Raw genomic sequence first — 56,686 nt, forward strand, 5'->3', positions numbered from 1 at the left:
GAAGATCGTATACCGCTCAGGCTTGGAGTCGGACAATGACGCCATCGTAGTCGTACCAGTCGATGAGTTAGGTATTCCAGGCCGTCATAACGTTGCTAACGCGCTTGCGGCCGTTGCTGCAAGCATAGCGGCAGGGGCTGAGATAAAGCGGCTTGTAGAGCCCCTGCAGCAGTTTAAGGCGGTTGAGCATCGGTTGGAGTACGTACGCGAGGCCGGCGGCGTTAAATATTATAATGACTCGAAAGCGACCAATCCTGCTTCAACAATGATGGCAATCGGATCGCTGCCGGGTAAAATTGTATTGATTGCGGGCGGGCTTGACCGCGGCTCCGACTACATGGAGCTGCTGCCAATCTTCCGCGATCGGTTGAAAGGGCTTGTCGCGCTTGGCGAGACGCGCGGCAAGCTGGCCCGCGTTGCCGAGCTGGCAGGTTTAGGCAACGTCGAAATCGCCGAACCTGTGGAGGACGCCGAGCAGACGCTGCGACTAGCGGTTAAGCAGGCGGCGGCTCTTGCTGAGCCTGGTGACATCGTGTTGTTGTCGCCGGCCTGCGCGAGCTGGGATATGTTTGCCTCATACGAGCAGAGAGGGCGCATTTTTAAAGATTCAGCGCATACCTTGTAAGTAGGGGGCATGTCCCTACTTTCCCATGCTAAGAGGTGTGTTCGCTATGGTTAAAGCGCGTTCTGCCCCGGATATTTGGCTGCTGACAGCGATTGGGCTAATTCTGGCGATCGGGCTTGTGATGGTTTACAGCGCGAGCGCCGTGCTTGCTTTTCATGAGCACGGCGATCGTTTTTATTTTGTCAAACGCCAGCTTTTGTTTGCCGGACTAGGCGTAGGTGCGTTACTATTTACTATGAATACGCATTATTCGACGTGGAAGAAATGGGCGCCGGCAGCGATTCTCGTATGCTTCGGTCTGCTCATTATCGTCTTAATCCCTGGCGTAGGCGTCGTTCGCGGCGGCGCGCGCAGCTGGCTGGGCATTAGCTCGTTCGGCATCCAGCCGTCTGAGTTCATGAAGCTGGCGATGGTCTTGTTTCTTGCCAAGTGGCTGTCGGAGAAGCAGCAGACGATTACGCAGTTCACGAAAGGGCTTATGCCGCCGCTTGGCCTCGTAGGTCTTGCGTTCGGACTTATCATGTTGCAGCCTGATCTCGGCTCAGGAACGGTTATGTTAGGCGCATCGATCATTCTTATTTTTACGGCTGGTGCCCGAATGGCGCATTTGGGCGGACTTGCCATGCTAGGTGTAGTTGGTTTCGTAGGTCTGATCCTAGCTGCTCCTTACCGGCTGCAGCGGATTACGAGCTTTCTCGATCCATGGGCTGATCCGCTTGGAGGCGGCTATCAGATCATTCAGTCCCTCTATGCGATTGGACCGGGAGGTTTGGTCGGCCTCGGACTTGGAATGAGCCGTCAGAAATACAGCTACTTGCCTGAACCGCAGACCGACTTTATATTTTCCATCGTTGCCGAGGAGCTGGGCTTCATTGGCGGCGCTGCTTTAATCTTATTATTCCTTGTGCTCATATGGCGCGGCATGCGCGCGGCGATCTCGGCTCCGGATACGTTTGGCAGCCTGCTCGCTGTCGGCATTACGGGCATCGTCGGCGTTCAAGTGTTGATCAATATTGGCGTAGTCATCGGGATGATGCCGGTAACAGGCATTACGCTCCCGCTTATCAGCTATGGGGGATCATCGCTGACGCTGCTGCTAACCGCGCTTGGCATTTTACTTAATATATCCCGTTATTCGAGGTGAAGGTTCATATGCGTATCGTATTGACCGGAGGAGGTACCGGCGGCCATATTTATCCGGCTGTCGCAATCGGCAAGCAAATGCAGCAGGACAATCCGGACACGCAGCTGCTTTATATCGGAACGAACAAAGGAATGGAGAGCCGCATCGTACCAGGGCAAGGAATACCTTTTGAAGCGATAGAGATTACAGGCTTTCGCCGCAAGCTGTCACTCGATAATGTGAAGACGGTGCTGCGGTTCTTAAAAGGCGTCAGACGCTCTAAGGCTCTGCTGCGTAAGTTTAAGCCGGATGTCGTTGTCGGAACGGGCGGTTATGTATGCGGACCCGTAGTGTATGCTGCGGCGAAGCTGGGCATTCCGACGCTCGTTCACGAGCAGAATGCGATTCCCGGCTTAACGAATCAGTTTCTGTCTCGTTACGCGAGCACGATCGGCGTTAGCTTCAAGCAATCGGAGAAGCTGTTCCCGAAGGCGAAGAAGACACTGTATACGGGCAACCCGTGCGCAACGAACGTACTTCGGGCGACGGCAGGCAAAGGCAGGGCGTCGCTAGGCATTCCGCCTCGCAGCCGCTTCGTGCTCGTTGTAGGAGGCAGCCGCGGGGCTAAGGCGCTTAACGAGGCGATGGTCGAGATGGCACCTCAGCTTGGGCAAATACCGGACGTTTATTTCGTCTTCGTGACCGGGGACGGTTATTATGCTTCGACTTCGAGCCGCATTGAAGAAGCTAGTCCAGGCGGTGTTGCTAATGTAAAACTTGTGCCGTACCTGAACAATATGGCAGAGGTGCTAATGGATGCGACGATTGTCGTAAGCCGCTCTGGCGCATCATCGCTGGCGGAGATGACAGCACTTGGCCTGCCGTGTATCTTAATTCCTTCGCCTAACGTAACCAATAACCACCAGGAAGCGAACGCTCGCAGCCTCGTTGACGCGGGAGCGGCCGAGATGATTCTGGAGAAGGATCTAACAGGTTCAGCGCTGCTGAACCGCATTCAGAAGCTGCTGAGGGACGATAAGCTCATGAAACAAATGGCTGAGGCGTCGAAGACGTTTGCTATGCCTAATTCCGCAACGATTATCGCATCGGAGCTGAAGCGGCTGCAAGCGCGCAAGTAAGTAGGCGATTGTCACACAAAAGTACGCATAGGCATAATATACACTATATTCGTGACCATCGCCCAAGCGGCGGATGTCGCAACTATAATCGTGAATCAGCGGGAGTAAGTCGACGCTTACGAAGCAGGTTTTACTTCGTAAAACCTAAGTCCACGCTTACGAAGTAGGTTTTACTTCGTAAAACCTTTTAGGAGGGTCAACCAATGGAAGCAATTAAAGCGGAATTGGAACAAGCCGGCATCGGCGAAGTTCTGTATGATGTGCCGCTATCGAACTATACAACATGGAAAATCGGCGGCCCTGCCGATGTGTTAATTCTACCGGAGAGCAAAGAGCAGCTGATTGCTGCGATCCGGCTGTTGAATAAGCATCGGATAAGCTGGACGAATTTGGGCCGCGGCTCGAATATGCTCGTGAGCGACAAAGGAATTCGCGGTGTTGTGATTAAGCCGAGCGGTGGGTTGGATTTTGTGCGTTTCGACGGTTGCCTTGTAACTGCAGGCGCCGGCTATTCATTCATTAAGCTATCTGTCGTGGCAGGCAAAGAGGGGCTGACAGGTCTAGAGTTCGCGGGGGGAATTCCGGGCACGGTCGGCGGAGCCGTCTACATGAATGCGGGAGCGCACGGATCTGATGTGTCACGTATTTTTAAGTCAGCTGAGATTGTGCTGGAGACAGGAGAATTGGTAACGTACGATCGAGACGACATGAAGTTTTCCTATCGGCATTCGATTTTGCAAGAGCAGAGAGGGTCTGTTGTAGAAGCGACTTTCGAGCTTGCAGAGGGCAATCGCAAGGAAATTTCCGCAGCACTATCCGCTTTCAAGGATAAGCGCCGCCAAACACAGCCGCTACAGATGCCATGTGCAGGCAGCGTATTTCGTAATCCGCCGAATGATTTTGCAGCAAGGCTTATTCAAGAGGCAGGCTTAAAGGGGTATCGCTACGGAGGCGCTCAAGTGTCAGAAGTTCATGCCAATTTCATTGTAAATGCCGGGCAAGCGACTGCTGAAGACGTTCTCGCCCTCATGTCCCATATTCAGAGCACCATAAAAGAGCGCTTCGGCGTGGAACTGGTGCCGGAAGTATTGGTGGTGGGTGAGCGGTAATTCGGAGGTGATACATTGGACAAATTGGTGATTGAAGGTGGGAAACCTCTCTCAGGAACCATAGTTATCCAAGGAGCGAAAAATGCCGCGTTGCCGATATTGGCTGCCAGCTTGCTGGCCGAAGGCACATTTACGATTGAACATGTGCCTGAATTGCTGGATATCGACGTCATGCTGAACATTTTGCGCGAACTGGGATGCCGCGCCGAGCATTCGGGAGATACGGTTGTGCTGGATACAGAGCCCGCTCATACGTCCCATGTGCCGGAATCGTTAATGAAACAAATGCGATCTTCTATTTTCCTAATGGGACCGCTCCTCGCCCGCTTCGGCGAAGCTGAAGTGTATCAGCCGGGAGGCTGCGCAATCGGCGAGAGAAAGATAGACCTTCATTTGCAAGGCTTGCAAGCGCTTGGAGCGGAGATTGAGGAGTTTGGCAACCGGATTGTGTGCCGTGCAGAGAAGCTGCGCGGGGCGGATATTCATCTAAGTTTTCCAAGCGTGGGAGCTACGGAGAACATTATGATGGCCGCTGTCAGGGCCGAAGGCCGGACGACGCTTACGAATGCAGCGCGCGAGCCGGAGATTCAAGATTTGCAACGTTTTCTAAACGCAATGGGTGCGAAAATAATGGGTGCCGGGACAGATACGATAACGATAGAAGGGGTACAGTCGCTTAATCCCTGTCAATATCGTGTCATTCCGGACCGTATCGTGGCAGGTACGATTATGGTTGCGGCAGCCGCAACGCGCGGCCAGGTTACGCTTCAGAACACGCAGCCTGCGCATCTGTCATCGCTAATCCATGTGCTGCGTCGCGCAGGTGTTCAAATTGTTGTCGACGGTGATATAATTAAAGTGGGCTGCGCTACTAGACCGAAGGCGGTTGAGAGAGTTGTTACATCGCCTTATCCGGCATTTCCTACCGATTTACAGTCACAACTGATGGTTCTTCTAACGCTGGCAGACGGTGTCAGCATTATGAAGGAAACGATTTTCGAAGGACGTCTGAAGCATGTCGATGAATTATCGCGCATGGGCGCCGATATTCGCGTCGATATGAATGCGGCTTTCATCCGCGGCGTACCTCGTTTGTATGGCGCAACGGTTGAAGCAACCGATCTGCGCGCAGGCGCTGCGCTTGTTATAGCGGGCTTGGCGGCTCACGGCCGTACGGTCGTGGAGCAGATTCACCACATTGACCGCGGTTACGACAAGATCGAATCGATGTTGACGAGGCTGGGTGCACGTATCTCGCGCTACTCGCCAGTGCCTAATAATTAATAGTATGCAAGCAAGTTCTGAGTTAGAAACGTCCGGCTTCATCCTCCTTTATACTTGATGCGGAGCCGGCGTCTTTGTGTAATGAAACCTGCTATGGCGTCATACGAACGAGAAGATACATGCTCTGAACATGGCCGCTCTTTTGAGAAACGGCTGCGTTTGGAGTTTTTCGCATAGAAAGTAGGGACAAGTTATGAGTGAAAACATGCCGGTCTTAAAAGAGCCAGCCAAGAAACGCAGAGGCAGCCGAAAGCTGCTGATTGTCCTTTTTTTGTTATTCCTCGTATTGCTTGCAGTGCTTTTCTTCAACTCTTCCATCAGCAAAATAGAAGAAGTGCAAATTGTGGGCACGAAGCTGGCCACCAATGCCGAGGTTGCCGGGGCGGCCGCCGTCGCGGCAGGCGACGCTTTTTTCGGGACGACTTCGAGCACGATCGAGAAACGGGTAGAAAAGCTGCCCCAAGTTGAACAAGCAACGGTCAATAAAGTGTTTCCAGGAGTTGTCCAAATTACGGTACAGGAATATCCCATCGTAGCGTTCGAGTTGTCGCCGAAGGGCGAATTAACAGCTCTTTTGTCGAACGGCACGAGCATAGCATCGAAGATAGAAGCGATGCTCGTAGCGGACAAGCCCGTGCTCACCGGATGGGCGGCCAAAGACAAAGTAAAAGTATCGTTGATGAAGCAGCTTGGCAAAATTCCAGTAAAACAGTTGTCCGATCTCTCGGAGATTATTCCTGATCCGTCCAAAGCTTATCCTGACCGCATCAAGATCTATACGCGCACTAAATTCGAAGTGATTACATCCGTTGCCGTTCTGCCGGAGAAGATCGAAGCGCTTAATGCCGTTATTGAGACGCAGGAGCCGGGGCGAATTACGATGCTGCTTGCGGATACGTACGTTCCGTTTAACTTGGGTGATTTGGATGACGAGGAAACGGATTCGGAATAAACATTCGGTTGAAGATCAACCCGTGTGATGAAAGATCACGCTGAATCCGGCATTTTTTCGTACGCGGTACTCGTTTTCAATCATTTGGCACTTGTAAAAGCGCTTAAACATGGCGTAGTAGGAAAAAATAGACTACTCAATAGCTTGAAAGAATGGTAGAATTTTAGTTATCGCATTTATACTCGCTGAAGCTGACTGAAGCAACATGGTGACATGAGCTCTGCAAGGGGCAGCGCTCGTTTGTAAGTGAAATAAGCACCGAAAATTTTGTAGAAAAAAGAGGGAAAATAATAGGCGCGTTGAATATGTAGAAATACCTTGTTTTGAATTATAGGGATGTGCAGGTCTCTGACTTATACACATGTCTATATTTCACCGAATACCGTTTTTGGGTGACGTTCCATTATGAGCGGCTGAAAGACGGTACGAAACGGGAGCTTAGACCGCAAGAGGTCAAAAGCTACCGTATGCGTTTGCAAATGGAAAATTAATTAATAAGTTGAAACGGAGGTGCCGCGGGTTGAGTAACAACGACATCATCGTCAGTTTGGACATCGGTACATCCAAGGTTCGTGCGATCATTGGCGAAGTATCTAACGGAGCCATTAATATTATTGGGGTTGGTTCTGCCGACTCTGAAGGTATTCGCAAGGGAGCAATTGTTGATATTGACCAGACCGTGCAATCGATCCGCAACGCCATCGAGCATGCGGAGCGCATGGTGGGTATTCAAATATCGGATGTCTATGTAGGCATCCAGGGCAACCATATTGCTCTACAGACGAACCGTGGTGTAGTAGCCGTATCCAATGAGGATCGGGAAATTGGTGAAGAGGATATTGAACGCGTGGTACAAGCTGCGAGAGTAGTGGCTTTGCCGCCGGAACGTGAAATTATTAATCTGGTTCCTAAACAATACCTGGTAGATGGTTTGGAAGGCATATCAGATCCGCGCGGTATGATCGGCGTTAGACTCGAAGTCGAAGCAACGATTGTTACAGGGACGAAAACCGCGATACATAACTTAATGCGGTGCGTGGAGAAGGCTGGACTGCGTATATCCGGCGTTATTCTATTGTCTCTTGCTTCTGGGGTCATGTCATTGACCAAGGACGAGAAAATGATTGGCACGGTTCTTACCGATATTGGCGCAGGATCGTGTACGATTGCGATCTACGATCAAGGCGGACTTGCCGCTACTTCAACATTGCCGATCGGCGGAGAATACGTAACTAACGATATAGCATACGGTCTGCGTACGCAGAGTGATCAAGCAGAGAAGATCAAGCTGAAATACGGCTGCGCGAATGTGACCGATGCGGCGGAGGACGTTAAGTTCAAAGTGACCCGCATGGGCAGCAACGCGGAGAAGGAATTTTCGCAGCTTGACCTTGCAAGCATTATTGAACCTAGGATGCAAGAAATATTCCATCTCATTCGGCAAGAGGTTCGCAAGCTGGGATATGGAGACAAAGTCAACGGCTATGTGTTGACAGGCGGTACGGTTTCCATGCCAGGCACGCTAGCGCTCGCTCAGTCCGAGCTCGAATCCAGCGTCCGTATAGCATTGCCGGATTATATTGGTGTAAGGGACCCTGCTTTCAGCAGCGGCGTCGGTATGATCCAATACGTATCGAAGTATATGGGGCCTCGCGGAACAGGAACTGTGAAGAAGCAGACAACCCGCACCAAGGCTGCTCCGGCAACTACATCCAAACCCGGTATGATGGAGCGAATCAAAAATATGTTTAACGAATTTATTTGAAAATATAACATTCTATATGTCATCTAGTATAAGATGCTTATATTTCAACGCGAAACGCAGCTGCGCCGGGTAGAAACGGCTTCTGCCGTTTACGCATGACTGGGGGAAAAGAAGGATGTTGGAATTCGATATCGATCTTGAGCAGTTGGCTCAAATTAAAGTAATCGGCGTTGGCGGCGGCGGAAGCAACGCTGTTAACCGAATGATAGAAAACGGCGTTAAAGGCGTTGAATTTATTACCGTTAACACGGATGCACAGGCGCTACACTTGGCTAAGTCGGAGCACAAGCTGCAAATTGGCGATAAGCTTACACGCGGTCTTGGCGCAGGTGCAAATCCTGATGTTGGTCATAAGGCTGCAGAAGAATCGCGCGAGAGCATTACGAACCAGCTCAAAGGCGCTGACATGGTATTCGTCACAGCTGGCATGGGCGGCGGTACCGGTACGGGAGCTGCTCCTGTCATCGCTGAGATCGCTCGCGAATGCGGTGCTTTGACGGTAGGTGTCGTCACTAGGCCATTCACATTCGAAGGGCGCAAGCGTGCTGGACAATCCGAGCTGGGTATCGAAGCGCTTAAGGAAAAAGTAGATACACTTATCGTTATTCCGAATGATCGCTTGCTAGAGATCGTTGACAAAAAGACTCCGATGCTCGAAGCGTTCCGTGAAGCGGACAACGTGCTTCGTCAAGCTGTACAAGGTATTTCTGATTTGATCCAGGTACCTGGACTTATCAACCTTGACTTTGCCGATATTAAGACGATTATGACTGAGCGCGGTTCGGCGCTTATGGGTATCGGTATTGCTACAGGAGAGAATCGTGCTGCGGAAGCGGCAAAGAAAGCGATTATGAGCCCATTGCTGGAAACGTCCATTGACGGCGCACGCGGCGTTATCATGAACATTACAGGCGGCAGTAACCTATCGCTTTATGAAGTCAATGAAGCAGCTGAGATCGTTACATCTGCTTCTGATCCAGACGTGAACATGATCTTCGGCGCTATCATCGATGAAGATTTGAAAGACGAAATTAAAGTTACGGTAATCGCAACAGGTTTCGAGCACAAGCCGTCGCCATCGCGTCATGCAGCAGCTCAGCCTCAAGCCGTGCAACCGGAAACAAGACAATCGACTGCTAGTTCTAACACGGTTAAGCCATTCGGTACAAGCACTGCGTCGAGCGATCAACTCGAAATTCCTGCCTTTTTGCGCAATCGTCCACGCGGCGACCGCTAATATTACGAAACCCGCTCACTTGGCCCGGCCGAGCGAGCGGTTTTTTTTGTTTTCTAGATATTGCGGTGCCAATTCTATCGACAAACTGGCTGTAAGAGTATATATGTTCTTACAGATAAAGAGTAGCTTATGTTTGTACGCCGTAAGAGCACATATGAACTTACAGAGAAAAAGCGCGTGAATTCTACTCGAAATACCTAGTTTTAAAGGTGTATTAGTGGTTATTAAACAATCATAGAAAGCAAAACTCAAGGTTGTATCTCGAAATTGTATATAGTAAAATTATACAAATAAGTCGTTAGCAGTGAAGAACACCGCTTTCTTGGGACGAATTTTTCGTCCTGTAGAAGCGGTGTTTATTTTTTAGAGAGGTGTTGAAGTGCCATGACAGATTTTCAAAATAGCTATGACTCGTGGATTGCAAAGTGCTTGAAGGAGAAAAAAGGTGAGGACAGAAGATGACTTGGCCATGAACATGGGTATGCTGAAAAGTTGTTTTTGGAGAAGGTTTGGATCCCTGTATTTTATCATTTTGATAGCTTAAATCCTGAGTTTGAAGTTGAAGACTATATTGATGGGAAGCGGTATTTGGATTTCGCCTACATCCGAGATTCACTTCGTCTTGCAATTGAGATTGATGGGTATAAACAACATGCTTCACATGCAACTCGCGCTCAATTTGCTGACTCGTTAATGAGACAAAATCATCTCGTACTTGACGGATGGCGCATATTAAGATTTTCGTTTGATCATATCAATGATAAACCGAGAATGTGCCAGCAGGCTATTCAACAGTTTTTGGGCAATTATTCCGGAGGAACAACAGCCATGCTTGATGGAGTTAATATATTTGAAGCTGAGGTCATTCGTCTAGGATTTCGACCCCAACGTAGCATACGTGTTGCAGATGTATGTGCGAAGATGGAGTTGAACACAAGGAATTCACGAAAATTACTTCGTTCGATGTTGGACAAGCAGCAACTAGTTCACTCCGGTGTGGGGCAAGTAAGGATACGATCATATAGAGTAATCTCTGCATTAATGCTAGACAAAAAAGGATTGCCTTTTCCATAAGTCGATTGTTCCGTGCCGCATGATCACCGTAAGAGCGTATGTGCACTTACGGAGCGAACACAATGGTTACTCATGAGCTGTAAGAACCTATGTGCTCTTACAAAGGTCTTATTGCCTAATCAGCCCATAATATCAACCTCTGCCACCTCTATTTGCCTACGTATTCACTCGCGGATTTTATATACATACTCGACAAAAAAAGATATGTCATGACGTCATGAATAGACAGACTTTGAAATACAATTTTTATATACTAGTGTCAATCGTTCTCTAGGGCGCCAGCTGCAAGGTATGGCAGGAAGGTGGCCAATCTCTACATGTATGTCGATATTATGTTTCTGCGTGAGCTTCTTGTCGATGGTGCTATCTTGCTGACGACGGCCTGGGTTCGGCACCTGAAGCCCCGCCACTGGCGCATCCTTCTAGCTGCTGCTGTCGGAGGCTGCTATGTCATCTTGATGTTTTACCCCCAGCTTAGCTTCATGTTTACGCTTGGCGTCAAGGTCGCGATGTCACTCGTTATGGTGTGGATTGCTTTTGGCTTTGCGACGGTACAACATTATTTGCGCACTGTCGCTGCCTTCTATGCAGTCAACTTTATAGCAGCGGGTGCGATATTAGGTATCTATTATTTACTTATGCAGGGCTCTGGGGAAGTATGGAGGACGATCACATTTGTTAGCGGAAGCATGCATGTTGAGTTGAAAATGGGACTTTTTTATTTTATTGCTGCGTTTTGTATCGGTCTGTATATATACCGTACCGTATTGACGCAAAAACGAGAACGGGAGCTGGTGCATACCCATTTGGCTGCTGTAACGATTACAATCGGTGAACGAACGGAAACCTGTGTCGGCCTTATCGATACAGGCAATCAGCTGTATGATCCGCTTACCCGAACGCCGGTTATGGTGATGGAAGCGTCGGTTTGGGAAGCGGATTTGCCTCCTGCGTGGATGAACAGCATTCGCAGCTCCCAGGTCGATCGGCTCGTAGCCGGTATGGACAGTCAGCCTTTTGTTTGGCAAGATCGGCTTCGTCTCGTTCCGTATCGAGGCGTCAATCGCGGATCGCAATTCATGCTTGCGCTTAAACCGGATCATGTTGAAGTGAACAGGGAAGGACAAGTTTTTGAAACAAGTAAGGTGCTCATCGGACTTGACGGCGGAAAGTTAGCATCTGATGGGGCTTATCAAGCGATCATTCATCCGTCAATGGTTAGAGAATAACGATCGCAAGCTAGCTCATACAATCGGGGAGGGATGGGCCCAATGCTCGTCAAGTGGAAATTGATCCTGCAGTTATACTATTATCGTGTTTTATTTTTATTCGGACTAAAAAGCGATGAGATTTATTATATCGGTGGCAGTGAAGCGCTTCCGCCTCCCTTGACGCGCGAGGAAGAAGAGTATTTGTTAGAGAAGCTGCCTAGCGGCGACTCTGCGATTCGAGCGATGCTGATCGAGCGCAACCTTAGGCTCGTTGTGTATATCGCCCGTAAATTCGAGAATACCGGTATTCATATCGAGGACTTGGTGTCGATCGGCGCTATTGGCCTAATCAAGGCGGTCAACACGTTTGATCCGGAGAAGAAGATCAAACTAGCCACTTATGCATCGCGCTGTATCGAGAATGAAATATTGATGTACTTGCGCCGCAATAGCAAGACGCGCACGGAAGTGTCGTTCGACGAGCCGCTTAATATTGACTGGGACGGCAATGAGCTGCTTTTATCGGACGTTCTCGGGACGGAGAACGATACGATCTACCGTAATATCGAAGAGCAGGTAGACCGCAAGCTGCTTCATAAGGCGCTGGAAAAGCTGTCGGAGCGCGAACGAATTATTATGGAGCTGCGGTTCGGTCTAGCCGATGGCGAGGAGAAAACACAAAAGGATGTTGCCGATCTTCTCGGCATATCGCAATCTTATATTTCTCGACTCGAGAAACGGATAATTAAGCGGCTGCGTAAGGAATTTAACAAAATGGTCTAAATGCAAATCGACATTTGAATGTCGAACGATGTCAGATTAGGAATAAAAAGAGGTCCCGAGGAGATAATGTACAGTAATGTTTCTCCTTGGGAGGTAATCACGTTGACCCGAAATAAAGTCGAGATCTGTGGAGTGGATACCGCGAAACTGCCTGTCCTAACGAATGCCGAAATGCGAGAGCTGTTTACGGCATTGCAAACCCGCAACGAGTGGGCAGCAAGAGAGAAATTGGTTAACGGCAATTTGAGGCTTGTTCTCAGCGTCATACAACGGTTTAACAATAGGGGAGAATTTGTGGACGACTTGTTCCAAGTCGGCTGCATCGGACTTATGAAGGCGATTGATAATTTCGATCTTGGCCAGAACGTCAAATTTTCCACCTATGCCGTACCGATGATTATCGGTGAAATTCGCCGTTACTTGCGTGACAACAATCCGATTCGCGTGTCGCGCAGCCTTCGAGATATTGCCTATAAGGCGCTTCAGGTAAGGGACAGCCTGACGAACAAAAATAGTCGCGAGCCGACGATTTTTGAAATATCCGAAGCGCTGAATGTGCCGAAAGAGGATGTTGTATTCGCGCTTGACGCGATTCAAGATCCGGTATCGCTGTTCGAGCCGATCTACCACGACGGCGGCGATCCGATCTATGTGATGGATCAGATTAGCGATGATCGTAATAAGGATGTATCGTGGATCGAGGAGATCGCGCTGCGTGAAGCGATGCACAAGTTGAATGACAGGGAGAAGATGATCCTGTCGATGCGGTTCTTCGAAGGCAAGACGCAAATGGAAGTTGCCGACGAGATCGGCATATCGCAGGCACAGGTATCGAGGCTTGAGAAGTCGGCGATTCAACAAATGCAGAAGCATGTTAAAACGTGAACAAACGAGCCTGCTCGGGGATATTACTCCCGGCAGGCTCTTTCCAATTCAAGATATCCCGATCATCCACCAAGTCATACCGGCCATCACGAGGCAAAGCGGACTATACACATACGTATCAAGTCGTCCGAAAGGAGAGTTGCGGTACCTTTTGAATAAGCCTAGGTAATGAAATTCCCCGATCGCTCGAATAGCGAACACGATTGCGAGTGCCCATGCCGCCAGTTGCGGAAGCTGCTGAGGACCTATGACGGGAATGAGATTCGCATACATGAGAATAAGCAGAGCTGCTGCCCAGAACAGGACGATGACGGCTCCGATCTCGAAGCGTCCAGGCTTGAATAGCGGCCGACCGCTGCCGTCCCCGCGCGATGGCAAAGCAATTGCCATTCCTTTGCGGCCTCCCAACATCCAATACAGATGAACAGCCCCGATTGCGATCAACAATACACTTACAATGCTGGCAAGAATTGCTTGCATAACGATCACTCCTTCACTAATGATCCGAATCAATCCCAACAAAAGCCAAGAGGAAATCAGCCTGCTCTTCAGCATGATCCTTCGTAATCGTATGAAACTTATTGCGTTCGTACCAGCCAAGATAATAGCTGTACACAAGCTCTGAACTCCGCACTGCCGCCTCTTGCGTTAGTCCGCAGCGAATAAGCAGCTCGCTCATGTACCGAAGTCGTTGCTGTTCCAAATGATGAAGCATTGTACGATAAGAATCCTCGGTTTCTCCCAGCTTACGGAGGTAAAACTGGAAATCACCGCCGCCGTTGAAGCTGAACATCGTAATCATAAGCTCTCGTGCTTGTCTTTGCGGAGGCAGCGACGCCAGTGCCGTATTTCTTGCGATAACGGACGTAGTTGCCCTCTCATGCCACTCGGCGATTATTCGGCTGACATATTGCGAACGGTCTTTAAAATACCAATAGAAGCTCGTTTTGCTGCTTCCCAGCTGTCTCGCGAGCTTCTCGACGACTAGCGCCGACTCGCCTCCTTCCGCGAATTTATCGATACCTAACACAATCCAATCTAGTTCTGATGCGATTTTCTTTGGCATGTTGATGAGTCGGCCTCCCACCGCTTATTGTACGTTATCGTACAATAAATATATCGCATTCATCACCTTATGGAAATATTTGTATCTCCAGGGGCTCGTTTTTTTGCACCAGCAGGACATTTTGGGCATTTGGCTCATATAGTAATAAGAAGACGGTTCGGACGACAAATCCGCTGGAAAAGTGGTGATTGATAGTGAAAATATCTGATTTTCAGACGAAGGACGTTATTAATATAGTGGATGGGAAGAAGCTGGGGCATATATCTGATCTGGAGCTTGATTTGCGCCAGGGACGTATCGATTCTATTGTTGTTCCGCAGTTTACGAAGTTTTTCGGCGTGTTCGGCGGCGGAGGTACGGAGGTTGTCATTCCATGGCGCAATATCGTGAAGATAGGCGCAGACGTCGTGCTTGTTCGTATGGACGACACGAAATCATTGCGAGCAGACGAGGATGATTTGCACGCTCGCTCATAAGGCTGTAAACTGGGCATAAGCGTGATTTATAGCACATATGGCGAATGATAGCGAAATGAAGTATCCTTTGCTGACAGAGGTGACGGACAGATGGAAGCGTTTATGGAAGATCATTCGGCGAAGGGACCTTCGCTTTTTTTGTTGTCTGAATGGAATAGCGATAATTCGAACTTAACGGCAGGTTTCACCGGTCGTAACGGCGGCGTGAGCGGCGGGCAGTGGCATTCGCTTAATGTTGGGCTGCATGTTGGCGATGATGCAGCTGATGTTGTCGCTAATCGGCAGCGGCTAGCAGCGGCCATTGATTGGCCGTTCGAAGCTTGGACTTGTGCTGATCAAGTGCATGGCAACAAGGTATACAAGGTAACTGCTGCAGATAAGGGCAAAGGCAGCTTGTCGCTTGATGATGTAATTAAAGGCTGCGACGCGATTATTACGAATGAACCGAACGTGCTGCTGACCTCGTTTTACGCCGATTGCGTACCGCTATACTTCTATGATCCCGAGCATCAGGCGATAGCGCTCGCTCATGCCGGCTGGAGAGGGACCGTGCAGGGAATTGCCGAGGAAACAATCGCAGCTATGGAGAAGGAGTATGGAACGAAGCGAGAGAAGCTTAAAGCAGCAATTGGACCGGCGATCGACAGCTGCTGCTATGAGGTGGACGGCGTCGTGATCGACCATGTCGAGCGTCTTATTGAGTCGCTCGAGCTTAGCTCTGAACATGCTCAAATCGTTCTGCAAAAAAGCGATAACGGCAAAGCGCACATAAACTTGAAAGAAATAAACCGACAGATTATGATAAAAGCAGGAATTTTGCCGATCCATATCGAATTAACAAAGTGGTGCACGGGCTGCAGACGGGATTTATTTTTTTCCCATCGTATGGAGAACGGCTTAACCGGCCGTATGGCCAGTTGGATCGGCATTCGTGAAAGGTGAGGCGTAATGAGTCATTTATCGGAACGGATCAAGGATGTAGAGCTGCGAATCGAACAGGCATGCCTGAGATCAGGGCGCAGCAAGGAAGAAATCAACGTTATTGCAGTCACGAAATACGTATCCACGGAAACGACACTTGCTGCCGTTAAGCTCGGTCTAGAGCATCTAGGCGAGAATCGATGGCAAAATGCGCGTGACAAGTGGGAGGCGCTGGAAGGCGAAGCCGAGATAGGCAGCATCAGCAAGCCGACCTGGCACTACATCGGATCACTGCAGACGAACAAAGCGAAGGACGTTGTCGGAAAGTTTACATACATTCATTCGCTGGACAGGCTGTCGCTTGCGCAAGCGATCGACAAACAAGCTGCCCAGCTAGGCATCATCGTACCTTGCTTCATTCAAGTTAACGTGTCAGGCGAAGACTCGAAGCATGGGCTTTCGCCGGATCAGCTGTACGAATTCGTGGATGAGCTGACAAAGCTTTCATCGATAAAGCCAATCGGGCTTATGACGATGGCGCCTTTCGAAGCAGAATCCGAAGAGACAAGACCTGTATTCAAAGCGTTAAGAGAGCTGCGAGACGCACTGCACGAGCGCGCTCAAGCAATGAATACGACTAACACGATTACGGAATTATCGATGGGGATGTCCAACGACTTCGAGGTGGCGATAGAAGAAGGAGCAACATGGATCCGCTTAGGCACCGTACTAATAGGTAAAGAGGAGGAATGAGTAATGAGCGTCATGAATCGATTTATGAATTTTCTTGGCTTGCAGGAGGAAGAGGAAGTTGTAGAGCGTGAGAGAATACCGCAGGTGGATGAACAAGAACCTGAAACCTCGCCCTTCGAGACACGTAAAAATACGAAGAGCAATAACGTCGTCAGCATCCATTCGCAGAAAAATGTAAGAGTCGTGCTTAGCGAGCCGCGTTCCTATGACGAAGCGCAGGAAATTGCCGACCATTTGCGTTCGCGCAGGGCCGTCATTGTGAATCTGCAACGCGTTCGGACAGACCTAGCCGTGCGCATTGTTGATTTCCTTAGCGGCACAGTGTACGCTTTAAGCGGCAACATCTCTAAGCTTGGGCCTAATATTTTTCTATGCACGCCGGAATCCGTAGAGATTCAAGGTGCGATAACGGAGATGTTGGCGGAGGAGAACGACTACACTAAAATGAGGTGACCACACAATTTATGAGCGCTGCAGGATTAATTGGAACAATAATCAGCATATACAGCTTCTTGATTATCGGATATGTGCTGTTGTCTTGGTTGCCTAACGCTCGCGAGAGCTTTATCGGCGTATTCTTGGGCAAGCTAGTCGAGCCATACCTTGGTATATTCAGAAGATTTATTCCGCCTATCGGCGGTATGCTAGATATATCGCCAATCGTTGCGATCTTCGCCCTTCGTTTCATCGGGCTTGGACTGACGGCCGTTGTCGATTTTATCTTAGGCATCTTTTAGTAAGGGAATGACTTGTGATGAAGCAAGCCATATATAATCATTTTCACCCCGACGAGAAAGCTTTCGTCGATCGGGCGTTGGAATGGGTTGAGCGGTCCGCACAGCAGCATGAGCTGAAGCGGACCGATTTTTTGGACCCAAGGCAGATTGAAATCGTTACGATGCTCGCCAATCGGAATGCCGACGTAGCTATTCGGTTCGAGGGCGGGTATCCGGAAGCGGAACGGAAACGTGCCATCATCGGCCCATATTATCGGGATTTGGACAGCGAGGAAGCGGGCGTATCCGTATTAGCTGTCAACAGTCCTGCCGGGACGCAGCATGAGCTTGACCATGGCGATTACTTAGGCGCGCTGCTTGGGTTAGGCATTAAACGTGACCGAATCGGCGATATTCATGTACATGAGGACTTTAGTCATATTATCGTTATGGATGAGATTGCCGATTACTTGAATATACACTTGCGTCAAGTGCATCGAGTTAGCGTGTTGACCGATGTGCTTCCATTGTCCGAGCTTAGCACAGTAATACCGAAGCTTGAGGAAATGAGCTTGTCTGTTGCTTCAATGAGACTGGACGGCATTGCAAGCGATGTGTACCGGATTAGCCGTTCCAAGATCGTCGATCCAATAAGGGCAGGCAGATGCAGAGTGAATTGGAAGGCGGAAGAGGATCCGTCGGAGTCGCTTAAGCAAGGCGATGTCGTTTCTTTCAAGGGGCTAGGCAGATTCAAAGTGCTTGAAGTCGACGGTGTGACAAAAAAGGGCAGAATTCGCGTTAAAATTGGCAAATTTATTTAACGGATTGCAGGAATTCAGTCGTCGCTGTCGAAAATGTTCTCAACAAAGGTACAAGCCGGATGCCAGCAATACAAATACCTTGAGGAGGTGCGCCAATGCCGTTAACGCCATTGGACATACATAACAAAGAGTTTGGACGCAGATTACGCGGCTATGACGAGGATGAAGTAAATGAATTTCTCGATCAGGTCATTAAGGACTACGAATCGATCATTCGTGAAAATAAAGAGCTGCAAAATCAAATTCTGAATGTTCAAGAGAAACTAAATCATTTTACGAACATTGAGGAAACGTTAAGCAAGACGATTATCGTAGCGCAGGAAGCTGCGGACGAGGTTCGCAACAATGCGAAGAAGGAAGCGCAGCTCATAATCAAGGAAGCGGAGAAGAACGCCGACCGGATTATTAATGAGTCTCTGTCCAAGTCGCGCAAAGTATCACTGGAGGTAGAGGAGCTCAAGAAGCAAGCCTCGATCTACCGCGCACGTTTCCGTACGCTGGTTGAAGCTCAGCTTGAGCTGCTTAGCCAAGACGGCTGGGATACGCTGGACTCGCAGTCCAGACATGCTGAGATCGAGCTGCAACGCGGATAATCGAACAGATAATTGGGCAACTTAACATTTGACAATGGGCTGTCCGATACGCTATAACTATTAGTAATTGTTATGTTCTAACTTCGTTGACGAGAAAGAGTACGCTTGTCTACCATTCCTCAGAGAGCCGGCGATTGCTGAAAGTCCGGCGAGTGGTCCATGCGGAAAATCATCTCCGAGAAGCGATGCTGAAGTGTGCAGTAAGCATCGACGGCTGTCCCCCGTTATAGGGAACGCGAATGATACGTTCGCGACTAAGGTGCCGCATGATAAGCACGGTCTATAATATAGGCTGCGCTATAATCGGCTTGTCCTAGGCTATACGGGGCAAGAGCGGAACAAGGGTGGTAACGCGAGCAAGCCTCGTCCCTTTTTTACAGGGGACGGGGCTTTATTTTTTTATTAACAGGGTTGACCGAGAGGGAGATGAAGCTATGCAACGCGTAGATGTGAAAGAACGCGCCCGCAGCCGTGAGCTGCGCGTACTGAATCAATGGAAAGAGAACGATACGTTCAAGCAATCGGTTGCGAATCGTGAAGTTAAACCGAATTTCGTATTTTATGAAGGACCGCCAACCGCGAACGGAGCGCCGCATATCGGACACGTGCTTGGACGCGTTATCAAAGATTTTATTTGCCGCTATAAGACGATGGCAGGTTATCGCGTCATTCGTAAAGCTGGCTGGGATACGCACGGCTTGCCGGTCGAGCTTGGCGTCGAGAAGCAGCTAGGCATCTCCGGTAAACAGGAAATCGAAAATTACGGCGTAGAAGAATTCGTCAAGAAGTGCAAAGCGAGCGTATTCGAATACGAGAAGCAATGGCGCGAGCTGACTGAAGCAATCGCCTATTGGACCGATCTCGACAATCCATACATCACGCTGAAGAACGAGTACATCGAGAGCGTGTGGCATATCCTCTCCAATATCCACGGCAAAGGTTTGCTGTATCGCGGTCACCGCGTCAGCCCTTATTGCCCGGATTGCCAAACGACGCTAAGCTCTCATGAGGTAGCGCAGGGCTACGAGGATGTGAAGGATTTAAGCGCGACTGTGAAGTTCAAGCTGGAGACGTCGGGTGAGTATGTGCTGGCTTGGACGACAACGCCATGGACGCTGCCCGCGAACGTGGCGCTTGCCGTTAATCCTGAGCTGAATTATATTCGCGCATCGAAGAACGGCGAAGTGTATATCGTTGCTGAGGCATTGGCTGAGAAGGTATTGAAAGAGGACTACGAGACGCTGTCGGTCGTGAAGGGCGCTGAGCTTGTCGGTCAACGCTACACGCCGCCATTCGGATACGTGCCTGTCGAGCACGGCCATATCGTTATCGCAGGCGACTTCGTCAGCGATTCGAGCGGTACGGGTATCGTTCATATCGCTCCGGCTCACGGCGATGACGATTATAAAGTATCACGCGAAAACAACATCAGCATGCTGAATGTCGTTGATCTTGCAGGACGTTATGTTGCAGAAGTGACAGACTTTGCGGGACGGTTCGTGAAGGATCCTGAGCTTGATATCGACATCGTGAAGTCGCTTAGCGAACGCGGCTTGCTCTACAGTAAGGAGCGCTATGAGCACAGCTATCCATTCTGCTGGCGCTGCAAAACGCCGCTTATCTATTATGCGATGGAAAGCTGGTTCATTAAGACGACTGCGGTGAAGGATCAATTGATCGCGAACAACAATAGCGTTGACTGGTACCCGGGCCATATCCGTGAAGGACGCTTCGGCAAGTTCCTCGAAGATTTGGTAGACTGGAACATCAGCCGGAACCGTTATTGGGGAACGCCGCTTAACGTATGGGTATGCGAAGCTACCGGCAAGGAATATGCGCCGAGCAGCATTGCCGATCTTCGTGAAATGGCTGTAGGCTTTGTTCCTGAAGACATTGAATTGCACAAGCCGTATGTGGACGACATCAAGCTGAAATCGCCATTCGCGGAAGGCGCTGTGATGACGCGCACGCCGGAAGTAATCGACGTGTGGTTCGACAGCGGATCGATGCCGTTCGCGCAGCAGCATCACCCGTTCGAGAATGAGCAGCAGTTCGCCGACCAATACCCGGCTGACATCATCTGCGAAGGCATCGACCAAACGCGAGGCTGGTTCTACAGCTTGCTTGCGGTGTCGACGCTGTACAACGGCAAAGCGCCATATAAAGCTGTCATCTCGACAGGACATATTCTTGACGAGAACGGCCAGAAGATGTCCAAGTCGAAAGGCAATGTAATCGACCCTTGGGAAATCATCAACGAATACGGAACGGACGCCTTCCGCTGGGCGTTGCTTGCAGACAGCGCGCCATGGAATAGCAAACGCTTCTCCAAAGGCATCGTTGGCGAAGCGAAGTCTAAGGTCATTGACACCATTGTTAATACACATGCATTCTATGCGCTGTATGCATCGATCGACGGCTTTGATCCTGCGGCACATCCGGTGAAGGCTTCGACGAATAAGCTTGACCGCTGGGTTGTTTCAAGGTTGAACAGCTTGATTCGCACGGTTAACAAAGGTCTTGAAGTCAACGACTTCCTTAACCCTGCCAAAGCGATCGAAACGTTCGTCGATGAGCTTAGCAACTGGTACATCCGCCGTTCACGCGACCGCTTCTGGGGCAGCGGCTTGTCGGAAGACAAAGTAGCCGCTTATCAAACGCTACAGAGCGTACTGTTGACTTTGTCCCGTGTCATCGCGCCTTATGCTCCTTTGCTGGCGGAAGACGTATACGGCAACCTTGGCGGCAGCGGCAGCGTTCATCTGGCCGACTACCCGCAAGCAGATGAATCCGCTATCGATGAAACGCTGGAGCGAGATATGGAGAGCGCGAAACAGATTGTTGAACTTGCTCGCAACGTTCGTAACGAAACGGGTATCAAGACGCGTCAGCCTTTGTCGGAATTGATCGTTTCACTCGATCGGGACTTCGACGTGGCAGGCTACGAGGACATCGTGAAGGACGAAATCAACGTGAAGACGATTACGATCCAAAACACGGACAGCGGATTCGTTGACTTCGCCTTCAAGCTTAATCTGAAGGTTGCCGGCAAGAAATTCGGCAAGCATGTCGGTCCTATCCAGGCTTACCTGAAAGGATTGGCTGCTGAACAGACGAGAGCCGTTGTTGGCGAAGGAAGCTTGGTGTTCACCAGCGCCGAAGGCGAGGCCCTGACGATTACGATCGATGAGCTGCTTGTTGAGAAGCAAGCGAAGTCTGGTTTCGCATCAGCATCGGGAGGCGGCGTTACTGTCGCATTGAATACGGACATTACGCCTGAGCTTGAACAAGAGGGCTGGGTACGCGAGGTTATCCGCGCTGTGCAAGATACGCGTAAGAAGCTTGATCTGCCGATCGAGAAGCGCATCGATTTGGTCCTTTCTGTTGATGCAGAGCTGCAAGCTGCATTGACAACATTCGATGACGTGCTGCGCGACAACGTTCTGATTCAAACGGTTTCGTATGAGGAAGCGGCGGAGATGGAACGTGTAACGCTGGGAGAAAAGCAAGTTGGGATTTTCATCAAAGGTTAAGGTTATCCTAAGAGAAGCATGACATGCGAAGAACGAGCGCCGCAGCTTGGCGGCCGCTGCCTTAAGCAGTGAAGGAAGCCTGCTTGATCGCAGCGGTTGCGGCCAAGCAGGCCTCGTTTTTTATATGCGTTGAAAAGTTGAATTTGGTGTAATTAATTATAAAACCTAATTCAAACGCAGCTTAATGCTTGCCAGAAATGGAGGCTTCTCTTGAAACCAACTAACGATGATACAGCCCAACAGGCGGAAGATTTGAATGAAGTTCAATCGTCCTTAAGCAGACTGGATAAGCGGCTTCAACATATTGCATCGGAGATGGAGCGAACGCATATCGCCGATTATGTGGATCTGCTGAACCGCCCGATAAAGCTTATATGGCGCAATCTGCTTGCCGGTACCGCTAGAGGCGTCGGCATCGCGATCGGCTTTACTTTTTTTGCGGCAACGATTCTTTATGTGCTTCGAATATTAGGGGCGCTGAACTTACCGATTATCGGCGATTACATAGCAGACATCGTACGAATAGTACAAATTCAGCTTGAAGGCAAAACTTATTGAAGTGCGTCGGATTCATCCGGATTTTCAAGACCATGGTCGCCTTCACCGGTATCCAGATAACGGTTGTATTCCCGGTTGCGCACAACAGATAGATGCCGTCCGGTTATATCGGTAGCAAGGAAGCTTTCAATCGATTCGACGTAACCGTCGTTTTCTTCTGCTTCGATGCCAACGTGGTCGTAGTCGGCGACATCGCGATTCTCGGAAAACGCGGGCGAATCGGCATTGCCCCATTGCTCGACGATCTGCCAGGCGTCTTCGCCGTCGAAGCCGTTATAGCCATCCTCATGCTCGTCCATGCTTGTTCTGCCGAATGGATGATTTAGAAGCGTTTCTTCGGCAGGACGCGTATGCGACAGCTGCTGGCGAGGTGCGTGCTCGATACTATAGAGCGTATCAGGCGCAGCCTCCAATCGTTCATAAGGAATCGGTTGGCCGGATGCCTTGCATATGCCATACGTTCCATTTTCCATGGCGGCAAGGGCAGCATCGATTCGTTCGATATGAAGCTCTTCTTGTTCATGGAGGGCAATATCCTTCTCGCGTTCATACAGCTCGGTAGCCGTATCGCCAGGGTGATTGTCGATCGGCGACAGTTCGCCTGTATCGTCGCGAAGGGAAGAGCCTAGCCCGTAATGATCGTTTCGCGACAGTCGAGTCTCGATCTCGCGACGTTCATCCTCAAGTCTTATACGCAGCAGCGCAAGCTGGGCGCTTGTTAAGGTTGACATGATCAAAGCACCGTCCTTTGTTGTTGTGAACATAATTGCTTCATTAGCTTTTGCCGCTTGGCCTATTTTCAGTATGGACTTCGATGGAAGCCGGATGCTGGGCTTCAGCAGCTTGCTAGCTCTTGTCGGCGGCATTATGCTACAATAATTTGGATGACCTAAGAATCAGCTTCACAGAAAAATTAGGAGTGATAAGATGCGCTTTTACTTTTATTGGATTGCGGTGGTTGTGTTTGTACTTGATTACGTAACGAAAAAAATCATTGCAACTCAGTTGGAGATTGCCGAACAGATCAGCGTCATCGGCAACTTCTTCCTAATTACTTCGCATCGCAATCGCGGCGCTGCATTCGGTATTTTACAGGAGCAACGAGTGTTTTTTATCATCATTACGGTCGTCATATTAACGGGCATCATATGGTACATTCAAGCGATGCGCAAGTCGTCCAAGCCATGGCTGTTAACAGGTCTTGGTCTCGTTCTTGGCGGAGCGCTGGGCAATTTTATCGATCGTGTACGCTTTGGCGAGGTTGTGGACTTTTTTCAGTTCAACTTCGGTTCGTACGAATTCCCAATCTTTAATGTAGCTGATTCAGGAATCGTGGTCGGTGTGATATTGATCCTGATCGATACATTGCTGACAGCCCGCGACGAGAAAAAAACGATGAACAACGGAGAGGACAAGGAATCTAACGAACATGAGCAACAGCCAGTTTAATGAAGAGACGTTGGAATGGATCGTAGCGCCTGAGCAATCGGGCGAGCGAATCGATAAGTATATAACGGAAAGCATAGATTCAGAAGGCATATCGCGTACGCAAGTTCAGGAATGGATTAAGTCGGGGGCTGCAGTCGTTGACGGGGTGACGGTTAAAGCGAATTTTAAAGTAGCGGAAGGCAACGTCGTTCAGTTGCAAATTCCAGAACCCGAAGACGCGGCAATTGTACCGGAAAATATCCCGCTTGACGTTTTGTACGAGGACTCTGACGTGATCGTAGTGAATAAGCCGAGAGGCATGGTCGTGCATCCTGCAGTCGGTCATTCCTCGGGAACGTTAGTCAATGCGCTTATGTACCATTGCAAAGACTTGTCGGGCATTAACGGAGTCGTTCGACCGGGTATCGTGCATCGCATTGACAAGGACACAACCGGACTGCTTATGGCAGCCAAAAACGATCTCGCCCATGTGTCACTTGCTCAGCAATTGAAGGAGCATACCGTAACACGCAAATACATTGCGCTTGTACATGGAAATCTGCAGCATGATCAGGGAACGATTGACGCGCCAATAGGCCGCGATTCTCGTGACCGCAAGCTGTTCACGGTAACCGATCATAACAGCAGGCATGCGGTAACGCATTTTGTCGTGTTAGAAAGAATCGGATTCGATTATACGTTGGTTGAGCTGCAGCTTGAGACGGGACGCACTCACCAGATTCGCGTTCATATGAAATATATCGGACATCCGCTTGCAGGCGATCCGGTATATGGCCGCAATAAGACGGTTGCCTTGAACGGACAAGCGCTTCATGCGGCGCAGCTTGGTTTCACGCATCCGCGTACTGGCGAGCGATTGGATTTCGAAGTACCTATACCGGCGGATATGGAGCATGTGTTGAATAGTCTGCGTTTGCGATAAAGCCAAGCTTGAAGCGTAATAGTGCAAACTTTTCGCTACATTCTTCATTATTTGATAGCAAGAAGTACGATATTCTATTGATATCATCGAGCTAAAAATATGAAGGATAGGTGACACCATACAATGACTTCCATTAATCAGAACTATTTGGAGCTGCAGGGCAGCTACTTGTTCTCCGAAATTGCAAAACGCCGTACGAAATTCATTCAAGAAAACCCGAACGCTGAGATTATCAGCTTAGGCATTGGCGACGTTACGCGCGGCTTGCCTGACGCGGTATTGAAAGCGATGCATAGCGCAGTGGACGAGCTTGCTGCCCCTGGTTCTTTCCGCGGGTACGGTCCAGAGCAAGGTTATGATTTCCTTATTAATGCGATTATCGAGAACGACTACAAAGCTCGCGGCATCGACATTGCTACGAACGAAGTGTTCGTTAGCGATGGCTCGAAATGCGACGTGGGCAACATTCAGGAAATCTTTAGCGACAACAGCATTGTTGCCGTACAAGACCCTGTATATCCGGTATACGTTGATACGAACGTTATGGCTGGCCGCTCCGGCAAGTACAACCAAGAGACGAAGCGTTATGAGAATATCGCTTACCTGGAATGCACATCCGAGAACAACTTCAAGCCAAGCTTGCCTGACCGCAAGGTAGACATCATTTACCTGTGCTATCCGAATAACCCGACAGGCATGACGCTGACGAAGGAAGAGCTTAAAGTCTGGGTTGACTACGCGAAAGCGAACAACTGCATCATCCTTTACGATTCGGCATACGAAGCGTTCATCCAAGAAGAGGACGTTCCGCACAGCATTTATGAAATTGAAGGCGCTAAGGAAGTAGCAATCGAATTCCGCAGCTTCTCGAAGACAGCTGGCTTCACAGGCGTACGCTGCGCATACACGGTTGTGCCTCGTGAACTGAAAGGCCTCGACGCAGCAGGCAACGAAGTGCTCATTAACGATCTGTGGAATCGTCGTCACACGACGAAGTTCAACGGTGTATCGTACGTTACGCAACGCGGCGCTGCTGCGATCTATTCGGAAGAGGGCAAGGAGCAAATCAAAGCGCTTGTCGATTACTACATGACGAACGCGGGCATTATCCGTGACGGCCTTGCTTCGATTGGGTTGGAAGTGTTCGGCGGCGTTAACGCTCCGTACATTTGGCTCAAGACGCCGGGCGGCATGGATTCCTGGTCCTTCTTCGACAAGCTGCTTTCCGAAGCGAACATCGTGGGTACGCCAGGCGTAGGCTTCGGCCAAAGCGGTCAAGGCTACTTCCGTCTTACAGCATTCGGCAGCCGTGAAAATACAGAAAAAGCAGTCGATCGAATCCGTAAGTTAAGTCTGTAATAGGAAACGCTGCTCTTGCATAGTCGTGCGGGTTAGAAGCACACTATTTATCAACGGAAATAGTCCAACATCGCTTGACAAGTTTTGTCGAACGTGGGATAATTCTTTTGATAAACGGCAGTACCTTTAACTCAGTCCCGAGAGGCTGGCAAGGTAGCGTGAATAACAGGCCGATCAACAGATAACGGTAGGACATCCCATGACAGCGCCCTCTGTGACGAGGGCGCTCAGGGCATGACCCTCTATCTTTTGACGACTGATCACAAAGCTCCTTGCGAATATACGCAAGGAGCTTTTGTTTTGCCAGGGCAGCAAGAAACAAGGCTTGATTGACGGATCAGGGAGGCGGCGCGGAAGTGGCGGAAGAAGAGCACTTAATCATCATGGATGAAACGGCAATTCGCCGGGCATTGACGCGGATTGCTCACGAGATCGTGGAGAAGAACAAAGGGATCGACAACTGCATCATTGTAGGCATAAGGACGAGAGGCATCTACTTGGCTCGAAGGATTGCGGATCGAATCAAGGAAATCGAGGGTAAGCCGCTGCCGGTAAGCGAACTTGATATTACCCGCTACCGCGACGATCGCTCCAAAGCAGTGCTGACTTCGGATATAGAAGTCGCTGCAGGGATCGGCGATACCGAAGTGCTGCCGATCGACGTTCAGGATAAGCGGATCATATTGTTCGACGATGTGCTTTACACGGGAAGAACGATTCGAGCGGCCATGGACGCGCTTATGGATTGCGGGAGGCCGCAAAGCATTCAGCTCGCGGTTCTAGTGGATCGTGGGCATCGAGAACTGCCGATCAGACCTGATTTTGTAGGCAAAAACGTCCCAACCTCGAAGCAAGAGCAAATCGAAGTGTCGCTGACCGAAGTTGATTCGTCCGATCAAGTCATAATAATTCATCAGAGGGGGCAAGCCGGATGACGATGACGAAGCTTAAACAACGCAGTTTGCTCGGTTTGAAAGAGCTCAGCAAAGATGAGATCGAGTCCATACTCGATCGCGCAGCTTATTGGGAGCATCACCCGAATAAAGTTCATAACGCGATGCAAGGAAAGTTCGCGGCCAACATGTTCTTCGAGAACAGCACAAGAACGAGATTCTCGTTCGAAGTTGCCGAGAAGAGATTGGGCGCGGAAGTACTTAACTTCTCTGCCGCCGTATCGAGCGTACAGAAGGGCGAATCGATCTATGATACGGTTCGCACGCTGGAGTCGATGGGGATCGACGCAGGCATCATTCGCCTGAAGCCGATCGGCGTGCTGGCTGACATAGCAACGAAAATCAAAGTGCCGCTCATTAATGCGGGAGACGGCAATAACGAACATCCTACACAGGCGCTGCTCGACATGTACACGATGCGCAAGCAATTCGGCAACTTGAACGGATTGAACATTGCCATCGTAGGCGATGTACAGCATAGCCGCGTTGCCCGCTCCAATCTATGGGCGCTGCAGAAGTTCGGAGCGAATGTTCGCTTCTGCGCACCGGCGAATATGCAAGCGCCTGACCTCGATGCGCCTTACGTATCCATCGACGAAGCGTTGAAATCCGATGTCGTCATGATGCTGAGAGTTCAGCTTGAGCGTCATGAGAGCGGGATGTTGAACTCCGCTGAGAGCTACAGGGAGCAATACGGCTTAACGGTCGAGAGAGCAGCTAAGCTTGCCGAGCATGCGATTATTATGCATCCGGCGCCGATTAACCGAAACGTAGAAATTGATGATGAATTAGTTGAACATCCGCAATCCCGTATTTTCCCGCAAATGGAGAACGGTGTTCCGATTCGAATGGCCGTCGTAGAACGCGCACTTAGCTAACCTAGAGCAGGCAAGAATGCCAATTAAACCGGAGGGTGGATCTAGCAATGTCATTGTGGATTATTAACGGCAGCATATGGAATGAAGCTTCGGGCAGTTTGGAAACAAAGCATGTGAAGGTTGAGAACGGCAAGATCGAACAGATCGTTGACGGAGCCGAGACTCCCGATACAGGCAGCGCGGAAGTAATCGACGCGAAGGGCAAGCTCGTATCGGCAGGACTGATCGATATGCACGTCCATCTTCGCGATCCAGGCTTCGAATACAAAGAAGATATCGCAACGGGTACACGTTCAGCAGCGAAAGGCGGCTTCACAACGATCGCCTGCATGCCGAACACTCGCCCGGTTACAGATACGCCGGAAACGGTGAAATACATTACGAACAAAGCGAAGCAGGAAGGCGTCGTCAATGTGCTTCCATACGCTTCGATTACGAAGAACGAGCTTGGTCGCGAGCTGACGGACTTCGCAGCGCTTAAGGAAGCTGGCGCAATCGGTTTTACGGATGACGGCGTAGGCGTACAGAATGCTCAAATGATGAAGAACGCAATGGCGTTGGCGCAATCGATGAACATGCCGATCATCGCGCACTGCGAAGACGATACGCTTGTCGAAGGCGCTTGGGCGTCCGAAGGCGAGTTCTCCCGCAAGCATGGCTTGAAAGGCATTCCGAACGAGTCCGAAGCGATCCACGTCGGCCGCGACGTGCTTCTTGCTGAAGCAACGGGCGTTCACTATCACGTCTGTCATGTGAGCACCGAGCAATCGGTTCGGCTCATTAGACTGGCGAAGTCGATCGGCGTTCGCGTCACAGCCGAGGTTTGCCCGCATCACTTGATCCTGTCCGATGAAGATATTCCTGGTGTTGACGATGCGAACTGGAAAATGAATCCTCCGCTTCGTACGCCAAGAGACGTTCAAGCGGTCATCGAAGCGCTTGAGGACGGCACGATCGACATGGTCGTAACCGACCATGCGCCGCATAGCGCGGAAGAGAAAGCTCGTCCTGTGCAGCTCGCACCTTTCGGTATCGTCGGCTTCGAGACGGCGTTCCCGCTGCTTTACACGAAATTCGTACAGACAGGCAAGTGGACGCTTGGTTTCCTGCTGCAACGAATGACTTCAGACCCTGCCCGCGTATTCGGTCTGGAATCTGGACGGTTAGAGCAAGGCGCACCTGCGGATATTACCATTATCGATTTGGATAACGAACGTGCGGTTGATCCAAGCACCTTCGCCTCGAAGAGTAACAACACACCGTTCGGAGGCTGGAAGCTTAGCGGCTGGCCGGTAGCGACGATTGTAGCCGGCAAGGTAGCTTGGGCTGAATAACACGTCATTGACCTAATAGCTTAAATGGCAGTAGTCAAGAAGAACGGTATAGAACGATTCAACACCTGAGGAGTGAATACGGATGCAAGCAAGATTATTGTTGGAAGACGGAACATTGTTTACGGGTCTTTCGTTCGGCGCCGAAGCGCAAATGACGGGCGAGGTTGTTTTTAATACAGGAATTACGGGTTACCAAGAGGTATTGTCCGATCCTTCGTACTGCGGACAGATCGTTACGATGACGTATCCGCTCATCGGCAACTATGGCATTACGCGCGACGACTTCGAGTCGATTCGTCCTTTCATTCACGGCTTCGTCGTACGTCGCCATGAACCGGTGCCAAGCAACTGGCGCGCGCAATATTCGCTTGGGCAGCTGCTCAAGGAATACGGCATTCCAGGCATTCACGACATCGACACGCGGATGCTTACTCGCAAGCTGCGTCATTACGGCACAATGAAAGGCCTTATCACGACTGGCAACGAGCGCATCGAAGAGCTGGCTGAACGCCTGAATGTGTCGAAGCTGATGACGGATCAAGTAGCACGCACATCAACGAAAAACGTGTTTTCAAGCCCAGGCAACCGCGAGCGTATCGTTCTTGTTGACTTCGGCGCGAAAAGCGGCATCCTGCGCGAGCTGACGCAACGCGGCTGCGACGTAGTTGTTGTTCCGCACAACACGACGGCTGACGAGATTCGTCGCCTTGCTCCGGACGGCATTCAATTATCGAACGGCCCTGGGGATCCGAAAGACGTTCCTTACGCGGTTAAAATGATCTCCGAGCTGCTCGGCGAATTCCCGATCTTCGGCATCTGCCTTGGACATCAATTGTTCGCACTCGCTTGCGGCGCTGATACAACGAAGCTGAAATTCGGCCATCGCGGCGGCAACCACCCGGTGAAAGAGCTTGCTACGAACCGTTGCTACATTACATCGCAGAACCACGGCTACACCGTTCTTGAAGAGTCTATCCAAGGAACGCCGCTAGTTGTTACGCATATCAACAACAATGACCGGACAATCGAAGGCTTGAAGCATAACACCTTCCCAGCTTTCTCGGTGCAATACCATCCGGAAGCGGCGCCAGGTCCATTCGATTCCAGCTATCTGTTCGATGAATTCCTGGAAATGATCCGTACGCACAAAATAACTAACCCACAAAAACGCCGTCAAGCTGTGTTATCGGAGACGTTGAAAGGAGAGCTTCAGTATGCCCAAAAATAATGAACTCAAAAAGATTCTCGTAATCGGCTCCGGCCCGATCGTCATCGGACAAGCGGCGGAATTCGACTACGCAGGTACTCAAGCTTGCCAAGCGCTGAAAGAAGAAGGATATGAGGTTGTCCTTATTAACAGCAACCCGGCTACAATCATGACGGACACGAACATGGCCGACAAAGTATACATCGAACCGATTACGCTTGATTTTGTATCCCAAATCATTCGTCAAGAGCGTCCTGACGGCTTGCTGCCGACACTGGGCGGACAGACCGGCCTTAACATGGCGGTTGAGCTGGCACGCGCCGGCGTTCTCGAACGCGAGAACGTGAAGCTGCTCGGCACGCAGCTTACAGCAATCGAGAAAGCGGAAGATCGCGACTTGTTCCGTGACTTGATGCGCGAGCTGGAACAGCCTGTACCGGACAGCGACATCGTTACGACAGTAGAAGATGCGGTTGCATTCGCTAACTCGATCGGTTATCCGATTATCGTTCGTCCTGCCTACACGCTGGGCGGAACAGGCGGCGGCATCTGCGCGAACGAAGAAGAGCTGCGCGAGATCGTTGCATCGGGTATTCGTTACAGCCCGATCAGCCAATGTCTGATCGAGAAATCGATTGCCGGCATGAAAGAAGTCGAATACGAAGTTATGCGCGACGCCAACGATAACTGTATCGTTGTGTGCAACATGGAGAACTTCGACCCGGTTGGCGTACACACAGGCGATAGTATCGTCGTAGCGCCAAGCCAAACACTGTCCGACCGCGAGTACCAAATGCTTCGCTCGGCATCGCTTAAGATCATTCGCGCTTTGAACATCGAAGGCGGCTGTAACGTACAGTTCGCGCTTGATCCGCAAAGCTATCAATATTATGTCATCGAAGTTAATCCGCGCGTAAGCCGTTCCTCGGCGCTTGCTTCCAAAGCGACAGGATACCCGATCGCGAAGATGGCAGCTAAGATCGCAGTAGGCTATACGCTTGACGAATTGGTTAACCCGGTAACCGGTCAAACCTACGCTTGCTTCGAGCCAACGCTCGACTATATCGTATCGAAAATTCCGCGCTGGCCGTTCGACAAGTTCGTTAACGCGAACCGTAAGCTCGGCACGCAAATGAAAGCGACTGGCGAAGTTATGGCCATCGGCCGTACTTTCGAAGAGTCGATTCACAAAGCGGTTCGTTCGCTTGAGATCGGTGCACATCGCATCCACCTGAAGGAAGCTTCGTCCCTTGAGGAATCCGTACTCCGTACGCGCCTGGCGAAGCCGGACGACGAGCGTATGTTCCTCGTAGCGGAAGCATTCCGCCGCGGCTATGCTCTGCAAGAAATTCAAGACCTTACGAACATTGACTGGTGGTTCTTGGATAAAATCCAATCGATCGTCGCCTTCGAGGATCGTATGCGCAGCGAATCGACGCTTTCGTACCCGACTTTGTATGAAGCGAAGCGCAAAGGCTTCACGGACCGTTCCATTGCCGAAATTCGCCGTGAAGGATTCCCGAACGGCAGCCATACGACGGAAGAAGACGTTCGCGCATTCCGTTTGCAGCACAACCTTAAGCCTGTATACAAAATGGTAGATACGTGCGCGGCAGAATTCGAAGCTACAACGCCGTACTACTACTCGACATATGAAGTAGAGAACGAAGTAACGGAAACGTCCAAGCAGAAGGTGCTTGTACTCGGCTCTGGTCCGATCCGTATCGGCCAAGGCATCGAGTTCGACTACTCGACGGTACATGCTGTATGGGCTATTCAGAAAGCAGGCTACGAAGCAGTCATTATCAACAACAATCCGGAGACTGTATCCACAGACTTCAGTACATCCGACCGACTGTACTTCGAGCCGCTGTTCTTCGAAGACGTCATGAACGTCATTGAACAAGAGAAGCCAATCGGCGTTATCGTTCAATTCGGCGGTCAGACTGCAATCAATCTTGCAGCTCCGCTCGTTAAAGCAGGGATTCGCATTCTGGGCTCCAGCCTGGAGAGCATCGATGCTGCGGAAGACCGCAAGAAGTTCGAAGCGCTGCTTCGCAAGCTGGATATCGCTCAGCCTGAAGGCAGCACGGTAACTTCGGTAGACGAAGCTGTAGTAACTGCGCAGAAGCTCGGTTATCCGGTACTTGTTCGCCCGTCCTACGTACTTGGCGGACGCGCGATGGAGATCGTATACTCCGATGAAGAGCTTCTCAGCTACATGGAAGTAGCCGTTAAGATCAATCCGGAGCATCCGGTACTGATCGACCGTTACATGCTGGGCAAGGAAGCCGAAGTTGACGCGATCTGCGACGGCGAGACCGTTCTGATCCCGGGCATTATGGAGCATGTAGAGCGCGCAGGGGTTCACTCCGGTGACTCGATCGCGGTATACCCTCCGCAATCGTTGTCGGATGACATCAAACAGCAAATTATCGACATTACGATTAAGATTGCCAAAGAGTTTAAAGTCATTGGACTTGTAAACATCCAGTTCGTTATTCATCAAGATAAAGTGTATGTAATCGAAGTTAATCCGCGTTCGTCGCGTACGGTTCCGTTCCTAAGCAAAGTGACCAACCTGCCAATGGCTAACCTGGCTACTAAAGCAATCATGGGCACGAAGCTGGCTGATCTTGGTTACACGGACGGTCTGTGGCCTGAGGACGAATACGTATCGGTTAAAGTGCCGGTGTTCTCCTTCGCGAAGCTTCGCCGCGTTGACCCTACATTGACACCAGAGATGAAGTCGACTGGCGAGGTTATGGGCCGCGATGTGCAATATGCGAAGGCGCTCTTCAAAGGACTTATCGGCGCAGGCATGAAAATCCCTACTTCCGGCGCGATCATTGCAACGGTAGCGGACAAGGACAAAGAAGAAGCAACAGAATTGCTCCGCGGCTTCTATAATATCGGCTACAAAATCTACGCAACAGGCGGTACGGCAACAGCGCTTGAAGAAGCAGGCCTTGTCGTAACGCATGTGAACAAGCTGAGCGAAGGTTCGCCGAACATTCTCGACCTCATTCGCGAAGGCCATGCGCACTTCGTAGTCAACACGCTTACGAAAGGCAAGACACCTGAGCGCGATGGCTTCCGTATCCGCCGCGAAGCGGTAGAGAACGGCGTCGTCTGCATGACGTCGCTCGATACGGTCCGCGCATTGCTTCGCATGCTTGAGACAATCAACTTCTCGTCGCATGCTATGCCGGTTCTGCAGAAGTAATTGCCTTAAACCAATTAGCCCTTAAGCAGGGCACATAAGCACGGCCAGCGTTAACGGATTTTTGGCAGGCTGGGGAGGATGAGTCATCTTCCCCCTAAGGCTTGCTAGATCCGTGCGTATGGCCGTTTATTATGCACATGTAAGCTTTAAGAATAGAAAGGATGATTACAATGAAGCTGACAAGAGAGCAGGCGGCTGGCCGCATTATGGTAGCGCTCGACTATCCCGAAGCTGCTGCGGCAGAGAAGTTGATCGCAGAGCTGCAAGGCATTCCTTGTTACATGAAGGTAGGCATGCAACTATTCTACGCGGCTGGGCCGTCCTTCGTAGAGAGCTTGAAGAAGCGCGGGTATTACGTGTTCCTTGACGTAAAGATGCATGATATACCGAATACGGTCAAAGGCGGAGCAAACAGCGTAACGAAGCTTGGCGTAGATATGTTCAATGTCCACGCAGCTGGCGGCGGGGCGATGATGGAGGCAGCACTGGAAGGCGTCGACGCGGCGCTTGGCAGCGGCATGAGAAAGCCGACCGTTATTGCGGTTACGCAACTAACAAGCACGAACCAAACTACACTGAACGAACAGATCGGCATAGCTGGAACAGTCGAGGAGGCTGTGCTTCGTTACGCGAAGCTGACGAAAGCGTCCGGACTTGATGGCGTTGTCGCTTCCCCTTCCGAAGTGGAAGCGATCAAGGCTGCATGCGGCGCTTCGTTCAAGACTGTTACGCCAGGCATTCGTCCTATCGGCGCTGACGTGAACGATCAATCGCGCATTATGACGCCAAGCGAGGCGCTACGTCAAGGTACTGACTATATGGTCATCGGACGCCCGATTACAGCAGCGCCGTCACCGCGCGCTGCGCTTGAATCCATCATTGAGGAGCTGGTAGCTTATGAGTAAAGTAACATTAACGGAATTGCCGCAGACGATCGCAAAGAGCTTGCTTGCGATTGAGGCGGTAGCACTTCGTCCGAACGATCCATTCACATGGACTTCAGGCATCAAGTCGCCAATCTATTGCGACAATCGTCTCACAATGAGTTACCCTGAGATCCGTGATCTGATCGCAGAAGGCTTCGCAACTCTTATACGCGAGCTATACCCGGACACCGAGGTTATTGCGGGTACGTCGACTGCAGGCATTCCGCACGCGGCATGGGTAGCGCAAAAGCTGAACCTGCCGATGGCCTACATTCGCGATAAAGCGAAAGGTCACGGCAAGCAAAACCAAATCGAAGGCCGTATCGTGCCTGGTCAAAAAGTTGTCGTTATCGAGGATCTTATTTCCACAGGCGGAAGCTCGCTGAAAGCAGCGCTTGCTGTTCGTGAAGCAGGAGCTGAAGTACAGTCAGTGCTTGCTATCTTTACTTACCAATTCGAATCGGCCGTACAAGCCTTCGCAGCTGAGAACGTGCCGCTGCAAACATTGTCCAACTATAGCGCGCTAATTCAAGCAGCTGTCGATGTCGGCAAAGTTGACGAGACCGATGTAGATGCGCTGCAAGCGTGGCGCAATGATCCGCAATCGTTCGGCAAGTAACCATATGCTGTGAAATACAAGGATGAACACGCCGCAAGCCGGCGTGTTTTTTTTGTGTGACTCCAATACTGTGGATAGAGATAAAATAACAAAATAAATTTACAATTTTTTGTCGAAGCCCTCTTGAAATCGACGTTTCTCCCCGATAAATAAGGAAGTAGGTTTATTCGAATAGAGAAGGGGCGGGAATAATAATGAGATTTACTGTACTCGCGAGGCTTGCGTTGCTGGCAGCTGTGCCTCTTGTGCTTTACGTATTCACGAGCATTTTTTTACTTGACCAGCAAAAAAAGAGTTTTGAAGAAATGAAGCTTGAAATTTATGATACGGCGAGCAATGTGGATAGGCTAATTCTTAACGCCGACAGAGATATGTATCAAGCGTATACAGCATACTTGCGATTGGAATCGGGATCGCTTGACGAAGCGGATAAAAAAACGGCGAGCGAAGAGATTTCCGGAAATCTGAAGCAAGCGAGCGATCGATTGACGGAAGCGAAACTGAAGCTGGCAGATACAGGAGTTGGGAGCTATACATACGGGGACAGCGGTCGTTCGGTTGACGAATTGTCCAAGGAACTCGCGGTCAACTTCGGCGCATGGTCCAAGCTAGTGACGGAATCGGCTGCGAACAATGTCAACCAAATTCATAATGATGAGGTCGATAACGGATTCCTCGCGAGTCGTACGGGCATTGATGAGATCGGACAAAATGTTGAGAAATATGCGGAAATCAACATTACCGAAATGGATGAAGAGCTCGAAACTAGCTTACTCACTACCTTCATCGGGATCATAGTTGTGACGATCATATCGATCATTATGGTCTTCATTACCGTTCGGAAGATTATGAGAACGGTCAACAACGTCGTATCGAAGACGAGAAGAGTTACGGAATTTGACTTGACAGTAAAAGCAGACGCGAAGTATAGCAAGGATGAGTTGGGCGATATCAATCAATCAGTTGATCAGATGATAGGCATGTTGCAGCGGCTTATTGGAGGTATTGTCGATCACGCGAAAGAAGTGACCGAATCTTCTGCGCATCTTACGACGGCGTCCAAAGAATCGGAGGATGCAGCGAATCATGTCGCGCTCAACATTCAAGAGGTAGCGAACGGTTCGGAGATCCAAGCCCGCGGTTCCGAGGAAACGTCCAAAGCAATAGAAGAAATGACGATCGGCATACAACGGATAGCCGAGAATACAGCATCGCTTGCGGAGCATTCGACGTCGACTTCCCAGCAGGTTGATCAGAGTAAAAACGCGCTTGAACGTTTAATCGAACAGATGCAATCAATCAAGACAGCGATCGAGAATTTGTCTGGAACGATCGTCTCGTTAGAGAATCGTTCGAAACAGATCGGCGCGATTGCCGAAAACATTACGTCTTTCTCCAACCAAACGAATATTTTGTCGCTAAATGCTTCGATTGAAGCAGCGCGTGCGGGTGAGCATGGCAAAGGGTTCGCGGTTGTCGCCTCGGAAATTCGTAAGCTGGCAGCTAGCTCGTTGGAATCGGCTGACGGTATTCATCAGCTCGTATCCGTCACTCGCGCGGAGATCGACGGTGCATCGACCTATATGGCCCAAACGAAAGAATGCTTCGGTGCCGGCGCTGAACGGGTAACGGATATTCGCCAAAGCCTGGAAGTTATCGTAGATGCCATTAGTCAGATGACGGAACAACTGCACGAGAACTCTGCTATAACGGAACAAATGTCGGCGAGCTCTCAGCAGGTGAACGCATCCATGGAGCAGGCCGCTGCAACAGCTTCCATGAATATGACGAAAACCGAGCAAGTGGCGGCAGCCACGGAGGAGCAGCTGGCATTGGTTGAGAATATTGCTTCTACAGCCGAGCAGCTCTCGGGGCTTGTGAATATTTTGAACAATGGTGTAAGCAAATTTAAGCTGTAGTATTGGAAGGAAGAGTTGTTTTGGCGAGCAGCATATGCCGCTGGATGCAGCTCTTTTTTTCATATTGAAAAGTTATAAAAACTTACCCGAAAAAAGTCGTAACTTTTTGAGCACGTCCTACGTCTATCATGTAAGATGAGAATTATGAAAGTCTTACCAATCGTTTTCATGGTTTTTATGCATGGGGTTTAGACTTACAAGGGGGAGGTATGAGTAGCGCAAATGGCAATTTCTAAGGAAGTAGAACGAGAAGTAGAGCAGCAGTCCGCACCAAGCGACGAACCGAGGAAACTGCTGACCGTGAGCCAGGTGGAGCGTGAGTTTCTAGTTGGAGGTGCGCCGCTACGCGTATTGAAGGGGATCAACATGGAGCTCAAGGAACGTGAGCTTGTCATGCTTAGGGGCCGCTCAGGCTCTGGCAAAACGACGCTACTCAATAGTCTTGGCGGTCTCGATCAGCCGAGCTCGGGTGAAATATGGTTTAACGGGATGCCGTTCCATCGCATGAGTGATAATGAACGCACGCTCGTACGACGCAAGCATATGGGATTTATATTCCAAGCTTTCGCGCTTATGCCCCTCTTGTCGGCTTGGGAGAACGTTGAACTGTCGCTTCGGATGGCTGGAACGCCTCGTGCGGAGTGGAAGGAACGTGTAGCCCAGTGCCTGGAGCTGGTCGGTCTGGAGAAGCGTATGCACCATAGGCCGTTCGAGCTGTCAGGCGGCGAGCAGCAGCGCGTAGCCATAGCGAAGGCTATTGCTCACAAGCCGATGCTTCTGCTGGCTGATGAACCGACGGCAGAGCTTGATTCCGGAATGTCCGCGCAAATTATGGCCGTCTTTCAAAACATTATTCGCACTGAACAAGTCACGATATGTATGACTACACATGATCCTACGATTTTGGAGGTTGCCGACCATGTCTACGAAATGGTTGACGGTAAGTTTATTTAAGCGGTCCGTCATTGCTTTAATGAGTGTATCTCTAGTTTTTGCGAGCGGATGCTCGCTGCTGCCGAAGGAGCCGGAAGAAGAGGTGCTGCCGGAAATCGCACCGCCTCAAATTTCCAAGAAACCGGAGTACGAGGTGACAACAGCTACTTTGGAAACAAAGGTGCAGGTCATTGGCAAGCTTATTTCTTTGAAGGAAGAGACCTTATTTTTTACTTTGGATGGTAAAAACCTGAAAGAACTGTATATTAAGGCCGGCGACACGGTGAAGGCGGGTCAAGTCATTGGCGAGCTTGACGTCGATGAGCTGACGAAGTCGCTTCGGCTGGAGCGTTTAAGCTTCAAGAAAGAAGAAATCGCAATGAAGGAATTGCTTCGCACGCGCGATGAGATGGATCCTACGGATTTCGAAGAGCGTCAGATCGCTTTCGAGGAGAAGAGACAGAAGCTCGTCGATATGGAAGAGGAGATCGCGAAAGCGACGCTCGTTGCTCCATTCGGAGGAACTATCGTGACCTTGAACGTTCAGAAAGGTGATCTCATTAAGGCGTATGCGCCGATTGCCATCGTAGCGGATACGGCGCTAATGACGCCGGCAGCGAAGCTGTCCAAGACGGAACTGGAGAAAGTGGCGCCGGGTATGGAAGCGGTCGTTAACATGAACAGCATCGGCAATTTCAAAGGGAAAGTAAAGACGCTTCCCGTTAAAGCCGAAGAAAATAACAATGGCGGCGGTCAACCTGGGGAGACGAAGCCCGAGCGGCCCGAAGACTTCTTGATCGTGAGTGTAGCTGATTTGCCTAAAGGGCTTAATCGCGGCGCACCGCTGTCGATCAGTATTATTACGAATCGGACGGAAAACGCGATCGTTATTCCTCCTTCTGCCCTTCGTTCAATCGGTTCGCGCACCTATGTGCAAGTTGTCGATGCTGAAGGAAAGCGTGAAGTGGACGTCGAGGTAAGGCAGCAGACGGCTACGCAGATCGAGATTCTGCAAGGTCTTACGCCGGGGCAGAAAGTTGTAGGTCGATAGCTGATGGGGATTCCGTTGTTTCGTTTTTTGTTCCGCAAAATGTGGAACACGCGCTGGCTTACGTTAAGCACGCTGGCGGGGCTGACCTTGGCGGTCGCGTTTGCGACCAGTATACCGATGTACGCGGACGGCGCGCTTAAGCGAGTTGTTGCTGATTCGCTGCAGGAGAAGAGCTCTGGCCTTCCTGCCGGATCGCTGCTCATGCGGTATCAATCACCCTCAGGCGGAAAAACGGATTTAGCGGCGTTATCGGAGCTGAAACGTTATATTACCGAGGATGTGCCGAAGGAGATTGGATTTCCGTTCGGCACGTACGTAACCGGCTATTCGATTCGAAGCGGCGACGTCGTACCTGAGGATCCCACGAAGGTGGATGCGGGACGTAATCGCCAGCTTACGATAATGACGATGTCGGAGCTTGAGTCGAAGACCGAGCTGACGCAGGGCAGATGGTTCACGAATAGCGAGGGCGACGGCGAGATCCTTGAGGCCGTCATGCTCGAGGAAGCGATGTATCGCAATGATGTACATATCGGAGATGTATTCGAATATCCGGTATACGGCGGTCTAGACCTGACGCTGCGGGTGAAGATCGTAGGGGCGGTTAAGCCGCTGCTCGATACAGACCCTTACTGGTATCAAGGCTTGGAAGGCTTGCTGAATACGTTCCAAATCAGCGAGCAGGCGTTCACTAAGACGCTGCTTGAGAAGCACGGTATCCCGCTTCATAATGCAAGCTGGTATTATGCTTTCAATCTATCGGAGATTCAGACGAGTCAGCTTTCGCCACTTGGTCGGACGCTGGATCGATTGAATATAGAGCTCTACCAGCGATTGAAGGATACAAGGGTCGATATTTCCTTTGCCTCCACGCTGACTGAGTTCAAGAAGCAGAGCTTGCAGCTTCAAACCTTGCTGTTCACGCTTGCTGCGCCGATGCTTGCGATGGTCTTTTTCTTCATCGCGATGAATGCTCGACAATCGCTCGACAAGCAACGGAGCGACATTGCGGTGCTTCGCAGCCGCGGAGCGGGAACGAGGCAGATTATATGGATCTACCTGCTTGAAGGACTTATACTCGGAGGTCTCTCGCTCGCTGCCGGTCCATTCATCGGTTGGTTCATGGCGAAGAGTATCGGCTCGGCGAACGGATTCCTATCCTTCGTTAGCCGTAAGTCGATTCCGGTAGGTTTCTCGACAGAGGCGATTATCGCCGGCGCTGCGGCAGTGCTTATTGCGATATTGGCGACAGTTATACCGGCCGTTATTTATGCCCGCGCCTCTATCGTTAACTACAAGCAGCAGCTTGCGCGCTCCGATCGTCAGCCGGGATGGCAGCGATGGTTCCTTGATGTACTGCTGCTTGGTCTAGCCGGTTACGGCTGGTATCTATTCAATGAACGTCAAATGCTGACGTTCCAGACCGGTATGACAACGGATCAGCTTAATGTTCAGCCGTTCCTGTTCTTCGTGCCGGCGCTAGCCATATTCGCACTTGGACTATTCTGCTTGAGGCTGTTTCCTTGGCTGCTTAAGCTGTTCAACTGGCTAGGACGCAAGTTCTTGCCCGTACCGATTTACTTGACGCTGACACAGCTGTCTCGTTCATCCAAAGGTTATTATCCGCTTATGATTTTACTCGTTCTTACGCTAGGGCTAGGTGTATATAATGCTTCGGCGGCCAGAACGATTGATCTCAATTCGACGGAGCGTACGCTTTATAAATACGGCTCGGATGTCATTATTCAGACCGTATGGGAAGGTACGACCGAAATTACGACGTCGGGAGGAAATAACGGCGGCGGTAATGGCGGGGGCTCTGGCGGTGGAGGTAACGGAGGAGGCAATGGAGGCGGCGGAAACGGTGGAGGCGGTGGCGGTGGCGGTGGCGGACAAACGACACCGACTCGTACGCTGTATAGCGAACCTCCGTTCGAGCTGTTTCGCAAGCTGGAGGGTGTAGAAGCTGCCGCTCGAGTCATGCAGACCAAAGGCAATATCGTTATTTCGGGCAAATCGGTTGGTCAAGGCACCGTAATGGGCATTGACAACGTTGATTTCTCTAAAGTTGCTTGGTTCCGTGATGATCTGTTCCCAGCGCATCCGTTCCAGTACTTGAACAACTTAGGCAAATACGAGCACGGGGCGCTTATTCCATCCGGCGTAGCCGAGCAATATCAGCTGAAACTCGGCGATATCGTATCCGTTGGCTTTACGGACGGGATGCTGGAATTTACAGTAGCCGGTATAATACCGTATTGGCCGACGCAATATCCGGACAAATCGCCTTTTGTAATTGCCAATTTGGATTATATTTACGATCAATTACCTCTTATCCCTTATGAGGTATGGCTGAAGATGAAGCCGGACGCGAAGGTTGCGCCCATTATTGAATCACTTCAGCAAGCAGGCGTTGGACTCGCGTCGGTTAAGGATGTGCGCACAGAGCTCATCTCTCAATCGAAGCTTCCTACTAGAGGCGGCGTATTCGGGATATTAAGCTTAGGCTTCCTGGTCTCCGTCATCATTACGCTCGCTGGTTACGTCTTATATTGGTTCTTCAACTTATCAGGCCGTGCCGTTCAATTCGGCGTACTTCGCGCAATGGGGCTGTCGCGCAAGCAATTGACGGGAATGCTGCTGCTCGAGCAAATCTTTACGGCAGGTCTAGCGATTGGGCTAGGTGTTCTAATAGGCAAGTCGGTCAGCTTGCTCTTCCTGCCTTTCCTGCAAACAACCGAGAACGTTGCAGAAACGGTTCCGCCGTTCCGGGTTATTTTCAACTCGGACGATACGAATCAGCTCTATTTTGTCGTCGGATTCATGATGTTGATCGGCGCTTTGCTGCTGTTCCTCCATATCCGCAGACTGAGAGTGCATCAAGCGGTCAAAATGGGAGAGGAGCGTTAAGCGATGATCGATTGCGAAGGACTTGTCAAGATTTACAAAACAGACGATCTCGAGGTCGTCGCGCTTCAAGGGTTGAACCTGAAGGTGGAAGATGGAGAGCTGATGGCGATTATCGGCAACAGCGGCAGCGGCAAGTCAACATTGCTGAACATATTGGGCGGCCTTGACCGCCCCTCCGCCGGCCAAGTGAAGGTAGGGCCATGGGATCTGCTTAAGATTACGGAAGAAGAAACCGTGCAATACAAGCGTGAGACGGTTGGTTTCATTTGGCAAAATAATGCCCGCAATCTGCTGCCCTACTTATCCGCACTAGAGAACGTTGAAATGCCGATGATGCTCTCGGGCAAAGTCGATCGCGCCTACGCGAAGCAACTGCTTGATTGGGTAGGGCTCAAGGATCGTATGCATAACAAGCTGCATCAGCTCTCAGGGGGCGAGCAACAGCGGGTGGCTATAGCCATCTCGTTGTCTAACCGCCCGAAGCTGCTGTTAGCCGATGAGCCGACAGGCTCGGTAGATACGGCAACCTCCGATATGATCATGGGCATATTCCGGCGGCTCAATCGAGAGATTGGCATTACGGTCGTCATCGTAACGCATGACTTGACGCTAGCCGGCAAGGTGGACCGTGTCGTCGCCATCCGTGATGGTCTTACGAGTACCGAATTCATTAAACGCAATCCGAACATTACTCTAGGTGGAGGTGAGGCAGAGCTTCCGGCAGCAAGCGGGCTGCAGACGGTACATGAAGCGTATGTCGTTGTAGACCGTGTCGGACGTTTGCAAGTGCCAAAAGAATATTTGACGGCGCTCAACATTAAAGACAAAGCAACGATGGAGTTTGACGGAGAGCGGATTATTATTACTCCGCCTAAATCATTGGGGGGTTAAATCGAATGAATAAGTTAGCAAAATTGCCTTTGCGTAAAGTGGTTGGAGTTAGTATGTCGCTTGTTTTGCTCGGCGGCGTCTTGGTTGGATGCAGTGGATCTTCCGATAAGTCTGCGGAGAAATCAGTGCTGCGAATTGGTGTCATGTATGGCGGCTCGGACAATGAGCCTTATATGCGCCAGCAATATACGGATATGTTCGAGATGATGAATCCGAACGTAACGTTCGAGATCGTCGGCGCGATCAATTATGATGATCAGCGTTTTGAATCGCAGGATTCTTCGAAACCTGTTACGGAACAACCGGATACGTATGAGAAAGTGAAAGAACTGCTGACTGGCCAGAATCCGGTTGACGTCATGATCTTCGACTACAACCTGCTCCGCCGTATGACGCAGGATAATCTGCTCCAACAGCTTGATCCGCTCATTCAACAGGACAAATTCGATCTAACGGATTATGTTCAGACCGTTATTGACGGCATCAAAGCGGCAGGCGACAGCAATATTTACGCACTGACGCCAACATTCAGTTCTTCGGCACTTTTCTATAATAAGAAGCTATTCACAGATGCTGGCGTTACGCCTCCAACCGATAAAATGCAATGGTCCGAAATCTTGTCGCTTGCTCGTCAAGTAGCAAAAGGCGAAGGCGAAGACCGCAACTTCGGCTTCTCGTTCAACCGTTGGTCGAATGACGGCTTTAGCGACACGCAAACGTATGCTAACGCGCTTCAATTGAAAATGTGGGACGATAAAGCAGAGAAAATGCTCGTTAACAGCGATCAATGGGCGGAAGTATGGCAGACGGTAGCGGATCTTTATAAAGAGAAGATCGTTCCAACGCAAGAATTCGTTCAACAAATGAATGAAAAGATTAGCGCAGAAGGCGGCAACGATCCATTCTATGGCGATCTGTTCATCAAAGGCAGAGTCGCAATGACGATTGGCGAGTACTACTATATTAACGAACTGAAGAAAGCTTCGGATAACGCGGCGAAGGTCAAAGACTACACTCCGGTTGATTGGGATGTCGTTACGGTTCCTACGTTCCCTGGCAACCCTGACGTAGGCGGCAACATCTACTTGAGCTCGCTAATGGGCATTAACGCGAAAGCGCAAAATCCGGATGGCGCTTGGGATTTCATTAAGTTCACGAACGGCAAGGAATGGGCGAAGCTGAAATCGAGAAGCTTGTACGAAATGGTTGCGCGCAAAGAGTTCTTGACGCCGATCGGCGGTTTGCAGTACAACATGGATGCATTCACGACGCTTAAACCGCTTCCTCCTGTAAGCTCCGATCAGGAGAAGATTTACCGCGAGAAACCGGGCATTTGGGAAGCCCAGTCACCTGGATACGAATTGTTCCAACAAGTGCTTACCGAAGAGAAGACGGTTAAGGAAGCACTCGCCGAGTGGGAGACGCGCGGCAATGCTACGCTTGAGAAGCTGAAGACCGATCCTACCGGCGGCATGGGTGACGGCGGCATCTCTCGGCCTATGCCCATGGGTTAAGCAATAATAAGAAAGTAGAGAAGCCTGCATCCGACTTTGCGTCGTGTGCAGGCTTCTCTTTATGTTTTTTTGAGGTCGAAGGCTCGTAATTGTTTCCATGTCCCTTTGTCTGATTGCTGTAATAAGGTCAGCTTCTCGATCGTGGAGGTGAGGTTCACCTTGTTCATTCGCCAATTGCCGTATAGATCGTACAGCTCATCGGCTGTCAGTTGCTGGGCTAACGTCAAATGAGGCGTGTAGACGTAACGCTGCTCTTCCAACGCGAGCGGACCGGTGCAAACCTGTTGATGCAACTGAACCATCGGTGAAGGGTCTTCCAGCGCCATATACAGCACATGACTGACCGGGAAGAAGGAGGATACCCGATTGAAAGCAATCGTAAAGGGTGATAGGGCGGTTGATACAGCTTCCAGATGAGCGATCGCTGCAGCCAGCTTCTCATCACTCCACGATTCAGCCTCACGAACAGTCAGATGGGCGGGGATCAGCGAATAATGAGGGTCATGTCTAATTCGTAATCGATCGGCAGCTTCCTGCACCTTTTTATCGGGAAAAACCGCAATGCCATATTTCATGTCCACCAGCCTCCTGAAAAGATCTTATGATTCAAGTATACCCGAATGCATGAAAAGATAAGAATTTCCGATTTTGGGGTATTCTATGGCTACAAGCACGCTTGCAGAATAGAAAAACGCAGGAGATCGCGAACAGTAGGAGGAATCAATATGAGGTGGGTATACTGGGTGCGTTTGTACGAGACCAAATTCCAAGCGGGATGCCTTGTAAGGAGGATGGAGAACGATTGGTGGGTATACGGCTACGAATGTCCGCGTGAGGTTGAAGTATTCAAATCGCGCAAGGGACGTTACGGAGTAAGGTTCTTACCATAAAACGGGATCGGCTAGAAAAGATTCTGAAGAAAATTAGAATAATTTGCTTGACTTGAAATATGCATATATAGTATATTAATTGATGTCGCCATTTCAAAAAAAGCTTTTTTAACAAATGGAATTACGTCGCGGGGTGGAGCAGCCCGGTAGCTCGTCGGGCTCATAACCCGAAGGCCGCAGGTTCAAATCCTGCCCCCGCAACCAACCTTTCGATCTCAACGTCAACCGGCGTTTTTCGAGGGCCCTTAGCTCAGTTGGTTAGAGCGGTCGGCTCATAACCGATTGGTCGGGGGTTCGAGTCCCTCAGGGCCCACCATTTGCAAGCTTTTTTTACACACATGCCGGGGTGGCGGAACTGGCAGACGCACAGGACTTAAAATCCTGCGGTGGGTGACCACCGTACGGGTTCGATTCCCGTCCTCGGCATCCTTTATCGGACTATATGATTGACGTACATAAAACTCCTTTTTCTTATCTGTGAACCGCAGCTGAGAAGAGGGAGTTTTTTCTTGATAGATGTCTTTTATTGATAGAGATATTTGTCGAACATTTGTTTGGTGACAACCTATGACAATATGAGATAGTATAATAAGAAGAGAGAAGGCATTCATTCATTACCATATGAAAAGGATCGTGAGCAGGCATGTCGCGCGGCAAGTTCGAAGGGTATAAAGTTTCGTTCAAGATGGGTTCCTACAATACTTACGTTTATATGAAACCGGAATACTACGAGAAATGGAAGTTTGAACGTGATTCACGAATTAAAGATGTTTTGGTAGAAGAGGTTGAGATCAGGCTGTCTTATTTCTTGAAAGGGTTAGACAAGCAGTAGAGACGAGGAGACAGGAATGACGAGATTACAAACACGAGTGCTTTGCTTGTTAATGGGCATCATTTTGATACTATTGCCTGCCTGCCAGATTGCACCTGCGAACAATGACGAGGTGGTGGATACGGCTGGCAAGCTGAGCGTTCATTTCATTGATGTCGGACAAGGCGCATCACAGCTTATTATAGGTCCGAAGGGCAAAACCATTCTTATCGATGGCGGGAATAATAGCGAAGAAGCGAAGATAGTCGCATACCTCCAAAGTCAGCGGATAAACAAAATCGATATATTGATCGCCACGCATCCCGATGCGGATCATGTTGGCGGTTTGGATGCGGTCATTCGCCATTTCGATATAGGTAAGATCTATATGCCGAAGGTTCAGTCCAATACAAAGACATTCGAAGATGTACTGACGGCGATTAAGGAGAAGTCGTTAAAGATCTCTACGGCGAAAGCCGGGTTGTCGCTAGAATGGGAGCAGGATGTCGAGGTTCTCATGATCGCGCCTGTATCCGTCTATGAGGATACGAATGAAATGAGTGCGGTCGTAAAGCTAAGCTTCGGGAAGCATTCTTTTCTTCTAACCGGCGATGCAGAAGCGGAGAGCGAGAACGATATCATGAAGTCTGGCGTCAGCTTAAAAGCAGATGTGCTGCTTGTTGGTCATCATGGCTCTAACTCGTCAACCTCTTCTGAATGGTTGAAGAAGATTCAGCCGAAGTATGCGGTTATCCAGTCGGGGACGAACAACTACGGCCACCCTACGAACGAGGTGCTGGGTAGGCTTAAGAAACAAGGTACAGAAGTATATCGTACGGATCAGTTGGGAAACATTCTATTCGTTTCAGACGGTACTTCGCTTCAGATTGCTCATACAGACAGTTTAGTCGATGCGAAGGCAACCGACACTGCAAGCGATAAGCTCACCCAGCAGAGCGTGTTTGAGAGCTGTGCAGCGGTCAGGGAAGCGGGCAAAGCGCCCATTCGCAAAGATGACCCTGGTTATAATGCTAAGCTTGACCGTGACGGTGATGGGATTGCTTGCGAATAAGGTTACATGTGGAGGCGCTTTTGCATGAGTGGAATTGTTGATCGCTTTGAAGGTGAATATGTCATCATTGAAATTGACGGACAGATGCAGGATGTTCGAAGAGATCAAGTGGAGGACAGCGTGCAAATAGGCGATGTTGTTGAGCTATGCGGAGCTTTGTGGAAGACAGATAATCAAGCGACAGAAGCACGTCAAAATGCCGTGAAGAAATTAATGGATGAATTATGGGACGACTAGTTGTTGGTTTTAAGCAGTTTTGAACAAAGTTGGAGGTGCATACGAATGAGCTTCGAGCTAAATAACGACTGGGCTCAGCGGCTGGAACAGGAACTGGAGAAACCTTATTTTCAGCAGATGCTGGCTCTTCTCGAGCAAAAGTATAACAATGAAATCGTGTATCCGGCCAAAGAACATATATTTAACGCCCTTCACTATACACCTTATGAATCAGTAAAAGTCGTAATCCTCGGGCAAGACCCTTACCATGGGGAGGGTCAAGCGCATGGCTTAAGCTTCTCGGTAAGAAAAGGTGTAAAGACGCCGCCTTCCCTTCAAAATATTTATAAGGAGCTTCAGGCTGACATCGGTTGTCCGATACCTGATCATGGCTGCTTAGAGCACTGGGCAGAGCAGGGCGTTCTGCTGCTCAATACGGTACTGACCGTGGATGAGGGCAAGCCTAATTCGCATCAGCGAATCGGATGGGAGAGCTTCACGGACGCAGTCATTGAAGCGCTGAATGAACGCGAGGCACCGGTTGTATTCATCCTTTGGGGAAATCATGCTCAAGCGAAAGCTGCGAATATACAAGCGGACAAGCATCTTATCATCGCTTCGCCTCATCCAAGCCCATTAGCGGCGCGCAAAGGCTTCTTCGGCAGCAAACCATTCTCGCAGACGAATGCCTTCTTATCAAGCATAGGGAGCGCGGAGATCGATTGGCAAATCCCAAACCACTCAGAGGCGACTCAGGAAAGTTTTGTTTTCTAAATATTTTATCAAAAAGGCTTCTCGCCGCGATCCGATGCACATATCGGATTGCGGGAGAAGCCTTTTCGACATTATTCGGAAATCGGGAAGCCCTCGCTGGAGCTAACACCTTCATTACCCGAAGTACCGCCGCCTTCAGAGCTGCCGATAACGGGCTCATAAGCTGCATCAATATAAGTGGATACTTGAACATCCGTAATGACTTGAGGATACATTTTGTCCGGATCTGGCTGCGTTGCTTCAAGTCTTATGATGGCTTGCTTCCCTTCGAATACGATGGACGCAATCCGAACGCCATAGCCTGGATGCGGCACCTGAGCTGTTACGGTTACTTTGTTCACGTCTCCGTTAACTGGTGTTACAGAAAGCTTCGCATCAATAATCGGATCTGGCGTTGGTTCTGGTGTAATAACCGGCTCCGTGTTCTTGACGAATTGAATGCTGTCATACACCCAGCCTGCTGCTTCGCTGCGTGAAATCGGCTGCTTCGGATAGAACTTGTTCGAGCTGTCGAGCTGCGCGATTTTGCTTATGAGGAGCTTCTGAATGCTGTCCGAGTAAGACGGATTAACGTCTGCTTGATCCTCGAGCATGAGGAAAATCTCTATAAAGGCATAGTCGCCTTTGATGGAAATTGCTTTGAACAGGTGATGCGCGAATTGCTCTTTTGTCATGATGTCGCCTGCTTTAACCGTCTTCGGAACTTCAAGACTATAGAATGCAGCGATAATGAATGATTGGGAATACCACACATCATCCTTCAAATTCGGAAATGAATCCGTCGCTTTGGGAGCTCTGATGAAACGGACATGGTCCAAGTTAAGATCCAAGCTTTTGACGATTAGGGAAATACCTGCGGCGTAAGTTAGATTCCCTTTAGGATCGAAGTTATCGCTTTGACCAACGCCGCTCAACAACCCAAGCTTCTTAAGCTCTGCGATTTTCGCTTCATTCGGGTCGTTCTTAACATCCTTAAATGCCCACACAGTTTGTCCGAGCGCAAGGAGCAACACGGCTATTATTGTGAACGTCAGTAAAGATTTCTTCTTCATCGAATCACCTCATTTATGATTTGCTGCAGCACTTATTTGACGTGCAATATACGGTTATTGTTGCATCTATAGGCAGTTTTGATTTCAAAATTATGTGGAACAACATATCCGGAAAGAGATCATTAAAATTTTTTTTTAATGCGATGTATATATAACCAAGATCCATCACAAAATAACCTCACATCCAAGAAAGGAGTGAGCATACATGGCTAACCAAAATTCGAGCAGTTCAAACAACTTGGTTGTACCACAAGCGAAACAAGCCATCAATCAGTTGAAAATGGAAGCAGCACAATCTCTAGGCGTGCAGTTCTCCCAAGACGGATACAATGGCAACTTATCGACTCGCGATGCTGGATCTGTTGGTGGATACATCACTAAGAAGCTTGTCCAAATCGCTGAGCAACAATTGAGCGGCGGCAGCCGTTAATCAACACCTGATGTAACCTTGCAGGCTTGGAAAAATAACCCCCGAATCATCTACATGATAGATGGTGAAGGGGTTATTTTAGTTTGTGTAAATAAATATGACTCAGTGATTAAGCACTGTTACCTGTCAGACTATTTTCAAACATGTCGATTATAACAAGGAAATGTTCCGCTTCTCGAAATACATGATCGGCCAATAACGGATGAATGATACTTTTTATACGACAGGCTTCAATTAGATCACGAGCTGTTCTCTTAAAGTCACGAAGGGACTTAACTGAGACCCTATTTTGATCAAGAAATTGATCAAGCAACGGTACAGTTTGCGATTGTGGCCGCATAGATTCCAAGTCCTTTGCTTGGAACAACAAGGTGTCAAATTCTTGACTAAAATTATTTGCTTGCTCCACGAGTTGCCGCTCAGAAGGATCAAGCAAATGGCTAATGAATTTGGCGTGATCAGCCATAATTCTTAGGAAGAAAACATTCTCGTCGATAATAGCATCAGGTAGAGGCTCCAAACGACCTAAATTTAATTCCGACAACCGATTTCTGAAATAATTAGCTTCTCTGCTCACATGATCAACTAACAAAGGGAAGTTGTTTGCACCTGGAAGCTGGCACGTCAATATTAAACCGAGAACTTTTCTTTTGAATGCCCAAATATAGGAAACAGCCGTATGCACTTCTTCATTGAAACGTTTAATTACAGTTGGGTCTGTTCCGATCGTAAATGCATTTGACTTATTTTCGATTGCTTCAAAGATGGCATAGAAATGATTTGCTTCATTAATTAATTGAGTATCCTCGCAACGGAATCCCAATTTCAGAAATAGTGAATGCTCTTTCATAATCCGAGACCAAAACCTAACCTCTTCTAAAGAACGAGCTACAAATGCCTGATCTAACAATGGCAGCATCTCCCTTTAAGCATTAATCTTCAAGAGTAACTTTATGAAGGAATAGTTTGTACTATTCGTTATCTAGAACTATTCAAATGACAGTAAGCTTTGATGCCAACGAGAGGCAAAGAAGAAGATGGAGATTAACGGTTGCGGAATCATGTAGAAGGAAATCGGCAGACCTGGATTGAATAGTAATAAGGTGTCATCAAACGCGTTCGATAAGCTAAACGCACAATATTCAATTAGTAGAAAAAAGAAATGAGTAGGGAGCGTACGTTATATGGAAATGGCGGAAGTAATAGAGCTGTGGGAAAGACTGCAAGGGCTAGATAATCATGATCGTTCTAGAGTAATGGCTAATATTTACGGGGGATACAAAGCAGCTATTCAATATAATCTATCTCCTGAGCTGGAAAAAGAAGCATTGGCTTTTTTTGCTAGGGTCAACGAAGCGATTGAAAATGTAACAAAATGAATACAAGGATGGTATTTACGTAGTTGGAGTTTAATAACTGGTGAACAGGGATCATCTTATCTCGGAGTTCGAAGATGAAATCAAAACGAAAAAACCGCGAGCCTAGTGTTTATAAGGCTTCGCGGTTTTCTTCTAGTATGATCTGTAGTGGGCTCGAACCACTGACCCCTACCCTGTCAAGATAGTGCTCTCCCAGCTGAGCTAACAGATCAGGTTGTATTAGCGACAATTAATAATATATCAGGATCGAAAACCGAAGTCAACCATAATATTCATTTTTTTCGAGGAAAAAGTTTGATCACTACAAATGGAACAAACAGGGCTACCCTTAACGACGTTAAGGATAGCCCTTTCGTTCATGCACGATGCTTATACTGCATTATTATTGCAGTGGTGTGAACTAATTAGCAGCCTTTTCCATAGCCGCCTACTACTCCGCAGCTACAAGCAATAATAACCAACAGGATGAACAATACCAAGATAAAACCGATGTTGTTGTTGTGGTGGAAGGCGCCGCCTACAAATCCAGACATTATACGATGCACCTCCTTGTCATAAAGTACTCTGTAATGTATGTTGGCTGTTTATAAAGTGATTGGGTGTTTGTTAGGGAGGTTAATAATAACTGGCAAATGCCTATGAATGCGTATTCTAAAGCCGGTCTGATCCGCGTATACATATAGAAAGCGTGCAGGAGGCGGTATCGGTTGGCGGAGCAGTATGCGTATTTGGCTATTTGGCTGATTGGCATGTTTGGGATTATCGGCATTGTCATTGGAAGTGTCGCCAAGTTTGTGAAGGACGACTCGCTTGCTTACGATGAGCAGTTCATATGGAGAAGGAAACTGGGGAAGGATGGCCCTAGAAAGCACTGAAAAGGTAAAGTCCGATGAAATTCATCTTAATCCAATACATGCATGCACCATCAAACAAAGAAGAACCGACGTCAGTCGGTTCTTCTTTGTTGCGTCGCTATACAATGCGTACCAATCAACGCTTAGAAAGTTGGTAAACTATCTAGATTATTATCTGTGCGCCCGTCAGGCACCGACCGTAAGTGCTCTTCATGGTCGCGGCCACGGAACAATTGCAGGTTGTTGATCTCGTTATTGCGGACCATCGACTGAGCAGTTAGATAGTCGACCACATTGCCAGACGAAAGCTTGAATTCGACGATACTGCCATCGCCATTTTTTCTGACGGCTACTACTTCTTCTTGTCCGTTATTCTGTTCCATTGTAATCAGCCTCCCGCCCAGTAGTATGCGAACTTTAAACCGCACTCATACACGGACGCGGAAATCTTGTTATACCTCGTAACGCTTCAACTGCTCTACAAATCGCATAGAACCCGTCTTGCCAATGAATTGTTCCATCGAATCGCCATAATGCATGAGCCACGTTTTCTGTTGGATCTCGTCAGGCAGCGTCATCAGCTCGTCTATGCCTGCATGAACGACAGCCGGCGTTTCCAATTGGCAATCATGATAGATTGTCTCAACCCCATCATTGACGAGACTCTGCAGCAGTTCTCCGTCGTAACGCATATCAGCGCTGTAGAAGAAGCGGCGGTTGAATAGGAAGGAGTAGCTCTTCTTGTTCTCGATATGTTTCGTTTCTATCGGCAGCACCGTTAAGCCTGGCGCAATCTCCGTTTCACGGTCAGCATGAAGCTTTCGCACTTCAAAAAAATCGCTCAGCGTCTGCAGAGGACCTTGCGTAAGCCCTCCGCGAAGCGTCTGCTCCCATAGAGGTTCGATTATATCCTCTACAATATAAAGAACCGGTTTACGCCCATATTTAAACATCATTTGAAAGGCAAGCTCTTCTAACCCGCCAACATGATCGCCATGGATATGGCTAATTAATACGGCGTCAAGATCATTGAAAGTTAAGTCTGTTTGATGAAGCGCCTTAGGGAGCGTAATGCCGCAGTCCAGCAGCAAGCGAAAGCTTCCCGCTTCGATCAAGGCATTGTTATTATCGTATTTTTTGGCAAAAGCACTACCTGTCCCAACCATTTGAATAAACATAATGATTCCTCCATCGTCTTCATGTCATTACTGTACCAAAAATTACTTGTTGATGCCAAATGTAGATGCACATTTGCCCCTCTCTACATACAATGCAGGAGCGAATGGATAATATCGAAGGGGTGCATCCAAGTTGAGCAAAGGCAAAGGAAAAGGGAAAGTAGCCAAAAAGAAACCGGCGAGCGAGAGGAAACAATATCATTATAAGCTTGTGTTGTCCGATACATGTGCAGTATGCAAGACGCCTTGCACAAGAGGGATGCGCTATTTGGATCGGATGCGGCAGCCGGGAGCCGTTGGCAAAGGGGTACCTTGCGTCCTTACGAGAACCTACGGGTAATAAAATTAATTTTCTGACTATTTCCCAGGCAAGCGCATATTTCAACAGCATTTGACAGCGACTGACGACAGGCATTGCGCTTTGAGGCAGCAATGAAAAAATATGAAGCGGCCCCGCAACTTTGGACTTCTCTGTGAGTATAAACTTACATCCAGGCAATCGGATGGAGGTCCACAGCGATGAGATTCAGAAAGATAATTGTTCTGTTGGTGCTGCTCTCCCTATGGGGCGGAACGATGCTGTTCGCGGATGCTGCAACTCAGAAGGTACGAGTCATTATTAATGGCATAAATCAAGATGACGGCGGAATTATCGTAGACGGCAAGACTTATTTGCCGCTGCGGCAGATCGCATCTTCTATGCAAGCTATAGTGGAGTGGGACAATCAAAGCAAGCGGGCTACGGTCGACAAACCAAATGTGCATATGTTCCTCTTCCGGAACAATAACGTTTTCGGCAACGTCAACAAAGGTTTCCAAGGCAGCTTTAAGGTGTTCGCCCAGATCGATAACTTGAAGGCTGAAATAACGGCTGTTAAGGTATCTATATTCGACCCTGGCGGCAAGGAGAGAGTCATACAGAGCGGAGCAGTTAATCCAAAGAGCGATAACTTCTGGTATGCAACGGAGGATATTGAGTACAAGTTCGAATCTGTCGGGAAATATCCGATTCTATTCTTCATTAAGCTGAAGGGCTCAGATGAATGGCAAGCCATCTCCGAGAAGCAAATATCTTCTCTAGCGCCATAATGAACGTCTCCCCATTACGGGGAGGCGTTTTGTTTGACCAGCATAACTTAACGTGGTAGGATAGCAAGGTATGCATATATAACTGAAATGGGGTAATATCATGAGCGAGCATCAGCATGAGCATGGAGATAATTGCGGTTGCGGTGAAGACCATGAGCACGAAGAGCATGTGTTTATCGTGACTGACGATGAAGGCATAGAGCGTGAGATGGTTATGGTTTATACGTTTGAATCCGAGAACAATGTATACGCAGTTCTGCTGGATCGCAACGATCCGGAAGCGGACGGCGTTATTTTCCGTATTGAAGAAGAGAACGAAGAAGCATTCCTCGTTGGCATCGAAGACGACGCCGAGTGGGATCGCGTTACAGCTATTTACGAGGAAATTGCTCGTACGGAGAACGAAGCGAAGTAATTCGCCGACTTTATCATTGCATAAGAAAAGAAGGGGCAGCCGCGGCTGCCCCTTCTTTTCTTATGCTTTCGTTTACTTGCGTGGATAATAATAAACGGTCCGGCCGTTGAACAGCGTAAGCTCGGCTTGCAGCTGCTTCGCCATGTACTTGCATAGTTCATTAGCTTTCGCCTTGTCCCCATGCGTCGCGCTGTCCGGCAGGACGACCTGTACGCAAGGTACGGTATCGCCGGCCGCGCTAGTCGCTTCGCCAGTGCCGAATAGAATGTGATTGTAGTGAGATGTGATTCCTTTCAAATAGAACCAGCGATCGTCGCCTTTCGATTCGAACGTGTAAGGGAAAGCGGCTTCAGCATAATCCCAATCGAGTTGGGTTCCGGTGAGCGCCGTCTGTTCCCTATAATGCTGCAGATTGCTGCGTACATCGTCTAACGTTAAGCTCGGGGCTAATGAACCTTGCACGAATTTAATATAAGCGCTCTGACTCATCGACTCTCACCTCTGTCAACATCATAGCATGACCGTTTGGCAGTGACAATAAAAGGATATTAGCTGATAGCCGTTTCTTCGACGATTACTTTCACGTACTCGATGCTGCGATCTTCCGGTCCTTTGACTGGCAGGCCGACCTCGACATGATCGATAATGTAGTCGATATTTTTTTGCGAGATGACCTCGCCCGGCAGCAGAATCGGAATTCCCGGCGGATAGACGTAGATGAATTCAGCAATAATCCGGCCTGCAGATTCCTTGAACGGAATAACTTCTGTCTCGGCGTAAAAGGCGTCGCGCGGCGTCAGCGAGAGCTGCGGAATGTCCGGAATCTTGACGACGAGCTCGCGTGCTTCAGCGCCTTCGTGGAACTTATCGGACAGCCCGCGCAGCGCTTCGATTAATTTTGATACCGAGTCGGACGTATCACCAGGCGTAACTAGGCAAAGAATGTTATACATATCGCTCAGCTCGATCTCAACATTATAGTTGTCGCGCAGCCAGTTCTCTGTCTCGTATCCGGTAATGCCGAGATGACGGACGTGAATGCATACTTTCGTCGGATCGTAATCATACGTCGCTTCGCCTCCGAGAATTTCTTCTCCGAAGCTATGGAGTCCCGGAATCTTATTAATTTCCGCGCGAGCATGTTGGGCAAGCGAGATCGCTTTCTCGGCAAGCTCATGTCCGTTAAGCGCTAGATTGCGGCGCGATGTGTCTAGCGACGCAAGCAATATATAGGAAGTCGAAGTGGTCGTCAGCATACTGATGATCGTCTGCACGCGCTGCGGATTAACACGACCTTTGCGAACGTTAAGCACCGAGCTTTGTGTCATGGAACCGCCGAGCTTATGTACGCTCGTAGCCGCCATATCTGCTCCTGCTTGCATGGCGGACATCGGCAGCTTCTCATGGAAATGAATGAGCACCCCATGCGCCTCGTCGACAAGGACAGGAATATCGTAGCTATGAACGAGCTCAACGATTTCCTTTAAGTTAGCGCAAATGCCGAAGTAGGTCGGATTAATAACAAGCACGGCTTTGGAGTCAGGGTGACGCTCTAGCGCTTTGCGTACGGAACGGGTCGTAATGCCGTGATCAATACCAAGATTGCTGTCGCGAGCGGGAGAAATGAAAACGGGTCTCGCGCCTGCGAAAATAATAGCCGCCATAATAGACTTATGAACGTTGCGTGGAACGATAATTTTATCGCCCGGCGCGCATACGGACAAAATCATCGTCATAATAGCGCCGCTCGTTCCTTGTACGGAGAAGTACGTATAATCGGAACCGAACGCATCGGAGGCAAGCTTCTGAGC

Annotated in this window: 59 protein-coding genes, 4 tRNA genes and 1 other annotated feature (2 of these 64 cut by a window edge); of the genes, 51 read left to right on the forward strand and 12 right to left on the reverse strand. The window is 49.5% G+C overall.

The features are described from left to right. From murD to sigG, 12 genes are all read left to right on the forward strand, one after another. A protein-coding gene (gene murD, locus AC1DF0_RS08745; protein ID WP_442051924.1) for a UDP-N-acetylmuramoyl-L-alanine--D-glutamate ligase crosses the window boundary here: on the forward strand, positions 1-625 show its final stretch. Its footprint begins 824 nt before the window's first position; 625 of the gene's 1,449 nt are visible here — the last part of the coding sequence; its start codon lies off the left edge, out of view; it ends in the stop codon at positions 623-625. A 46-nt stretch (positions 626-671) separates the two neighbouring features. Continuing rightward, positions 672-1,769 (forward strand): stage V sporulation protein E, encoded by a 1,098-nt coding sequence (gene spoVE / locus AC1DF0_RS08750; protein WP_442051925.1) that lies wholly within the window; start codon positions 672-674, stop codon positions 1,767-1,769. Positions 1,770-1,777: 8 nt separating this feature from the next. Further along, complete coding sequence (gene murG, locus AC1DF0_RS08755) at positions 1,778-2,887, forward strand: undecaprenyldiphospho-muramoylpentapeptide beta-N-acetylglucosaminyltransferase (protein ID WP_477573686.1); 1,110 nt, start codon at positions 1,778-1,780, stop codon at positions 2,885-2,887. A gap of 203 nt (positions 2,888-3,090) precedes the next feature. Next, positions 3,091-3,996 carry a UDP-N-acetylmuramate dehydrogenase gene (murB, locus tag AC1DF0_RS08760; protein ID WP_442051621.1) on the forward strand — a complete coding sequence of 302 codons (906 nt, stop codon included), beginning with the start codon at positions 3,091-3,093 and terminating at the stop codon, positions 3,994-3,996. 15 nt (positions 3,997-4,011) lie between these two features. Further along, positions 4,012-5,280 (forward strand): UDP-N-acetylglucosamine 1-carboxyvinyltransferase, encoded by a 1,269-nt coding sequence (gene murA, locus AC1DF0_RS08765; RefSeq protein WP_477573687.1) that lies wholly within the window; start codon positions 4,012-4,014, stop codon positions 5,278-5,280. Positions 5,281-5,473: 193 nt separating this feature from the next. Beyond that, positions 5,474-6,232, forward strand: a complete 759-nt coding sequence (locus AC1DF0_RS08770; RefSeq protein WP_442051623.1) for a cell division protein FtsQ/DivIB — start codon at positions 5,474-5,476, stop codon at positions 6,230-6,232. Between the two features lie 520 nt (positions 6,233-6,752). Further along, positions 6,753-7,997: a cell division protein FtsA gene (gene ftsA / locus AC1DF0_RS08775; protein WP_442051624.1), complete on the forward strand. Its 1,245-nt coding sequence runs from the start codon at positions 6,753-6,755 to the stop codon at positions 7,995-7,997. Positions 7,998-8,112: 115 nt separating this feature from the next. Next, positions 8,113-9,234, forward strand: coding sequence for a cell division protein FtsZ (gene ftsZ / locus AC1DF0_RS08780; protein ID WP_337098627.1), 1,122 nt, complete (start codon positions 8,113-8,115; stop codon positions 9,232-9,234). Positions 9,235-9,726: 492 nt separating this feature from the next. Beyond that, the gene (locus AC1DF0_RS08785) at positions 9,727-10,308 is read left to right on the forward strand and encodes a DUF559 domain-containing protein (protein WP_477573688.1); all 582 of its coding nucleotides are present in this window, start codon (positions 9,727-9,729) and stop codon (positions 10,306-10,308) included. 317 nt (positions 10,309-10,625) lie between these two features. Next, on the forward strand, positions 10,626-11,537 hold the full coding sequence (spoIIGA, locus tag AC1DF0_RS08790) for a sigma-E processing peptidase SpoIIGA (protein WP_477573689.1): 912 nt from the start codon (positions 10,626-10,628) through the stop codon (positions 11,535-11,537). A gap of 42 nt (positions 11,538-11,579) precedes the next feature. Next, positions 11,580-12,302, forward strand: a complete 723-nt coding sequence (sigE, locus tag AC1DF0_RS08795; protein WP_307203808.1) for an RNA polymerase sporulation sigma factor SigE — start codon at positions 11,580-11,582, stop codon at positions 12,300-12,302. Positions 12,303-12,404: 102 nt separating this feature from the next. After that, positions 12,405-13,187 carry an RNA polymerase sporulation sigma factor SigG gene (sigG, locus tag AC1DF0_RS08800; RefSeq protein WP_337098630.1) on the forward strand — a complete coding sequence of 261 codons (783 nt, stop codon included), beginning with the start codon at positions 12,405-12,407 and terminating at the stop codon, positions 13,185-13,187. Between the two features lie 48 nt (positions 13,188-13,235). Here the strand turns inward: sigG and AC1DF0_RS08805 are convergent, their stop codons facing one another. Together AC1DF0_RS08805 and AC1DF0_RS08810 are read right to left on the reverse strand one after the other, a co-directional pair. Then, positions 13,236-13,667, reverse strand: a complete 432-nt coding sequence (locus AC1DF0_RS08805) for a DUF3995 domain-containing protein (protein ID WP_442051627.1) — start codon at positions 13,665-13,667, stop codon at positions 13,236-13,238. Between the two features lie 16 nt (positions 13,668-13,683). Then, positions 13,684-14,253: a TetR/AcrR family transcriptional regulator gene (locus AC1DF0_RS08810; RefSeq protein ID WP_477573690.1), complete on the reverse strand. Its 570-nt coding sequence runs from the start codon at positions 14,251-14,253 to the stop codon at positions 13,684-13,686. A gap of 194 nt (positions 14,254-14,447) precedes the next feature. Here AC1DF0_RS08810 and AC1DF0_RS08815 point away from each other — a divergent pair, with 194 nt between their 5' ends. From AC1DF0_RS08815 to AC1DF0_RS08855, 9 genes are all read left to right on the forward strand, one after another. After that, a complete protein-coding gene (locus tag AC1DF0_RS08815; protein WP_475820405.1) occupies positions 14,448-14,729 on the forward strand; it encodes a YlmC/YmxH family sporulation protein in 282 nt (93 codons plus the stop codon). 90 nt (positions 14,730-14,819) lie between these two features. Further along, positions 14,820-15,671: a peptidoglycan editing factor PgeF gene (gene pgeF, locus AC1DF0_RS08820; protein WP_477573691.1), complete on the forward strand. Its 852-nt coding sequence runs from the start codon at positions 14,820-14,822 to the stop codon at positions 15,669-15,671. Positions 15,672-15,677: 6 nt separating this feature from the next. Further along, entirely contained in the window at positions 15,678-16,403 is a 726-nt protein-coding gene (locus AC1DF0_RS08825; RefSeq protein WP_442051631.1) for a YggS family pyridoxal phosphate-dependent enzyme, read from the forward strand. A 3-nt stretch (positions 16,404-16,406) separates the two neighbouring features. Then, positions 16,407-16,856 (forward strand): cell division protein SepF, encoded by a 450-nt coding sequence (locus tag AC1DF0_RS08830; RefSeq protein WP_307203816.1) that lies wholly within the window; start codon positions 16,407-16,409, stop codon positions 16,854-16,856. Positions 16,857-16,867: 11 nt separating this feature from the next. Then, a complete protein-coding gene (locus tag AC1DF0_RS08835; RefSeq protein ID WP_442051650.1) occupies positions 16,868-17,140 on the forward strand; it encodes a YggT family protein in 273 nt (90 codons plus the stop codon). Positions 17,141-17,157: 17 nt separating this feature from the next. Further along, the gene (locus AC1DF0_RS08840; RefSeq protein WP_477573692.1) at positions 17,158-17,940 is read left to right on the forward strand and encodes a YlmH family RNA-binding protein; all 783 of its coding nucleotides are present in this window, start codon (positions 17,158-17,160) and stop codon (positions 17,938-17,940) included. A 95-nt stretch (positions 17,941-18,035) separates the two neighbouring features. After that, positions 18,036-18,533 (forward strand): DivIVA domain-containing protein, encoded by a 498-nt coding sequence (locus AC1DF0_RS08845; protein WP_337098639.1) that lies wholly within the window; start codon positions 18,036-18,038, stop codon positions 18,531-18,533. Between the two features lie 77 nt (positions 18,534-18,610). Continuing rightward, positions 18,611-18,907: a binding site (T-box leader), on the forward strand. Between the two features lie 60 nt (positions 18,908-18,967). Continuing rightward, entirely contained in the window at positions 18,968-22,066 is a 3,099-nt protein-coding gene (gene ileS / locus AC1DF0_RS08850; protein ID WP_477573693.1) for an isoleucine--tRNA ligase, read from the forward strand. 282 nt (positions 22,067-22,348) lie between these two features. Next, entirely contained in the window at positions 22,349-22,624 is a 276-nt protein-coding gene (locus AC1DF0_RS08855) for a DUF5665 domain-containing protein (RefSeq protein ID WP_442051651.1), read from the forward strand. Here the strand turns inward: AC1DF0_RS08855 and AC1DF0_RS08860 are convergent. Further along, the gene (locus AC1DF0_RS08860) at positions 22,618-23,355 is read right to left on the reverse strand and encodes a TraR/DksA C4-type zinc finger protein (protein WP_442051652.1); all 738 of its coding nucleotides are present in this window, start codon (positions 23,353-23,355) and stop codon (positions 22,618-22,620) included. The two genes, AC1DF0_RS08855 and AC1DF0_RS08860, sit on opposite strands and share 7 nt — an antisense overlap. 196 nt (positions 23,356-23,551) lie before the next feature. Between AC1DF0_RS08860 and lspA the strand changes: the two genes are divergently transcribed. From lspA to AC1DF0_RS08940, 16 genes are all read left to right on the forward strand, one after another. Then, the gene (gene lspA / locus AC1DF0_RS08865) at positions 23,552-24,073 is read left to right on the forward strand and encodes a signal peptidase II (protein ID WP_337098641.1); all 522 of its coding nucleotides are present in this window, start codon (positions 23,552-23,554) and stop codon (positions 24,071-24,073) included. Beyond that, a complete protein-coding gene (locus AC1DF0_RS08870; RefSeq protein WP_442051633.1) occupies positions 24,054-24,995 on the forward strand; it encodes an RluA family pseudouridine synthase in 942 nt (313 codons plus the stop codon). The genes lspA and AC1DF0_RS08870 overlap by 20 nt, the downstream gene beginning before the upstream one ends. A gap of 123 nt (positions 24,996-25,118) precedes the next feature. Further along, positions 25,119-26,354 carry an LL-diaminopimelate aminotransferase gene (locus AC1DF0_RS08875; protein ID WP_442051634.1) on the forward strand — a complete coding sequence of 412 codons (1,236 nt, stop codon included), beginning with the start codon at positions 25,119-25,121 and terminating at the stop codon, positions 26,352-26,354. A gap of 356 nt (positions 26,355-26,710) precedes the next feature. After that, positions 26,711-27,289: a bifunctional pyr operon transcriptional regulator/uracil phosphoribosyltransferase PyrR gene (pyrR, locus tag AC1DF0_RS08880; protein WP_477573694.1), complete on the forward strand. Its 579-nt coding sequence runs from the start codon at positions 26,711-26,713 to the stop codon at positions 27,287-27,289. Next, entirely contained in the window at positions 27,286-28,185 is a 900-nt protein-coding gene (locus AC1DF0_RS08885) for an aspartate carbamoyltransferase catalytic subunit (RefSeq protein WP_337098644.1), read from the forward strand. Before pyrR ends, AC1DF0_RS08885 begins: the two co-directional genes overlap by 4 nt. Positions 28,186-28,232: 47 nt before the next feature. Then, positions 28,233-29,519: a dihydroorotase gene (locus AC1DF0_RS08890; RefSeq protein ID WP_475820411.1), complete on the forward strand. Its 1,287-nt coding sequence runs from the start codon at positions 28,233-28,235 to the stop codon at positions 29,517-29,519. 82 nt (positions 29,520-29,601) lie between these two features. Continuing rightward, the gene (carA, locus tag AC1DF0_RS08895) at positions 29,602-30,747 is read left to right on the forward strand and encodes a glutamine-hydrolyzing carbamoyl-phosphate synthase small subunit (protein WP_442051636.1); all 1,146 of its coding nucleotides are present in this window, start codon (positions 29,602-29,604) and stop codon (positions 30,745-30,747) included. Next, complete coding sequence (gene carB, locus AC1DF0_RS08900) at positions 30,734-33,952, forward strand: carbamoyl-phosphate synthase large subunit (RefSeq protein ID WP_477573695.1); 3,219 nt, start codon at positions 30,734-30,736, stop codon at positions 33,950-33,952. Before carA ends, carB begins: the two co-directional genes overlap by 14 nt. A gap of 170 nt (positions 33,953-34,122) precedes the next feature. Next, positions 34,123-34,857, forward strand: a complete 735-nt coding sequence (gene pyrF / locus AC1DF0_RS08905; protein ID WP_477573696.1) for an orotidine-5'-phosphate decarboxylase — start codon at positions 34,123-34,125, stop codon at positions 34,855-34,857. Beyond that, a complete protein-coding gene (gene pyrE / locus AC1DF0_RS08910; RefSeq protein ID WP_442051639.1) occupies positions 34,850-35,497 on the forward strand; it encodes an orotate phosphoribosyltransferase in 648 nt (215 codons plus the stop codon). Before pyrF ends, pyrE begins: the two co-directional genes overlap by 8 nt. Positions 35,498-35,691: 194 nt before the next feature. After that, complete coding sequence (locus AC1DF0_RS08915; protein WP_442051640.1) at positions 35,692-37,416, forward strand: methyl-accepting chemotaxis protein; 1,725 nt, start codon at positions 35,692-35,694, stop codon at positions 37,414-37,416. 222 nt (positions 37,417-37,638) lie between these two features. After that, positions 37,639-38,370, forward strand: coding sequence for an ABC transporter ATP-binding protein (locus AC1DF0_RS08920; protein WP_442051641.1), 732 nt, complete (start codon positions 37,639-37,641; stop codon positions 38,368-38,370). Continuing rightward, the gene (locus AC1DF0_RS08925) at positions 38,336-39,400 is read left to right on the forward strand and encodes an efflux RND transporter periplasmic adaptor subunit (protein ID WP_477573697.1); all 1,065 of its coding nucleotides are present in this window, start codon (positions 38,336-38,338) and stop codon (positions 39,398-39,400) included. The genes AC1DF0_RS08920 and AC1DF0_RS08925 overlap by 35 nt, the downstream gene beginning before the upstream one ends. A 3-nt stretch (positions 39,401-39,403) precedes the next feature. After that, the gene (locus tag AC1DF0_RS08930; RefSeq protein ID WP_442051643.1) at positions 39,404-42,310 is read left to right on the forward strand and encodes an FtsX-like permease family protein; all 2,907 of its coding nucleotides are present in this window, start codon (positions 39,404-39,406) and stop codon (positions 42,308-42,310) included. 3 nt (positions 42,311-42,313) lie between these two features. Next, positions 42,314-43,201: an ATP-binding cassette domain-containing protein gene (locus AC1DF0_RS08935; RefSeq protein ID WP_475820420.1), complete on the forward strand. Its 888-nt coding sequence runs from the start codon at positions 42,314-42,316 to the stop codon at positions 43,199-43,201. Positions 43,202-43,206: 5 nt separating this feature from the next. Beyond that, positions 43,207-44,715, forward strand: coding sequence for an ABC transporter substrate-binding protein (locus AC1DF0_RS08940; protein ID WP_477573698.1), 1,509 nt, complete (start codon positions 43,207-43,209; stop codon positions 44,713-44,715). Positions 44,716-44,774: 59 nt separating this feature from the next. On the opposite strand, the gene AC1DF0_RS08945 is transcribed toward AC1DF0_RS08940, so the two are convergent. Continuing rightward, on the reverse strand, positions 44,775-45,290 hold the full coding sequence (locus tag AC1DF0_RS08945; protein WP_442051646.1) for a 2'-5' RNA ligase family protein: 516 nt from the start codon (positions 45,288-45,290) through the stop codon (positions 44,775-44,777). Between the two features lie 150 nt (positions 45,291-45,440). On the opposite strand from AC1DF0_RS08945, the gene AC1DF0_RS08950 reads away from it, so the two are divergent. The 8 genes from AC1DF0_RS08950 to AC1DF0_RS08985 all read left to right on the forward strand — a co-directional run bounded on the left by AC1DF0_RS08950 (position 45,441) and on the right by AC1DF0_RS08985 (position 48,478). Beyond that, on the forward strand, positions 45,441-45,605 hold the full coding sequence (locus AC1DF0_RS08950; RefSeq protein ID WP_337098657.1) for a hypothetical protein: 165 nt from the start codon (positions 45,441-45,443) through the stop codon (positions 45,603-45,605). Positions 45,606-45,732: 127 nt separating this feature from the next. After that, positions 45,733-45,809, forward strand: a tRNA-Met gene (locus tag AC1DF0_RS08955). A 35-nt stretch (positions 45,810-45,844) separates the two neighbouring features. Continuing rightward, a tRNA-Ile gene (locus AC1DF0_RS08960) sits at positions 45,845-45,921 on the forward strand. 24 nt (positions 45,922-45,945) lie between these two features. Further along, positions 45,946-46,031, forward strand: a tRNA-Leu gene (locus AC1DF0_RS08965). Positions 46,032-46,248: 217 nt separating this feature from the next. Then, positions 46,249-46,437, forward strand: a complete 189-nt coding sequence (locus tag AC1DF0_RS08970) for a hypothetical protein (protein WP_477573699.1) — start codon at positions 46,249-46,251, stop codon at positions 46,435-46,437. A 16-nt stretch (positions 46,438-46,453) separates the two neighbouring features. After that, positions 46,454-47,488: an MBL fold metallo-hydrolase gene (locus AC1DF0_RS08975; protein ID WP_477573700.1), complete on the forward strand. Its 1,035-nt coding sequence runs from the start codon at positions 46,454-46,456 to the stop codon at positions 47,486-47,488. A gap of 24 nt (positions 47,489-47,512) precedes the next feature. Next, a complete protein-coding gene (locus AC1DF0_RS08980) occupies positions 47,513-47,725 on the forward strand; it encodes a DUF3006 domain-containing protein (RefSeq protein ID WP_477573701.1) in 213 nt (70 codons plus the stop codon). 45 nt (positions 47,726-47,770) lie between these two features. Then, the gene (locus AC1DF0_RS08985) at positions 47,771-48,478 is read left to right on the forward strand and encodes a uracil-DNA glycosylase (protein ID WP_477573702.1); all 708 of its coding nucleotides are present in this window, start codon (positions 47,771-47,773) and stop codon (positions 48,476-48,478) included. A 71-nt stretch (positions 48,479-48,549) separates the two neighbouring features. On the opposite strand, the gene AC1DF0_RS08990 is transcribed toward AC1DF0_RS08985, so the two are convergent. After that, positions 48,550-49,530 carry an S-layer homology domain-containing protein gene (locus tag AC1DF0_RS08990; RefSeq protein WP_477573703.1) on the reverse strand — a complete coding sequence of 327 codons (981 nt, stop codon included), beginning with the start codon at positions 49,528-49,530 and terminating at the stop codon, positions 48,550-48,552. A gap of 205 nt (positions 49,531-49,735) precedes the next feature. On the opposite strand from AC1DF0_RS08990, the gene AC1DF0_RS08995 reads away from it, so the two are divergent. Continuing rightward, positions 49,736-49,960, forward strand: coding sequence for an alpha/beta-type small acid-soluble spore protein (locus AC1DF0_RS08995; RefSeq protein WP_337098675.1), 225 nt, complete (start codon positions 49,736-49,738; stop codon positions 49,958-49,960). A gap of 109 nt (positions 49,961-50,069) precedes the next feature. On the opposite strand, the gene AC1DF0_RS09000 is transcribed toward AC1DF0_RS08995, so the two are convergent. Continuing rightward, complete coding sequence (locus AC1DF0_RS09000) at positions 50,070-50,879, reverse strand: DUF2935 domain-containing protein (protein ID WP_477573704.1); 810 nt, start codon at positions 50,877-50,879, stop codon at positions 50,070-50,072. 265 nt (positions 50,880-51,144) lie between these two features. On the opposite strand from AC1DF0_RS09000, the gene AC1DF0_RS09005 reads away from it, so the two are divergent. Further along, positions 51,145-51,339, forward strand: coding sequence for a hypothetical protein (locus AC1DF0_RS09005; protein WP_442052782.1), 195 nt, complete (start codon positions 51,145-51,147; stop codon positions 51,337-51,339). 138 nt (positions 51,340-51,477) lie between these two features. Here AC1DF0_RS09005 and AC1DF0_RS09010 read toward each other — a convergent pair. Both AC1DF0_RS09010 and AC1DF0_RS09015 read right to left on the reverse strand, forming a co-directional pair. After that, positions 51,478-51,550 (reverse strand) — tRNA-Val (locus tag AC1DF0_RS09010). Between the two features lie 193 nt (positions 51,551-51,743). Then, positions 51,744-51,872 (reverse strand): YjcZ family sporulation protein, encoded by a 129-nt coding sequence (locus tag AC1DF0_RS09015; protein WP_442052781.1) that lies wholly within the window; start codon positions 51,870-51,872, stop codon positions 51,744-51,746. 174 nt (positions 51,873-52,046) lie between these two features. Between AC1DF0_RS09015 and AC1DF0_RS09020 the strand changes: the two genes are divergently transcribed. Continuing rightward, positions 52,047-52,214 carry a hypothetical protein gene (locus AC1DF0_RS09020; protein WP_337098689.1) on the forward strand — a complete coding sequence of 56 codons (168 nt, stop codon included), beginning with the start codon at positions 52,047-52,049 and terminating at the stop codon, positions 52,212-52,214. 122 nt (positions 52,215-52,336) lie between these two features. Here the strand turns inward: AC1DF0_RS09020 and AC1DF0_RS09025 are convergent, their stop codons facing one another. Then, positions 52,337-52,576, reverse strand: a complete 240-nt coding sequence (locus tag AC1DF0_RS09025; protein ID WP_442052780.1) for a DUF3892 domain-containing protein — start codon at positions 52,574-52,576, stop codon at positions 52,337-52,339. Positions 52,577-52,645: 69 nt separating this feature from the next. Next, entirely contained in the window at positions 52,646-53,377 is a 732-nt protein-coding gene (locus AC1DF0_RS09030; RefSeq protein WP_477573723.1) for an MBL fold metallo-hydrolase, read from the reverse strand. 127 nt (positions 53,378-53,504) lie between these two features. Here AC1DF0_RS09030 and AC1DF0_RS09035 point away from each other — a divergent pair, with 127 nt between their 5' ends. The 3 genes from AC1DF0_RS09035 (at position 53,505) to AC1DF0_RS09045 (ending at position 54,875) form a co-directional block, all read left to right on the forward strand. Next, on the forward strand, positions 53,505-53,711 hold the full coding sequence (locus AC1DF0_RS09035; RefSeq protein WP_337098691.1) for a hypothetical protein: 207 nt from the start codon (positions 53,505-53,507) through the stop codon (positions 53,709-53,711). A gap of 179 nt (positions 53,712-53,890) precedes the next feature. After that, complete coding sequence (locus AC1DF0_RS09040; RefSeq protein WP_477573705.1) at positions 53,891-54,460, forward strand: stalk domain-containing protein; 570 nt, start codon at positions 53,891-53,893, stop codon at positions 54,458-54,460. A 100-nt stretch (positions 54,461-54,560) separates the two neighbouring features. Beyond that, the gene (locus AC1DF0_RS09045) at positions 54,561-54,875 is read left to right on the forward strand and encodes a DUF1292 domain-containing protein (RefSeq protein WP_337098693.1); all 315 of its coding nucleotides are present in this window, start codon (positions 54,561-54,563) and stop codon (positions 54,873-54,875) included. 72 nt (positions 54,876-54,947) lie between these two features. Here the strand turns inward: AC1DF0_RS09045 and AC1DF0_RS09050 are convergent, their stop codons facing one another. Both AC1DF0_RS09050 and AC1DF0_RS09055 read right to left on the reverse strand, forming a co-directional pair. Next, complete coding sequence (locus AC1DF0_RS09050; protein WP_442052778.1) at positions 54,948-55,364, reverse strand: DUF1885 family protein; 417 nt, start codon at positions 55,362-55,364, stop codon at positions 54,948-54,950. A 59-nt stretch (positions 55,365-55,423) separates the two neighbouring features. Beyond that, positions 55,424-56,686, reverse strand: partial view of an aminotransferase class I/II-fold pyridoxal phosphate-dependent enzyme gene (locus AC1DF0_RS09055; RefSeq protein WP_475820433.1) — the 3' portion only. 207 nt of this gene lie beyond the right edge of the window; the window shows 1,263 of its 1,470 coding nt (coding positions 208-1,470); its start codon lies off the right edge, out of view — the gene reads right to left on this strand; the stop codon is at positions 55,424-55,426.

It is taken from the genome of Paenibacillus sp. 05T425 (genome assembly GCF_056396205.1).

Coding starts and splice junctions, on each gene's coding strand:
- spoVE (WP_442051925.1), top strand. CDS start 672: ATGGTTAAAGCGCGTTCTGCCCCGGATATTTGGCTGCTGACAGCGATT.
- murG (WP_477573686.1), top strand. CDS start 1,778: ATGCGTATCGTATTGACCGGAGGAGGTACCGGCGGCCATATTTATCCG.
- murB (WP_442051621.1), top strand. CDS start 3,091: ATGGAAGCAATTAAAGCGGAATTGGAACAAGCCGGCATCGGCGAAGTT.
- AC1DF0_RS08770 (WP_442051623.1), top strand. CDS start 5,474: ATGAGTGAAAACATGCCGGTCTTAAAAGAGCCAGCCAAGAAACGCAGA.
- ftsZ (WP_337098627.1), top strand. CDS start 8,113: ATGTTGGAATTCGATATCGATCTTGAGCAGTTGGCTCAAATTAAAGTA.
- spoIIGA (WP_477573689.1), top strand. CDS start 10,626: ATGTATGTCGATATTATGTTTCTGCGTGAGCTTCTTGTCGATGGTGCT.
- sigE (WP_307203808.1), top strand. CDS start 11,580: ATGCTCGTCAAGTGGAAATTGATCCTGCAGTTATACTATTATCGTGTT.
- AC1DF0_RS08805 (WP_442051627.1), bottom strand. CDS start 13,667: ATGCAAGCAATTCTTGCCAGCATTGTAAGTGTATTGTTGATCGCAATC.
- AC1DF0_RS08810 (WP_477573690.1), bottom strand. CDS start 14,253: ATGCCAAAGAAAATCGCATCAGAACTAGATTGGATTGTGTTAGGTATC.
- pgeF (WP_477573691.1), top strand. CDS start 14,820: ATGGAAGCGTTTATGGAAGATCATTCGGCGAAGGGACCTTCGCTTTTT.
- AC1DF0_RS08825 (WP_442051631.1), top strand. CDS start 15,678: ATGAGTCATTTATCGGAACGGATCAAGGATGTAGAGCTGCGAATCGAA.
- AC1DF0_RS08830 (WP_307203816.1), top strand. CDS start 16,407: ATGAGCGTCATGAATCGATTTATGAATTTTCTTGGCTTGCAGGAGGAA.
- AC1DF0_RS08835 (WP_442051650.1), top strand. CDS start 16,868: ATGAGCGCTGCAGGATTAATTGGAACAATAATCAGCATATACAGCTTC.
- AC1DF0_RS08840 (WP_477573692.1), top strand. CDS start 17,158: ATGAAGCAAGCCATATATAATCATTTTCACCCCGACGAGAAAGCTTTC.
- AC1DF0_RS08845 (WP_337098639.1), top strand. CDS start 18,036: ATGCCGTTAACGCCATTGGACATACATAACAAAGAGTTTGGACGCAGA.
- ileS (WP_477573693.1), top strand. CDS start 18,968: ATGCAACGCGTAGATGTGAAAGAACGCGCCCGCAGCCGTGAGCTGCGC.
- AC1DF0_RS08860 (WP_442051652.1), bottom strand. CDS start 23,355: ATGTCAACCTTAACAAGCGCCCAGCTTGCGCTGCTGCGTATAAGACTT.
- lspA (WP_337098641.1), top strand. CDS start 23,552: ATGCGCTTTTACTTTTATTGGATTGCGGTGGTTGTGTTTGTACTTGAT.
- AC1DF0_RS08870 (WP_442051633.1), top strand. CDS start 24,054: ATGAGCAACAGCCAGTTTAATGAAGAGACGTTGGAATGGATCGTAGCG.
- AC1DF0_RS08875 (WP_442051634.1), top strand. CDS start 25,119: ATGACTTCCATTAATCAGAACTATTTGGAGCTGCAGGGCAGCTACTTG.
- AC1DF0_RS08885 (WP_337098644.1), top strand. CDS start 27,286: ATGACGATGACGAAGCTTAAACAACGCAGTTTGCTCGGTTTGAAAGAG.
- AC1DF0_RS08890 (WP_475820411.1), top strand. CDS start 28,233: ATGTCATTGTGGATTATTAACGGCAGCATATGGAATGAAGCTTCGGGC.
- carA (WP_442051636.1), top strand. CDS start 29,602: ATGCAAGCAAGATTATTGTTGGAAGACGGAACATTGTTTACGGGTCTT.
- carB (WP_477573695.1), top strand. CDS start 30,734: ATGCCCAAAAATAATGAACTCAAAAAGATTCTCGTAATCGGCTCCGGC.
- pyrF (WP_477573696.1), top strand. CDS start 34,123: ATGAAGCTGACAAGAGAGCAGGCGGCTGGCCGCATTATGGTAGCGCTC.
- pyrE (WP_442051639.1), top strand. CDS start 34,850: ATGAGTAAAGTAACATTAACGGAATTGCCGCAGACGATCGCAAAGAGC.
- AC1DF0_RS08915 (WP_442051640.1), top strand. CDS start 35,692: ATGAGATTTACTGTACTCGCGAGGCTTGCGTTGCTGGCAGCTGTGCCT.
- AC1DF0_RS08920 (WP_442051641.1), top strand. CDS start 37,639: ATGGCAATTTCTAAGGAAGTAGAACGAGAAGTAGAGCAGCAGTCCGCA.
- AC1DF0_RS08925 (WP_477573697.1), top strand. CDS start 38,336: ATGTCTACGAAATGGTTGACGGTAAGTTTATTTAAGCGGTCCGTCATT.
- AC1DF0_RS08930 (WP_442051643.1), top strand. CDS start 39,404: ATGGGGATTCCGTTGTTTCGTTTTTTGTTCCGCAAAATGTGGAACACG.
- AC1DF0_RS08935 (WP_475820420.1), top strand. CDS start 42,314: ATGATCGATTGCGAAGGACTTGTCAAGATTTACAAAACAGACGATCTC.
- AC1DF0_RS08940 (WP_477573698.1), top strand. CDS start 43,207: ATGAATAAGTTAGCAAAATTGCCTTTGCGTAAAGTGGTTGGAGTTAGT.
- AC1DF0_RS08945 (WP_442051646.1), bottom strand. CDS start 45,290: ATGAAATATGGCATTGCGGTTTTTCCCGATAAAAAGGTGCAGGAAGCT.
- AC1DF0_RS08950 (WP_337098657.1), top strand. CDS start 45,441: ATGAGGTGGGTATACTGGGTGCGTTTGTACGAGACCAAATTCCAAGCG.
- AC1DF0_RS08970 (WP_477573699.1), top strand. CDS start 46,249: ATGTCGCGCGGCAAGTTCGAAGGGTATAAAGTTTCGTTCAAGATGGGT.
- AC1DF0_RS08975 (WP_477573700.1), top strand. CDS start 46,454: ATGACGAGATTACAAACACGAGTGCTTTGCTTGTTAATGGGCATCATT.
- AC1DF0_RS08980 (WP_477573701.1), top strand. CDS start 47,513: ATGAGTGGAATTGTTGATCGCTTTGAAGGTGAATATGTCATCATTGAA.
- AC1DF0_RS08985 (WP_477573702.1), top strand. CDS start 47,771: ATGAGCTTCGAGCTAAATAACGACTGGGCTCAGCGGCTGGAACAGGAA.
- AC1DF0_RS08990 (WP_477573703.1), bottom strand. CDS start 49,530: ATGAAGAAGAAATCTTTACTGACGTTCACAATAATAGCCGTGTTGCTC.
- AC1DF0_RS08995 (WP_337098675.1), top strand. CDS start 49,736: ATGGCTAACCAAAATTCGAGCAGTTCAAACAACTTGGTTGTACCACAA.
- AC1DF0_RS09000 (WP_477573704.1), bottom strand. CDS start 50,879: ATGCTGCCATTGTTAGATCAGGCATTTGTAGCTCGTTCTTTAGAAGAG.
- AC1DF0_RS09005 (WP_442052782.1), top strand. CDS start 51,145: ATGGAAATGGCGGAAGTAATAGAGCTGTGGGAAAGACTGCAAGGGCTA.
- AC1DF0_RS09015 (WP_442052781.1), bottom strand. CDS start 51,872: ATGTCTGGATTTGTAGGCGGCGCCTTCCACCACAACAACAACATCGGT.
- AC1DF0_RS09025 (WP_442052780.1), bottom strand. CDS start 52,576: ATGGAACAGAATAACGGACAAGAAGAAGTAGTAGCCGTCAGAAAAAAT.
- AC1DF0_RS09040 (WP_477573705.1), top strand. CDS start 53,891: ATGAGATTCAGAAAGATAATTGTTCTGTTGGTGCTGCTCTCCCTATGG.
- AC1DF0_RS09045 (WP_337098693.1), top strand. CDS start 54,561: ATGAGCGAGCATCAGCATGAGCATGGAGATAATTGCGGTTGCGGTGAA.
- AC1DF0_RS09050 (WP_442052778.1), bottom strand. CDS start 55,364: ATGAGTCAGAGCGCTTATATTAAATTCGTGCAAGGTTCATTAGCCCCG.